Source organism: Paraburkholderia suaedae, from assembly GCF_040812055.1.
Taxonomy (GTDB): Bacteria; Pseudomonadota; Gammaproteobacteria; order Burkholderiales; family Burkholderiaceae; genus Paraburkholderia.
The window spans coordinates 113,798-171,468 of the sequence record NZ_JBFOAH010000010.1; the positions used below are offsets into that span (position 1 = coordinate 113,798).

The following is a 57,671-nucleotide window of genomic DNA, read 5'->3' on the forward strand; positions in this document are numbered from 1 at the left end:
CCATGTTTTCTCGCCGTTATCTCGCCATCTGGTGCGCAGTCGCGCTGCTCGCCATTTGCGCCGCGCTCGCCGTCACTCATCGCCTTGCCTGGTTCTGGCTCATCGTGCCGCTCGCGCTGGTCGCGCTCGGCCTGTTCGATCTGACGCAGCAGCGCCACGCGATTCTGCGCAACTATCCGCTGTGGGGGCACTTGCGCTTCCTGTTCGAATTCATTCGCCCGGAAATCCGTCAGTACTTCGTTGAGAACGATACCGACGAGAAACCGTTCTCGCGCGCGCAGCGCAGCATCGTTTATCAGCGCGCGAAGAACGACGTCGACAGCCGTCCCTATGGGACCGAACTCGATGTCAAAGCGACCGCGCACGAGTGGATCAGCCACTCGCTCGCGCCGACCACGCTCGAGCACCACGACTTTCGCATCGTCGTCGGAGCAGAGCGCGCGCAACCTTATTCGATGTCGATCTTCAACGTCTCGGCAATGAGCTTCGGCTCGCTGTCGGCCAACGCGATCATGGCGCTGAACCTGGGCGCGAAGAAAGGCAACTTCGCGCACGACACCGGCGAAGGTTCGATGTCGAAGTATCACCGCGAACATGGCGGCGACATCATCTGGGAAATCGCGTCGGGCTACTTCGGGTGCCGCAACGACGACGGCAGCTTCAGCGCGGAGAAATTCGCGAAGCAAGCCGCCGAGCCGCAAGTGAAGATGATCGAGGTGAAGCTCTCGCAAGGCGCGAAGCCGGGCCACGGCGGCGTGCTGCCGGCCGCCAAGATCACGCCGGAGATCGCGGAAACGCGTGGCGTGCCGATGGGCCGCGACTGCATCTCGCCCGCCACTCACTCCGAGTTCTCGACGCCGCGCGGTCTGCTCGAGTTCGTCGAGCGTCTGCGCACGCTGTCGGGCGGCAAGCCGACCGGCTTCAAGCTGTGCATCGGGCATCCGTGGGAATTCTTCGGCATTGCGAAGGCGATGCTGGAGACCGGGATTCTGCCGGACTTCATCGTCGTGGACGGTGCCGAAGGCGGCACCGGCGCCGCGCCGCTGGAATTCACCGATCACGTCGGCGTGCCGTTGCAGGAAGGCCTGCTGCTGGTGCATAACACGCTGGTCGGCATCGGCTTGCGGCAACGCATTCGCATCGGCGCGAGCGGCAAGATGATCACCGCGTTCGACATCACGAAGACGCTCGCGATCGGCGCGGACTGGGTCAACGCCGCGCGCGGCTTCATGTTCGCGGTGGGCTGCATCCAGGCGCAAACCTGCCACACCGGCCGCTGCCCGACTGGCGTCGCGACGCAGGACCCCGTGCGTCAGCGCGCGCTGGTGGTGCCGGACAAGGCCGACCGCGTGTTCAACTTCCACCACAATACGCTGCATGCGCTGAAGGAAATCATTCAGGCGGCCGGGCTCAAGCATCCGGCGGAGCTGCGCGCGCATCACATCGTCAGGCGCGTGTCGTCGCACGAAGTGCAACTGATGTCGGAGCTGCTGAAGTATCTCCAGCCGAACGATCTGGTGAACGGCAATTATCGCTACTCGCTATTCGAAAAGTACTGGCCGCTTGCGCAAAGCGATTCGTTTTCGCCGAAGCTGGAGCTGGCGGCGACCTGACCGTCAGCCGCCCGCGCAACGACATGGGGCCGCTCATCGCGGATCGGTGTCGTTCGAAACCGCACCGACGCGCGCGCGACCCGGCAAAACGGACACCCCACTGCCTTTCCGTTAAAATCCCCGGTTTAGCACTTCGCTCCACGGCCATCGTGCGCGCTTCGGCGCTGCGCGGCACGGCACCATGCCCGAAAGGCACTTCATGCTCACGTTTCAGCAAATCATCCTGACTCTACAGTCCTATTGGGACAAGCAGGGTTGCGCATTGCTCCAGCCGATCGACATGGAAGTCGGCGCGGGCACCTCGCACGTTCACACCTTTCTGCGCGCCGTCGGCCCCGAGCCATGGCGTGCCGCCTACGTGCAACCGTCGCGCCGTCCGAAAGACGGCCGCTACGGCGAGAACCCGAATCGTCTGCAGCATTACTACCAGTACCAGGTCGTGCTCAAGCCCGCGCCGGAAAACATCCTCGACCTGTATCTCGGTTCGCTGGAAGCCCTCGGCTTCGACCTGAAGCAAAACGACGTGCGCTTTGTCGAAGACGACTGGGAGAACCCCACGCTCGGCGCCTGGGGCCTGGGTTGGGAAGTGTGGCTAAACGGCATGGAAGTGACCCAGTTCACGTACTTCCAGCAGGTCGGCGGGCTCGACTGCAAGCCGGTGCTCGGCGAAATCACCTATGGGCTCGAACGTCTCGCGATGTATCTGCAAAAGGTCGAAAACGTCTACGACCTGATATGGACCGAATGGGAAGAGCAAGGCCCGAACGGGCCAGAAATCCGTCGCCTCACCTATGGCGACGTGTACCACCAGAACGAAGTCGAACAGTCCACCTATAACTTCGAGCACGCGAACGTCGATCTGCTGTTCACGTTCTTCAACAGCTACGAAGCGGAAGCCAGGCGCATGATAGAAGCACAGATCGCGCTACCCGCTTATGAGCTGGTGCTCAAGGCCGGCCACACGTTCAACCTGCTCGATGCGCGCGGCGCCATTTCCGTCACGGAGCGCGCGGCATACATCGGCCGCATTCGGGCGCTGTCGCGCCTCGTCGCGCAGGCTTACTACGATTCGCGCGAAAAGCTCGGCTTCCCGATGCTCGGCAATCCGGTGCACGGCGTGCCCGGCCTCACCACCGACGCGCAAGATGCCGCAATGCCCGCGTGGGCGCCGCCGCTGAAGGTCGAACGCCACATCGACCAGGACTGACGAGAACATCAACCCATGACTCAACCCCATCAAGCTACGCTACTCGTCGAACTGCTCACCGAAGAACTGCCGCCGAAGGCGCTCGCGCGTCTGGGCGACGCGTTCGCTGAAGGCATTGCGCAGCGCCTCGCGGCGCGCGATCTGATCGAAGGCGAACTGTCGTTCGAACGCTACGCCACGCCGCGCCGCCTCGCGGTCACCATCAACAACGTGCGCGCGGTCGCGCCGGAAAGACATGTGCGCGAAAAGGTGCTGCCGGTTTCCGTCGCGCTCGACAAAGACGGCCTGCCCACCGCACCGCTCGCGAAGAAACTCGCCGCGCTCGGCTTCCCCGATTTTTCGGTGAACGATCTGGAGCGCGCGCCGGACGGCAAGACCGAGGCGTTCTTTCTGCGCTATGCCGCGCCCGGCGCCACGCTGGCCGAGGGTCTGCAAAGCGCGCTCGACGAAACGCTCGCCAGGCTGCCCATCCCGAAGGTCATGACCTATCAGCGTCCGGACGGCACCAATGTACAGTTCGTGCGTCCGGCGCATCGTCTGACCGTGCTGCACAACGACCAGATCGTGCCGGTCAGCGCGCTCGGCATCGATGCCGACGACACCACGCTCGGCCACCGCTTCCTGTGCGAAGGTTTCCTGCAGATCCAGCACGCTCACGCCTACGCCGAAACACTGAGGCACAAGGGCCGCGTAGTCGCGAATTTCGCCGACCGCAAGGAAGCGATCCGCACGCATCTGCTCGCGCAAGCCGACGGCGACCAGGTGGTGATGCCGGAAGCGCTGCTGGACGAAGTGACGTCGCTGGTCGAATGGCCGGTGGTGTATGCGTGCCGTTTCGAGGACGAGTTCCTGCAAGTGCCGCAGGAATGCCTGATTCTCACGATGCAGACCAACCAGAAATACTTCGCGCTGACCGATGCAAACGGCAAGCTGCGCTCGCGCTTCCTGATCGTGTCGAACATCGAGACCGCCACGCCGGGCGATATCATCGAGGGCAACGAGCGCGTGGTGCGCCCGCGGCTGGCCGATGCGAAGTTCTTCTTCGAGCAGGACAAGAAGAAGCCGCTCGCGGATCGCGTGCCGTTGCTCGCGAACGTCGTCTATCACAACAAGCTCGGCTCGGCGCTGCAACGCGTGGAGCGCGTCGAAGGGCTGGCCGGAGCGATCGCCGCAATGATCGGCGCCGACGTTGCGCTTGCGAGGCGCGCCGCGCGTCTGGCCAAAGCCGATCTGATCACCGACATGGTCGGCGAATTCCCCGAGCTGCAAGGCACGATGGGCACATACTACGCGCGCCACGACGGCGAGCCGGAAGAAGTCGCGCTCGCGTGCTCGGAACACTATCAGCCGCGCTTTTCGGGCGACGCGTTGCCCGCCACCGCCACCGGCACCGTCGTCGCACTGGCCGACAAGCTGGAAACGCTGGTCGGTATCTGGGGCATCGGCCTGCAACCCACCGGCGAAAAAGACCCGTTCGCGCTGCGCCGTCATGCGCTAGGCGTGCTGCGCATTCTGGTCGAGAAGCAGTTGCCGGTCGACCTCGTCGAACTGCTGCGCACCGCGTACGCGCAATTCGCCGCGGTGCCGAACGTCGCCGAATCGACGCAAGCCATCTATGAATTCTGCATGGACCGCCTGCGCGGACTGCTGCGCGAACGCGGCTACGCAGTGGGCGAAATCGACGCGGTGCTCGCGCTGAACCCCACGCGTCTGGACGACATCGTCGCGCGCCTCGATGCGGTGCGCGAGTTCGCGACGCTGGCCGAAGCAGCATCGCTTGCCGCGGCCAACAAACGCATCTCGAACATCCTGAAGAAGTCGGACGTCGCGGCGAGCGGCGGCGCGCAGCCCGCGCTGCTGGTCGAGACGGCGGAAAAAGCCCTGCACGCGCAGCTCGAACAGGTCGCGCCACGCGTGCAGTCGCAACTGGCCGCGCGCGACTACACGGGCGCGCTCACCGCGCTTGCCGCGTTGCGCGAGCCGGTCGACACGTTCTTCAACGACGTGATGGTGAACGCCGAAGATCCAGCGTTGCGCGCCAATCGTTTGGCCTTGCTCGGCGCACTGCATCAGCAGATGAACTGCGTCGCCGACATTTCCCGACTTGCCGCCTGAGCGCCGCGCCATGCAGAACAGGAAAGTAGTGATCCTCGACCGCGACGGCGTGATCAACGTCGACTCAGAGGCGTTCATCAAGTCGCCGGACGAATGGGTCGCACTGCCGGGGTCGCTCGAAGCGATCGCGCGTCTTAACCAGGCCGGCTATCGCGTGGCGATTGCCACTAACCAGTCGGGCATCGGCCGGGGTCTGTTCGACATGAATGCGCTCAATGCGATGCATGTGAAGATGCATCGGATGGCGGCGGCGGTCGGCGGACGTATCGATGCCGTGTTCTTCTGTCCACACACGGCGCAAGACCACTGCGAATGCCGCAAGCCGAAACCCGGCATGCTGAAGATGATCGCCGAGCGCTTCGAGGTCGATCCGGCGCACACGCCGGTGGTCGGCGACGCGATGCGCGATCTCGAGGCCGGCGCGGCGCTCGGCCACCCGCTTCATCTGGTGCTGACCGGCAAGGGCCGCAAGACGCTTGCGGCCGGCGGCTTGCCCGAAGGCACGATGGTGCACGACGACCTGCGCGCGTTCGCGCTCGACTTCCTCGACGCCAAAGAGTGACGCGCGCCACGCGTGTCCCCCACCCTCACAGACCACGCCGATGCGCTTCATTCGTTCTTTGCTGCTGTTGATCTACTTCGTGCTGTTCACGGTGCCGTATGCGATCGCGTGCTTCATCGCGTTCCCGTTCATGCGCGCCGATCAGCGCTACTGGATGGCGGCCGGCTGGTGCCGCGCAACGCTCGCGACCGTTCGCTGGCTCAACGGCATCCGCTATCGGATCGAAGGTTACGAGAACTTGCCGGACGCTCCGGCAGTGCTGCTCTCGAAGCATCAATCGGCGTGGGAAACACTGGCGTTTCCCGCGCTGATGCCGCGGCCGCTGTGCTACGTGTTCAAGCGCGAACTGCTCTATGTACCGTTCTTCGGCTGGGCGCTGGGCATGCTGAAGATGGTTCACATCAATCGCAAGGAAGGCAAGTACGCATTCGCATCGGTCATCCGGCAAGGCAAGGCGCGCATGGCGGAAGGCGCGTGGGTCATTATGTTTCCCGAAGGCACCCGCACGCCCACCGGCAAGCAAGGCAAGTACAAGACCGGCGGCGCGCGCTTCGCGATCGCTTGTGGCGCGCCCGTCGTGCCGATCGCGCACAACGCGGGACGCGTGTGGCCTCGCAACTCGTTTTTGAAATATGCGGGTATAGTCACAGTGTCGATAGGCAAGCCGATCGACACCACGGGGCTCACGCCCGACGAAGTCAACACGCGCGTCGAACAGTGGATCGAAACTGAAATGCGTCGCATCGATCCCACCGCGTACCGCGCGGCGGACGACCCCTCCGCCGCCGCACCAATCTGACGCGCTCACGCCCTCGCAGGCGTATTGCGCGAAGCGAATCCGATGCAGAAGTCTCCTACGCCGCAGCCCGCTGCGGCGCTCGATAACCGGCAACTCGATCTCCCGCTCTTCGCAGAGCCGGGGTCCACGTCGTCGTCCCCAACACCGTCCGCACCATCGCCCGGCTCGCCGGTCGCGCAACAGCCGGCCGTGCCGCTCGCGCCGGACGGCAGCAAGCTGCGCAGCCTGGCCATCGGCTCGCGCACGCTGCATTACGCGCTCAAGCGTTCAGCGCGCCGCTCGATCGGCTTTGCAATCGACAGCACGGGTCTCACGATCACCGCGCCGCGCTGGGTCACGCTCGCCGACATCGAAACCGCTATCACCGAAAAACAGCGCTGGATTTTCGCGAAGCTGATCGAATGGCAAACGCGAGTCGAACAGCGCGCCTTGCCGAAGGTCGACTGGAAAGACGGCGCCCAGGTGCCGTATCTCGGCCAACCGGTGCGGGTGAAGCTCGGTTCGCCGCAAGGCACGTTGGCTTTCAGCGCAGCCGACGCGGCGCTGCAAGTGCCGTTGCCCTTACAGGCCGATCCGCAGCAAATCAAGGATCGCGTGCAAGGGTGGCTGCAAGGCGAAGCAAAGCGTCTGTTCGGCGAGCGCCTCGCGATTTACGCGGAGAAGCTCGGCGTCAACTACCGCGCGTATGCGCTCTCGTCGGCGGCCACGCGCTGGGGCAGTTGTTCGAGCGATGGCAAGATTCGCCTGAACTGGCGGCTGATTCATTTTCCGCTGTCCATCATCGACTACGTCGTTGCGCACGAACTCGCCCATCTGCGTGAAATGAATCACAGCCCGCGCTTCTGGCAAACGGTCGAATCCATCTTTCCCGAATTCCGCGAAGCGCGGCAAACGCTCAAGTCGCATCCGCCGGAATTGCTGCCGACGCTTTGAGTGTCTGTGTGTCCTGGCCTTCGAGCCGGCGCGTCATCGCGACGACTTACGTCGACTGCCGGGGTTACTGCGGCGAAGGCGCTATCGTCGTTCGTTGCCGAAACTTGCGCCGCCGTCTACCTCATTTTTTCTTCTGGATGAACTCGATCTTATAGCCGTCCGGGTCGGTGACGAACGCAATGACGGTGGTGCCGTGTTTCATCGGGCCGGCTTCGCGTACGACCGTACCGCCTTGGGCCTTGATCTTGTCACAAGCGGCATACGCATCCTCGACTTCGACCGCGAGGTGGCCGAAGCCGGTGCCGAGATCGTACGAAGGCGTGTCCCAGTTGTGCGTGAGTTCGATGACGGTGCCGTCGCGTTCGTCCGTATAGCCGACGAAGGCCAGCGTGAATTTACCGTCCGGATAATCGTCGCGGCGCAGCAGTTTCATGCCGAGCATTTCGGTGTAAAAGGCGATTGAACGGTCCAGATCGCCGACCCGGAGCATGGTGTGAAGCAGGCGCATGGTGCACTCCCTGTTAGATGATGACGAGACCGTCACTGTAACCGGAATCACGCGTTGCTGCAGCGGGCGGCTCGTGTAGCTGCGTGACTTGCCTGATCCTGCACCCGGTTACTCGTTCCGCTGCCGCGCGTCATCGTCGCTTCCGACTGCAAGCTTAAACCGTAGGAATCCATAATGATTTCCCTTAGCCGCTCTGGCGCTATCGCGACGGCGCTGTCCAGTGCCCGAGCAGCCGAGCTTCCGACGGCTCCGCTTTCCGGGATTCGGGTCGTCGACGCGCAGTGCTGTACGTGTCGCACTCGTATGAACGTGGCGATGAAACGCTGGTACTCCAACCCCGGTGCAAAATCGCCCCGCCCGCGGACAAGCCTTAAGGCTCTTGCCAACGTCGCGGGACATTTGCGACCCGTAAGAAGCACGCATAGCAAGTAGGGGCTTCGGTTGTCGCGGAGGCTGTGTTTGCTATCGTATGCGCTGTCGCGGCGGCCGCTCGCCGTTAAAGCTTCGCTCTCGATGCACAAAGCACACCGTCGCCGCCTCGTCCATATCACAGCCCTCCATGCCCATGAGCATCACCGCCCTGCCTGCACGCCGCGCCCCGGATAGCTTCGCAATCCTGTTGATGATCGGCCTGTGCGCAATCTGGGGACTGCAGCAAGTCGCGATCAAGAGCACCAACTCGGCGCTGCCGCCCGTATTCCAGGCCGGCCTGCGTTCGACGATCGCGGCGGTGCTGGTGTGGGTTTGGGCACGGGCGCGCGGCACGCCGCTTTTTCGCGACGACGGCACGCTTGGCGCGGGCCTGCTCGCGGGCATGCTGTTCGCCGCGGAGTTCGTCTGTATCTTTCTCGGCCTGACGCTGACCAGCGCGTCGCGCATGGCGGTGTTTCTGTACACGGCGCCGTGCTTCACAGCGCTGGGGCTGCACTGGTTCGTCGACGGTGAACGGCTGCGGCGCATCCAGTGGCTAGGCATCTTCGTCGCGTTCGCGGGAATCTCGCTGGCATTTGCGGACGGCTTCCTGCATGGGCCCGCAGCGCGCGCCTCGGCGCTCAAGGGCGTGGCCGGCGACACACTCGGCGTGCTCGCCGGCATCGCGTGGGCCGCAACGACCGTGGTGGTGCGCGCAACCCGTCTCGCGCAATCGAGCGCCAGTAAGACGCTGTTTTATCAGCTGACGGTGTCGGCAGTGGTGTTGCTCGCGCTGGCGCTCGGGCTCGGCGAGGTTCGTGTCGACACGCTCACACCGCTCGCCCTCGTCAGCCTCGGTTATCAGGCGGTGGTCGTCGCATTCGTCAGTTATCTGGTGTGGTTCTGGTTGCTGACGCGTTATATCGCGTCGCGCCTGTCGGTGTTCTCTTTTCTCACGCCTCTGTTCGGCGTGACCTTCGGCGTGCTGCTGCTCGGCGAGTCATTCAGTGTGCGCTTTTTGTTGGCCGCTATGCTGGTGCTGACCGGCATTGCGCTCGTCAATGCACCGGCGAAGCGGCTCGCGCCTTAAGTGACTCGCACGTCGCGCCCGCTTCGACGCGTGTCGCGCGGTGGCGATCTATATTCGAGCGCAATGGGCGCCGCATGGCCGGCACGGGTGACTTACCTACTGCCGGCCAAGGTCTGCGCGACGCGCACGTATTCGGCAACCGGCACGTCTTCGGCGCGGCGTTGCAGATCGAAGCCGAGCGCGTCGAAATCAACGGAATCGCGGAACGCGGCCAGCGTGTTGCGCAACATCTTGCGACGCTGCGAGAACGCCGCCGTCACCACTTCACCGAGTATCCGTTCGTCGACGGACGGCAGTTCATGCTGCTCGTACGGGATCATGCGCACGATCGCCGAATCGACCTTGGGCGGCGGCTGGAACGCCTCGGGCGGCACGTCGAGCTGCTTGTCGATCACATAGCGATACTGCAGCATCACCGACAGTCGGCCGAACGCCTTGGTGCCTGGCTCCGCCACCATCCGCTCGACCACTTCGTTTTGCAGCATGAAGTGTTGATCGATCACGCGAGTCGCGAACGACGTCAGATGAAACAGCAGCGGGCTCGAAATGTTGTACGGCAGATTGCCGACAATACGCAGCGACGCCTTCTCCCCAGGCGCGGCCAGCGAGCCGAAGTCGAACGCGAGCGCGTCGCCCGCGTGCAGTTCGAGCAGATCGCCGAATTTCGTCTTCAGGCGGCCGATCAAATCGCGATCCAACTCCACGGCGTGCAGCGGCGCTTCGGGCGTCGCCAGCCGCTCGATCAGCGGTTCGGTGAGCGCGCCCAGTCCCGGTCCGATTTCGACCATGCGCTCGCCGCGCTGCGGCCGGATCACGTCGACGATCGAATCGATCACGCCCATGTCGACCAGAAAGTTTTGACCGAAACGCTTGCGCGCGAGATGACCTTGGTGCCGGCCCTGCTGCTGTCTGCTGGTGGACATCGAAGAAACGCTAAGAAAGAGAACTGCTTGGGAAAAGGAATCGGTGCAACGCGCATGTGAACCGCTTGCGGGCTGCTGATGCCGCGCATTGCTCTTGCGCGCGACCCACGTGCCCGCTCCTGCCGGAAGCGTCGGCGGCGCTGACTCAGCCCGCGCGGCGGTGCTGCGCCATCGACACCGCCGTGTCGATGGCGGCAATCAGGCTGCCTGCATCGGCGCGGCCGGTGCCGGCCAGATCGAGCGCGGTGCCGTGATCGACCGAGGTGCGGATGATCGGCAAGCCGAGCGTCACATTGATGCCTTCACCGAACGTCGCGTATTTCAACACCGGCAGGCCCTGGTCATGGAACATCGCCAGCACGCAGTCGGCCTGCTCCAGATAGCGCGGCTGAAACAGCGTGTCGGCCGGATACGGACCGCGCGCGTCGATGCCCTGGCCGTTCACGAGATTGAGCGCCGGCGTGATGATGTCGATTTCCTCGCGGCCCAGATAGCCGTTTTCGCCCGCGTGCGGGTTCAGCCCAGTCACGAGGATGCGCGGCGCCGGCAAGCCGAAATGATGGCGCAGATCCTGGTCGATGATGCGCAGCGTCTCGACCAGACTCTCGATGGACAGCGCGGCGGATACATCCTTGAGCGGCAGATGCGTGGTCGCAAGCGCAACGCGCAGCGGACGTTTGCCGGTGCCGGCCAGCATCATCACCACCCGCGGCGTATGGGTGCGCTCGGCCAGGTATTCGGTGTGGCCGGTGAATGGCACCCCGGCGTCGTTGATGGTGCTTTTCTGCAGCGGCGCGGTGACGATCGCATCGAACGTGCCGGCCATTGCGCCGTCGATCGCGCTATCGAGCAGATCGAGCACGTAGCGCCCGTTGGCCGCGTCGAGCTTGCCCGCGACCGACGGCGCGCCGAGCGCCGTATGCTGCATGCGCACGCGTTGGCCGTGCCCGAGCAGCGCAGCCCAGTCGACACCCACGGCGCGCGCGCGTTCGGCGAGCAGAGCCGCGTCGCCAAGCACCGTAAACTCTGCGGCGGGCCAATGCGCGCTCGCGCCGGCCAATGCCTGCGCCGTCAGTTCGGGGCCGACGCCGGCCGGTTCGCCGGTCGTGATCGCGATCTGCAACGGCAGGCTAGTGGACCGGGCGGCGCTCGTCATGATGGTTATTGCAGGCTCGACAGGGTGGGTTTCACTTCCACGTACGCGGTGTCGCGCAGTTCGCGCAGCCAGTCGGCGTAAGCCTGTTCCGCCTTGCGCTGACCGATTGCCTGACGCGCCAGATCCATCTGCTGCGACGCCGAGCCTTCCGCCTCGCGGCGCCCCAGCACCTGGATCAGATGGTAGCCATACTCACTGCGCACGGGGTCGCTGATCTGCCCATCCTGAAGCGAGTTCATCGCACGCTCGAATTCCGGCACCGTCTCGCCCGGACTGACCCAGCCGAGGTCGCCGCCTTGCGTGGACGAACCGTCTTGCGAGTAAGAGCGTGCGAACTTCGCGAAGTCGCCGCCCGCGGCGACCTGGCTCTTGATGTCGAGCAGCTTCTGGCGCGCCTGCGGCTCCGACATGCCGTCGCCGACGCGCAGCAGGATGTGGCGCACGTGCGTTTGCACGAGCTTTGGCGCATCCGAACTGGTGCCTTGACCGGTGCGGCGGTCGACCAGCCGCACGATCTCGAAACCGTCGTTGGTGCGGATCAGATCCGGGTTCACTTCGCCCGGACGCAGCGCGGAAGCGGCCTTGACGAATTCCGGCGGCAGCCTGGAAGGCGCGAGGAAACCCAGATCGCCGCCGTTCTTCGCGGCGTCCGGCGCCTGCGAACTGGACTTCGCGAGCTTTTCGAAATTGGCGCCGCCTTTGGCTTCGGCCAGCAGCGCCTGGGCTTTCTGCTGCGCTGCCTCGATGTCGGTCTCCGACGCGTTCAGCGGTGCCTTCACGAAAATGTGCTGAAAGTGCAGGTCGCTCGTCTGGCCGGCGTTGGGACCGCGCTGACTGGCGATGTAGTTCGCGACTTCGGCGTCCGTCACCGTGATCTTGCTGTCCACTTCCTTCTCGCGCAGACGCGAGAGCGTCAGTTCGGTCCGCGCGTCGCTGGTGAAGGTGGTCCAGGGCACGCCTTGCGCCTCGATGCGCGCGCGGTACATTTCGAGAGACATGTTGTTCGCCTGCGCGAGCCGCTCGAGCGTTTTTTGCACGGCGGCGTCGTCGATATTGATACCGTCTTCTTTTGCCTTTTGCAGCTGGATGCGCTCGAGCACCATCTGGTTGAGCACCTGCTGGCGCAACTGGTCCATTGGGGGGACCGGCGCGTTCTGCTGGTTCAGCCGCCGCGTGATCAGGCTGATGCGCTCGTCGAGCTCGCGCCGCGTGATCACACCGTTGTTGACCACTGCGGCAATGGTGTCGACCGTCTGGCCGCTATTGCCGCCCAGCCCCTGCGCCCGTGCCGGCGCAACCGACAGGAAAGACGCCGCGGCGATGAGACCGGCCGCAAGCGTTGCCAAGCGAAGCTTTTTCATGATTGCCACAGATACTCCAATGATGTCGGGCACGCCTGGCCCGTCTTTTCGCATGCTATAGATGACCGCGAATGACCGCGGACGACCGCGCGAACGTCATTCGTAATTGGTGAAACGCGACTCCGGCGGCGGCGGCGGCGGCAACGGCGTATAGCCCGCCACGCTGCTGCGGAACGCGGTCATCAGCCCGTTGTCGACGCTGGACAAACCCTTGAACGTCAACTGCGCGAGAAACCGCGTGCTCGACTGATTTTGCCCCGACGTGTTCAAACCGTTCGCATAGCGCTGGATGCCGGCGCCGAGCGTCCAGCAGTCGGCGTCGTATTGCAAGCCGATCAGACCGTCGACCATCCGATGGCCGCCCAAGTCGTAGTTGAACCGGGCGACGCCGTACATCCGGTGCGTCAACGGCCATTGGCCCGAAATCAGCATCTGGTTGATCGGCTGGTTGTCGAGCGTGGTGTTGGCGCGCGTGTAGCGATATCCGACGTTGATCACCTTGCCGCTCTCCGGACTGAACCCGAAGCCGACGCTCGTCTTCACCAGCTGGTTATTGTCCGCATTATATTGGAACGCCGTTTCCGACGCGAAACCGGCGCCGAGCTTGAGCGACGCCCCCGCGATCAGGTCCGAGTGCGTGGCCTGGGTGCTGGTCTGGTTCGGCTCCAGGGTCACACGCTGATCCTGGAAATAATACTGCTGCGCGATCACGAAGCGCGCGCGTTCGTCGCCCGTGGCCGGGTTGACGAAGCGCGTGGTGACCGCCGCGGTCAGACGGTTGGCGTCGGCGATCCGGTCGTTACCGACAAAGGTGTTCGGCGTGAAAATTTCCGCCAGGCCGAAGTCGGACTCGGCAGTGTCGAACAGCGGCGCGTTATTTTGATTGCGATACGGCGTGTACACATAGTACAGCCGCGGCTCCAGCGTCTGGATGTAATCCTCGCCGAACACGCGCACCGAACGCTCGAAAATGAGCCCCGTGTCGAAACTCAGTGTGGGAATCGATTCGGTGAAGTTCTTCGGCGTGCCGGCCGCCACGTCGGCGGCGCTGAGGTTGTTCAGGTTGTACGAAGCGAAGTGCCACTGCACCTTCGGCGTGACGAAATAACCCGGCCCGACCAACGAATACGATAGATACGGGTTGAACAACACCCGCTGGCCCTGGGTCATGTCCTGCGTGGTGATGCGGAAATTCGTGTAATCGGCCTCGGTGCCGAAGTCGAAACCGCCGACGTTGTACTTCGCGTACCTCACGTTCAACTGTGGCTCGCGGCCATACGGCGCGACCGACGGCTGCAGCGTCTGCCAGTGCTGTTCACGCGCGAGCACGGACCACGGTCCGTTGTTGTAGGTCAACCCGGCTTCCTGCTGATACAGGAGCTGGGTGCCGTTCATGAACTGATTGGTCGACGACGACAGGTCTTCCGGATAGGTGTTGTCGGAGACCCTGTTGTAGTAGATGTAGCCGCCGAACCCGTTGCCGAAGTTCTGGTTGTGCTGGAGGTACAGCGCGTAGCGGTTCGTCTTGGTCAGGCGGTCGTCGGGCAGGAACTCGCCGGTGATCGAGCCGGAATACGTGGGCGACAGATAGCGGAACGTGCTTTGCAACTGTACACCGCGCTTCGAGATCAGACGCGGCGTGACGGTCAGATCGCGGTTCGGCGCGATATTGAAGTAATACGGCACCGACAGTTCGAGGCCGTTGGTCGAACTCAGCGAGAACGTGGGCGGCAATAGCCCGCTGCGCCGATCGCCCGACAGCGGAAACGACAGCCACGGCGACGCGAACACCGGCACGCCCTGGAAGAACAGCACGCTGTTGTGCGCGACGCCTTCGTCCGCACCGGTGTCGAAGTCGAACTCGCTGCCCTTGATGTACCACGCCGGGTTGTCCGCGCACGCGCACGCGGTGTAAGTGCCGTTCGTGAATACCGAGCGCTCGGAGTCGAGCAGGTCGACGCGCTCCGCGCTGCCCGAGCCGCCCGTCAGGTTGAAATGGTATTTCGGCGAGGTCATGAAGCCCTCCGTCGAATCCACGCGCAGATGCGCTTCGGGACCGATGAAGGTATTGCCGCTGTTGATCACGTGCACCTGGCCGTATGCGTCGGCCATGTCCGTGTCCTGATCGTAGTGAAGCGCGTCGGCCTTGATCACGGCGGTATTGCGGCGCACCTCGGCCGACCCCTTCGCCGCGAGATCCTGGTCGATGGTGCCGCTCGCGCTGTCGCCTAGCACGAACGTGGCCGGCCTCTGGCCGGTCTGCAGCGGATGTTCTTCGAGTTGCGGGGCGAGCCGCATGCCCCACGGCGCATCGATAGGTTGCGGCTGCGCGGCTTCCCCCACCAACTGGGCGTGCGCAAGCGCGGGCATCAGGCCCGGAGCGGCGATCAACGCCGCTACGAGCCGCCTTTTGCGCGGCATTACGGCACAAGAGAGAGTCGTTTGGGAAAGCTGTCTAGGCGGCATGTATCGTTTGGCGAATCGGCCCGTCCGTCAGCTTTTGCAGTCACGATCCACCGCCTGCACATCGCGACCGTGACAGTCGGCTGTACATCAATATTTACAAATTGCCGAACGATGAGGCGGGCGGTGAAGGGCAACGCGCGAAAGCTGGCGTGAGTCGCGTCAAAAAAGTCGTGGGGTATTATATGGCAAGACGTTGCCCCTCTGAATTTGCCGCCGGATTTCATGACGCTGCCCCCTTCCCAAGACACCACCACCCAAGACTTCGCCGACCACCGTCTCGACTTGCTCAAAGCCTGGCTGCAAGGCCATGCGGCGCGCTATGCGCTGCAGCTCGACACGCTTGCGCCCGCTTCGTCCGACGCCAGTTTTCGCCGCTATTTCCGGCTCGCCGGTAAGGCTGCGCAAGACGAAGACGCCGCGACGCTGATCGCCGTCGACGCCCCGCCGCCCGAAAAGAGCCGCGAATTCGTGCAGATTGCCGGACTGCTCGATCAAGCGGGCGTGCACGTGCCGCGCGTGCTGGAGGTCGACCTCGACGCCGGGCTGATGCTCGTCACCGATCTAGGCACCGCATCGTACCTGGGCGCGCTCACCGAAGCGCAACAGGCGAACGATCCGCGCCGCGCCCGCACGCTGATGCGCGACGCGCTCGACGCGCTGATCCGTTGGCAACTGAGCTCGCGCGAAAACGTGCTGCCGCCCTTCGACGAAGCGTTCCTGCGCCGCGAGATGGAATTGATGCCGGAGTGGTTCATGGGCCGGCACCTGGGTCGCGCGGTCGACGACAGCACGCGCGCATTGCTCGATCGCACGTTCGCGCTGCTGATCGCGAGTGCGCGCGCGCAGCCACAAGTGTTCATGCTGCGCGATTTCATGCCGCGCAACCTGATGGTTGCCGCGCCGGCTTCGCACCACCCTGCGGCGAACCCCGGCGTGCTCGACTTTCAGGACGCGGTGTACGGCCCGATCACATACGACGTCGCGTCGCTGCTACGCGACGCGTTCGTCAGTTGGGACGAGGAGTTCGAGCTCGATTGCTTCGTGTACTACTGGGAGCGCGCGAAAAAGGCCGGCTTGCCCGTCGATGCCGATTTCGGCGAGTTCTACCGCCAGCTCGAATGGATGGGCCTGCAACGACACATCAAAGTGCTGGGTTTGTTCTGCCGGATCAACTACCGGGACAACAAGCCGCATTACATGAAAGACCTGCCGCGCTTCATCGGCTATGCGCGCAAGGTGGCCGAACGCTATGGGCCGCTGCGTGCGTTCGCGAAGCTGCTCGACAACCTCGAAGGCCGCGCGAACGAAGTCGGCTACACGTTCTGAACAAAAACAATGTCCCTGAAGAAAGCGATGATCTTCGCCGCGGGCCGCGGCGATCGCATGCGTCCGTTGACCGACGCCTGTCCCAAGCCCTTGCTCGAAGTGGGCGGCAAACCGTTGATCGTCTGGCAGATCGAACGTCTCGCGCGCGCGGGCTTGCGCACTATCGTGATCAATCATGCGTGGCTCGGCGAGCAGCTCGAAGCTGCGCTCGGCGACGGTTCGCGCTGGCAGGTCCGGTTGCGCTACTCGCCCGAACCTGAGGCATTGGAGACGGCGGGCGGCATTGCCCAAGCGCTGCCGCTGCTCGAAGACGAGGGCGCGAGCGAAGTGTTCGTGGCGGTCGCCGGCGACGTCTACGCCGATTTCGACTACGCCGCGCTGGATGCTCGCGCCGACACGCTCAAGGCACTCGCCGAGCCGGGCATGCATCTGGTGATGGTGCCGAATCCGGCATTCCATCCGCATGGCGACTTCGGTCTGGTCGACGGTGTGCTGTCGCTCGACGCACAGCCTCGCTTGACCTTCGGCAGCATCGGGCTCTACGACACGCGCATGTTCCGCGATTTGCCGCGTGGTACGCGGCGCGCGCTCACGCCGTATTACCGCGAGACGATCGCGCGCGGGCTCGCGAGCGGTGAGTTATACGAAGGCTTCTGGGAGAACGTCGGCACGCCCGAGCAGTTACAGGTGCTGGATCAGCGGCTGAGCGCGCCGAGGGCAACCAGGCAGGCGTAGCTGCGCCAGGCGCCGAGCAGAGCGCCGGCTTGATTCGACGGTTCGCTCGATCCGCAACGCGACATGGTTCGCAACTGGTCTGAGCTTCCCGCGCGCGTTAGCGCTTACCGACCGCGTTCACCACCTACGGCGCTCGCGCGCCTTGCGCAAGCCGACAACGCGCGGCCCGCTCACCGCGCCGCCGCCCCGACCGTTTCCATCAGGTCCGGCGCCGCCGCCGCGCGCTGCTGCAACGCCCACATTTGCGCGAACAGGCCGTTCGCGCTCAGCAGTTGCGCATGCGTGCCGCGCTCGACGATGCGTCCCTTGTCCATCACGATGATCTGCTGCGCGTGAACCACCGTCGACAGCCGGTGCGCGATGATCAACGTCGTGCGCTCGCGGGCGATCTGATCGAGTTCATGCTGGATTGCCCGCTCGGAGCGCGAATCGAGCGCGGAGGTGGCTTCGTCGAACAGCAGGATCGGCGGGTTCTTCAGGATGGTCCGCGCGATCGCCACGCGCTGCTTTTCGCCGCCCGACAGTTTGAGCCCCCGCTCGCCGACCGGCGTCTCATAGCCCTTGGGCAGCCCTTCGATGAACTCGTGGATATGGGCCGCGCGCGCCGCCGCGATCACCTCTTCCCGCGTCGCCGTCGGCCGGCCGTACGCGATGTTGTAGTAGATGGAATCGTTGAACAGCACGGTATCCTGCGGCACGATGCCGATCGACGCGCGCAGCGAATCTTGCGTGACGTCGCGTATATCCTGACCATCGATCGTGATGGCGCCGCCCGTCGCGCGGTCCAGATCGTAGAAGCGAAATATCAGCCGCGCGAGCGTCGATTTGCCCGAGCCGCTATGGCCCACCACGGCGGTCGTGGTGCCTGCGGCAATCGTAAAGCTCACGTCGTGCAGAATCTGGCGCGCCGGCTCGTACGCGAAGTTCACGTTTTCGAAGCGCACCTGCGCGCCGCTCACCCGCAAGGCCGGCGCACCAGGCAGGTCGGGCACTTCCTGGCTCGCGCCGAGCAGCGTAAACATGCGGTCCATGTCGGTGAGACTCTGCTTCAGCTCGCGATACACCACGCCAAGGAAATTCAGCGGAATATAAAGCTGCAGCATGAAGGTGTTGATCAGCACCAGATCGCCGAGCGTGAGGCGCCCGGCCATCACCCCTTGCGTGGCGCGCCACAGAATGAACACGAGCCCCGTGCCGATGATCGCCTGCTGCCCGAAGTTCAGCGCCGACAGCGAGCGTTGCGATTTGATGGCCGCCGCGCGATAGCGCCTGAGATTTTCGTCGTAGCGGCTCGCCTCCCATTCCTCGTTGCCGAAGTACTTGACGGTCTCGTAGTTCAGCAGCGAGTCGATTGCTCGCGAGTTCGCCTTCGAATCGAGATCGTTCATGGTGCGGCGAAAATGCGTGCGCCACTCGGTGACCTTCACCGTGAACACGATGTACACCGCAAGCGCAATGAACGTGACGATCGCGTAATACGCCTCGTATTTGACGACGAAAAAACCGAGCACGAGGCCGACTTCGACCAGCGTGGGCAGAATGCTGTACAGCGAATAGGAAATGAGTTGGGTGATGCCACGCGTGCCGCGTTCGATGTCGCGCGACATGCCGCCCGTTTGCCGTTCGAGATGGAACCGCAACGACAGCGCATGCAAGTGGCGAAATACCTTCAGCGCCAGTTGCCGCACCGCGCTCTCCGTCACTTTCGAAAACAGGATTTCGCGCAGTTCGGTGAAAAGCGATGTCGACAGCCGCACCACCGCATACGCGACCACCAGCAGCCCGACTCCGCTCAGCAGCACGATGGCCGGCGAATCGTGCGCGCGCCCGAGCGCGGCCAGCCGCTGTACCGACGCCAGGTTGTCGACGATGCGCTTCATCACGATCGGCACGCCGAGATTCGCCACCTTTGCGCCGATCAGGCAGCTCAGCGCGAAGCCGACCCGCCATTTATACGAGGCGAGGTACGGCAGCAGCGACAGGATGGTCTGCCAGTCGTTGCGAGGCTGGGTGGAAATCGGCGAGGGATCGGACGAGGATGGGCGGCGCATGGGGTTTGCAAGGCGAAAGGGTGGAAATGCCGGAGTTCGCAGCGGCGCGCCGAACGCAGCATGCCTGACAGGACACCGCCAGGCGAACTGCTTTGTCGCGCGGCCTTGCTGGGCGCTTTCCCGTACAATTCGTGACTTTGTATTGTCGCAGAAGCCGGCTGGCGCCGCTTTTCATGGGCTGTCGTGCGTGGGCCGCAGGTTGGCCGCGCGGCCATGCCGGATCGCCAGGCGAGCCGCCGTGCGGCGCGCGCCGCAGCCGTTGCGAGAATCCCGCCCACGGGCCCAGCCGAGCGGGCCAATACGTTCCTCGAGGATGTCCCGATGACCAATCTTCTTCAACTGCCGTCCAAGCCTTGCGCACTGCGCGTCATGCCGCAACCGTCGGACGCGAATGTCCACGGCGACGTGTTCGGCGGCTGGATCATGGCGCAGGTGGATATTGCCGGCTCAATTCCGGCGAGCCGCCGCGCCAACGGGCGGGTGGCGACCATCGCGGTCAATTCGTTCGTGTTCAAGCAGCCGGTGTTCGTCGGCGATCTGCTGAGCTTTTATGCGGATATCGTCAAGACGGGCAATACGTCGGTGACCGTGTCGGTCGAGGTCTTCGCGCAGCGCATGAGCTTGACGCAAGACCTCGTGAAGGTCACCGAGGCGACCCTCACCTACGTCGCCACCGACAGCGACCGTCGCCCGCGCGCGCTGCCGGTGCTCGATTGAGCAGCCGGCGCGCGTGCGCAATGGCAACGAGGCGCCAAGGCGCCTCGTCCGGTTTCGATGTGACCTAGGCGGGACACCCGCGTGACCCCGCGTGACTCAGCGCACGCGAATCGCACCGGCTTATTGGCTTGCCCCCGCGCCGATGCCCGCCTTCTTCTGAGCGTTCTGAAGGTCGGTCGGATAGTTCGGATCGTTGCGTGACGGCTGATAGCCGTGCGCCTCCAGTGCTTTCAGCTCCGCGTTTTTCTTCTCCCGCGCCTGCTTGCGCGCGGCCTTGCGCTCGGCCTTGGTGGTGGCTGCCGGGTTAGACGCGGCCATCGCGTTCGCCGCATTCGCATCGGCTGGCGCCGCGCTGCCGCCCGCACCGGCGGTTTGCGCAAAGACTGGCGCGGCAGACGCCACGCTCAATACCATGGATGCCAGCAACACAGACAGCTTCTTCGCAGATGCAGATGTCATGTTCTCTCCAGTCGGGTCGGCGATAGTTGTGATGGTCAGACAGTCGGCGGCGCGTTGCCCGCAACCCTCGGCGAGCAGCGAAAAGGCGCAGCCTCACACGAGTCGATACTTGATGATTCCCGGCAAAGCCGGAGGTGCGAACTACGAATATAGCCGACGGATGCGCGCGCGCAAATGCTTTTGATACGCCCGCGCGCGGTCCGTGCGGCGCGATGTGTTGCGGGCGATCGTCAACAAGGCTGAGCTCGCGCAGTTTGCAGGCGTTTTCCCCTTTCTCAGGAGTTGCGGACGGTGCAGAGCACGCCGGCGGTATAAGCCAGGTGGCGGGGAGCAGACACGGCCAATCACGCCGGTTCCAGTTCCCGCCCTACGCCCCCTTGCAGCAGTTCGGAAATGGCATCCGTCGACAACGGCCTTGCAAAGTAGAAGCCCTGCATCTCGTCGCACGCGCGTTCTTTGAGGAAGTCGAGCTGCGCGGAGGTTTCCACGCCTTCCGCGATCACATGCAGCTTCAGTGAATGCGCGAGCGCGATGATCGCGGACGTGATCGTCTCGTCGTCGCCGGAGACGCCGATGTCCGCGACGAACGAGCGGTCGATCTTCAGTCTGTCCACCGGGAAGCGCTTCAGATAGCTCAGGCTCGAATAACCGGTGCCGAAGTCGTCGATTGCGAGACCGATGCCGAGCGCGTGCAGTTCGTTGAGCATCGACACGGCTTCTTCTGCGTTGCGCATGATCGCGCTTTCGGTCAGCTCCAGCTCCAGATATTTCGGTTCGAGGCCGGTCTCGCTGAGCACCTGCATGACGAGCTTCGTGATATTGCGCTGCTGGAACACCCGCGCCGACAGGTTCACGGACACCCGCGTCGGCGGCAAGCCCTCGTCCTGCCAGGCCTTGTTCTGGCGGCACGCTTCGCGCAAGACCCATTCGGACAGCGGGCCGATCAGGCCGCTTTCCTCCGCCAGCGGAATGAACGCCGATGGCAGCACCAGGCCGACTTCCGGGTCGTGCCAGCGCACCAGCGCCTCGATGCCGACGATCTGCCCGCTGACGATATCCACCTGCGGCTGGTAATGCAGCAGGAACTGGTTATCGCGCAACGCGCGCCGCAAGCGCCGCTCGAGATTGAGCCGCGCGCCCGCGCTCGCGTTCATCTCCGGCTGATAGAACTGGAACGTATTGCGGCCCATGTCCTTCGCGCGATACATCGCGAGGTCGGCCTTTTTCATCAGCGTTTCTGCGTCGTCGCCGTCTTGCGGGAACAGGCTCGCGCCCATGCTGCAACCCACGTACAGCTCGGTGCCGTCGAGCCACACCGGCTCGGAGATCGACGTGCGCACGCGCTCCATCCAGGCGATCAACGACTGTTCGTCGACGGTATCGGTCATCACGATCACGAACTCGTCGCCGCCGTGCCGCGCCACCGTGTCACTCGTGCGCGAGCAGCGCGCGAGCCGCTCGGCGACCACCCGCAGCAGACGGTCCCCGACGCTATGGCCGAGGCTGTCGTTGACGTTCTTGAAGCCGTCCAGATCGAGAAATATGACCGCGACGCCCTTGTGTTGGCGTTGCGCGATGACGAGCGCATGCTCCAGCCGGTCGCGCAGCAGGTTGCGGTTCGGCAGGCGCGTGAGGCCGTCGTAGTTCGCCTGATATTCGAGCTGTTCCTGGTAGCGCATCAGATCGGTCACGTCGTTGATCACGCCGATGTGATGGGTGATCACGCCTTCCGTGTTCGGCACCGGCGCAATGAACAACTGATTCCAGAACAGTGCGCCGTCCTTGCGATAGTTGCGCACCACCGCGCTCGCTTCGCGATTGGCCGCCAGCGCCTCGCGGATCAGTGCGACGCCTTCCTGGTCGCGGTCATCGCCTTGGAGCAGGCGGCAATCCTGGCCCATCACCTCGGCGGAATCGTAACCCGTGATACGCATGAACGCCGGGTTCACATATTCGACCAGGTTGCCGGTGGGTGACGGCGCGGTAATCAGGATCGCGTTGACGCTCGCGTCGAGCGCGCGGCTTTGCAGACGCAACGCGAGATCGGCGCGCTTGCGCTCGGTGATGTCCGTGTACGACCCGAGCACGCCGATCACGCGCCCGTCGCCGTCGGTGAACGGCAGTTTGCTCGTGACCGTGGTGCGAGGCGCGCCGCCGATCACCACGTCCAGTTCGAAGTTCATCTTCGGCACGCCGGTGCTGACCACTTCCTTGTCGTGGTCGTTCAGCAGGTCGGCGAGCGCGCGCCACGGCAGGTCGGCGTCGCTCTTGCCCACCACCTGCTCGGGATACGCGAGCCCCGCATCGCGCGCAAAGGCCATGTTGCAGCCCAGGTAGCGCGAGTTCAGGTCCTTCCAGAAAATGCGCTGCGGAATGTTGTCGATCACCGCTTCCAGCATCTGGTTCGAGCGCTGGGCTTCGGCTTCGGCGTTGATCTGGTCGGTGACGTCGTCGGCCAGCACGAACAGCGCCGCGCGCCCCACGAAGTTCAGCGCGTGATACGACACGTCGACGCTGATAATGGAACCGTCCTTGCGCAGGTGATGCCAGATGCCGGCCATCGAGCGGCCATGCGGGACCGCGTCGGCGCGTTGCAGATACGATTCGAGACGCGCGACCTCGGTGGGCGAGCGGATCGCGCGAATCGTCATGCCGAGAAACTCGTCTTCGGTATAGCCGTATTGCTTGATTGCGGCGGCGTTGACGGCGAGAAAGCGCAGCGTCTCGCGGTCGAAGATATACATCGGCACGGGGTGGTCGTCGAACAGGCCGCGAAAGCGCTCGTCATTGCGGCCGAGCGCGCGGGCCGTGCGCAGCTTTTCACGGGCGCTGCTCTCGCGAGCGCCGAAGGTCAGGATCAGCAGCACGCTGCCACTGAGCATCGTCACCATCAACATGAACATGGCGCGCTGCGCCTCGCTCGCCGAGACCGCGAGCGAGCGCTGCAGCGCGCCGTTTTCCTCGATGCGCAGCACGGCCAGCGCGTCCTCCACGCGATCGCGTTCGAGTCCGAGGCGGGTGTATGCGGATGCGGCCCAGGCGCGCGACGGGTTGGGTGCGGTGGTGGTGGGGGTGGCGGTGGTGGCGGTGGTGGCGCCGGTCGCCGTCATGGCCGCGCTTCTCGTGAGCGCGTCGTCGATGTCGTGTTGCAGCGCGTGGCTGTCCGCGCTCAGCGTGGCCAGCGCGTCCAGCATCCGAGGCTCGCCCGCCAGCTCCTGATGCAGTTTGCGCTCCAGACCGGCGAGCGACGTCGCCATCGCAGCGGCCGCGTTGACCGGCACCGGCTCGCCCGATGTTTCGAAGCGGCCGAGCGTGGCCAGCGCCCCGTCGAGCACCACGCGATAGCCGTCGATATGCTCACGCACGGTCGCCGAACGCAGCATGCGCTCATCGGTGGCCCGCTGGCCGTCGATCTGCGTGTACGCGACGAACGCGTTCGCCCCGACCGCGGCGACGACGACCGCCATGTTGATTAGCAGCCGCTTCGATAAAAAAAGAGTCATGGATTCCGAACGTCAATCGTTCCGAGGGCGGGAGCGCGCGGTCGCTCTCGGATGCGTCGGGCCGCATCGATGCGAGTCTTTTTACGCGCCAACCCATGGATAACGGCAGCGTTCGGAGCGGCTTGAGGGTGGAAGTGAAAAAAAGTGGTCACACCTGGCCGGTCGGACCAGGCGGTCGCGCCTGGCCGGCCGCACCTGGCCGGTCGGACCAGGCGGCCGCGCCTAGCCGGCCGCGCCAAACTCCTTCATCGCCGGCACGAAGTCGTGATTGGCCTCCGGCTTGCGCGACAGCTTCGCGAGCACGTAGCGCTTGAACGGCGCAAGCTCGGCCCAGCGGGCGACGCTCGGCGCAGCGAGCCCGGCCAACCCCGCCTGACGGGCCACGCCGTCCGGCACGCTATCCGTGCGGCGCCAGGCCGGCGCTTCTTCGGGCGTGAACCATTCCGGCTCGACATTCGCGTGAGTGCGCAGCATTTCGAACAGCGCGTGATCGAAATTCGGCTCGATCTCCGCGTCTTCCTCTACCGGAAAGCGCGCCAGCAACTTGCGGTCTTCGAGCGGCAGCATCTGCCACTGTGCGAGCGTGATGCGCAGCCCGAAGCGGTCGAGGTTGAACCGCACCGACATCGGGATATAGGTGAAATTCTCCGAAGACTCTAGCTCGAAGGAAAACAGAAGCGGTGCTTCGTTGAGTCCCATGACAGTGTTCCTCCTGATGGCGGACAGCGCGCAAGCGCAGCTTGAGGTATTTTAGAACCTTATTTGCGCGACGGCGGGATGGCGGGCAACGCCGCAACCCGCGCAGCCGCGCAGGCCAATGCTCACGCCGGTGGCCACCCGCGCGCGGCATCAAAGGAGAAAAGCAGCTTGAACGAACACGATACAGCCGCACAGCCGGGCGCGGTGGAGCGCCAGGTGCACCGGCATCGCGGCGCAGCGGTCGAGACCGTTACCGATCATGTCGGCCAGGAGTGGCCGGTCGCGCTGGTCTTCAATGGTATTTCGCACGCGGTGATGATGTGCACGCCGTGCGATCTGGAAGCGTTCGCGGTCGGATTCGCGATCTCTGAAGGGATCGTGGAGCGCGGCAGCGACATTCAGGACATCGAGGTCGAGTTGCATGACGACGATGAATTGCCGCACGCCGAAGTGCAACTGCAAGTGGTGCAACAGGCGTTCGTCGCGTTGAAGGAAAAGCGCCGCGCGCTGGCCGGGCGGACCGGCTGCGGCGTCTGCGGGATCGAAAGCATCGATCTGCTCGACCTGCAGCCGCAGCGCGTGCCCGACACCGGCTTCCTGCAACGGCTCGCGCCGGATGCGATTGCGCGCGCCGCTCGCGAACTCCCCGCGCACCAGGCACTGACGCGCCTGACGGGCGGCCTGCACGCGGCCGCATGGTGCGACGCGGCGGGCGCGATCCGTTACGCGTTCGAAGACGTCGGCCGACACAATGCGCTCGACAAACTGATCGGCCAGCTCGTGCTCGATCGCGCGGACACCCGCGAAGGCTTCGTATTCCTGTCGAGCCGCGCGAGCTATGAGCTGGTGCGCAAGGCTGCGCGCGTCGACGTGCCGATGGTCGCGACGATCTCCGCGCCGTCGTCGCTGGCGATTGCGATTGCGCGCAAGGCGGGCGTGCGGCTCGTGAGCTTCTGCCGCGAAGGCAGCTACGTCGACTACGACACCTTGCAGCCGCCGCAGGCTTGAAGAAATAAACGTGGCGCCGGTTCCCGCTTCACCGCCTGTTGGAGCGCCGCATCAATCGAACTGCCGGAAGTCCGGCTTACGCTTCTCGAAGAACGCCTTGAACGCCTCGCGCGCCTCGGGCGCGAGCAGCATCTTGCCGAAGTGCACCGCTTCTTCCGACATCTGCGTGTGCAGTTCCTGCTGGCTGGCGCGCTTCATCAAACTCTTCGTCACGCGCAACGACGCGGCCGGCAACGCAGCCAGCTTCGCGGCCTGCGCGGCGGCGAACGCATCGACCTCGGCGGCCGGCAGCACGCGATTCACGAAACCCATCCGGTACGCTTCGGCGGCGTCGAACGCCTCGCCGAGCAGCAGCTTTTCCGCCGCCGCCTGATAGCCGCTCACGCGCTGCAACAGCAGACTCGACGCTGCTTCCGGGCACAGGCCGAGCTGGGTGAACGGCAGCGAAAAGCTCGCGGTATCGGCCGCGTAGACCAGATCGCAATGCAGCAGCAAGGTCGTGCCGATGCCCACCGCCGGTCCCGCCACCGACGCCACCACCGGCTTCTGCGCCGAGCTGATCGCGCGCAGGAACTGGAACACCGGCGCGTTCTCGCCCATCGGCGGCGTCTTCATGAAATCTTCGAGATCGTTGCCGGCGCTGAAAATGCCGGCGCTGCCGCGAATCAGGATCACGCGCAGCGACGGGTCGCCGTGCGCGTCGCTCATCGTGTCGGCCATCGACTGATACATCGCGGCCGTGATCGCGTTCTTCTTGCCGGGCCGGTTGAAGGCAATCGTCAGCACACCCCCGGCGCGCTCGACCAGAATATCCATTGCCATCTCCTTCATCCTCTGCTGTTGCTGCGAACCGTTCCGCGCTCGTCAAGAAATCACCGCGGTCCCCTTGCGAACCGGCTTACAAGCGCTCGATGATGCCCGCCGCGCCCATGCCGGTGCCCACGCACATCGTCACCATCCCGTACTTGTAATTGCGGCGGCGCAGGCCGTGCACGACCGTCGACGCACGAATCGCGCCCGTCGCGCCGAGCGGGTGGCCCAGAGCGATCGCGCCGCCCAGCGGGTTGATCTTCGACGGGTCCAGACCCAGATCCTGGATCACCGCCAGCGATTGCGCGGCGAAGGCTTCGTTCAGTTCGATCCAGTCGAGGTCGTCCTGCTTCAGGCCGGCGGCCTTCAGCGCGGCCGGAATCGCTTCTTTCGGGCCGATCCCCATGATCTCCGGCGGCACGCCGCGCACCGCGAAGCTGACGAAACGCGCGAGCGGCGTCAGGTTGAATGCCTTGAGGATCTTTTCGGACACGACGATCAACGCGCCCGCGCCGTCCGACGTCTGCGAGCTGTTGCCGGCCGTCACCGATCCCTTGTTGGCGAACACCGCGCGCAGCCGGGCAAGGCCTTCGAGCGACGTGTCCGCGCGCGGGCCTTCGTCGAGCGAGACTTCGCGCGTCTGTACGCGCACTTCGCCGGTTGCGAAATCGGGCAAGCGCTCGGTGATCGTGTATGCGGCGATTTCGTCGTTGAATTCGCCGGCCTGCTGCGCGGCGATCGCGCGGCGGTGCGATTCCACGGAGAATTTGTCTTGTGCTTCGCGGCTGATCTTCCAGCGCTCGGCGACTTTCTCGGCGGTCAGGCCCATGCCGTACGCAATGCCGACGTCCTCGTTGCGATCAAAGATATGCGGCGACAACGATGGCTTGTTGCCCATCATCGGCACCATGCTCATCGATTCGCAGCCGCCCGCGATCATCGCGTCCGATTCGCCGACGCGGATGCGGTCGGCGGCCATCGCCAACGCGGTCAGCCCCGACGCGCAGAAGCGGTTGACCGTGACGCCGCCGACGCTGTCCGGCAAGCCCGCCAGCAGCGCGCCGATGCGCGCAACGTTGAGGCCCTGTTCCGCTTCGGGAATCGCGCAGCCGACGATCGCGTCTTCGATCACCTTGGTATCGAGGCCGGGCACTTGCGCCACGGCCGATTTAATGGCGTGCACCAATAGTTCGTCGGGGCGCGTGTTTCTGAACATCCCGCGCGGCGCCTTGCCGATCGGCGTGCGGCTCGCGGCGACGATGTATGCGTCTTGCAATTGCTTTGCCATGTAAAGCTCCTCTATCCGCTAGTCGCTTAATTGCGCACCGGCTTGCCGGTTTGCAGCATGCCCATGATCCGTTCCTGCGTCTTTTGCGTGCCGAGCAGGTCGACGAACGCGCGCCGCTCGAGTTGCAGCAGCCATTCCTCATCGACCAAGGTGCCCGCTTCCACATCGCCACCGCACACCGCTTCCGCGATGCGGCTGGCAATCAGGAAATCATGCTCGCTGATGAAACGGCCATCGCGCATGTTGACGAGCGACGCCTTGATGGTCGATATCGCCGAGCGGCCCGCGACCGGCACCTGTGTCACGCGCAGCGGCGGCCGATAACCCGCGTCGGCCAGCGCGCGGGTTTCCTTCTTCGCGACGTCGAGCAGTTCGAACACGTTGAACACGATCGTGTCGGACGGCTTCAGGTAGCCCATTGCACGCGCGTCGAGCGCGGAGGCCGAGACCTTCGCCATCGCGGCGTTTTCGAACGACTTCTGCAGGAACTTGAGCAGGTCGCTGGTCGCGCCGACCTGCTCAGCGGCTTGCGCCGCGCGCAACGCCGCTTCCTTGAGACCGCCGCCGGCGGGCACCAGCCCCACGCCGACTTCCACCAAACCCATATAGCTTTCGAAATGCGCGACGCGCTTCGCGCTATGCAGCGCCAGCTCGCAACCGCCACCGAGCGCAATGCCCGACACTGCGGAAATCACCGGCACGCTTGCGTACTTCACGCGCAGCATGCCTTGCTGGAACTTCTTCACGAACGGCTCGATGCCCTTCGCGCCGCCCATCATGAACGCCGGCATCGCTTCTTCGAGGTTGGCGCCGGCGGAGAATGGGCCGCCCGGCGTGCCGAGTTTCAGCGACGTCGGCTGCCAGATGACCAGGCCCTTGTAGTCCTTCTCGGCCAGTTCGATTGCCTGCGTCAGACCGTCGATCACCGACGGTCCGATCGTGTTCATCTTGCTCTTGAACGACAGGATCAGCACATCGTTCTCGCCCGCGCGATCATCGACCCATGCGCGCACGGCATCGGTCTCGAACAGGGTCTTGCCATAGGTTTTCGGATCAACCGTTTCGCCGACGAGCGGCGCGCGGAACACCTGCCTGTCGTACACGGAGAGCGACGAGCGCGGCACGAAGCTCTGCGAAGCCGGCGACCACGAACCTTCGTTCGTGTGCACGCCGCCCTTTTCCGCGACCACGCCTTCGAGCACCCACGACGGCAGCGGCGTGTTCGACAGCGCCTTGCCCGCCGCGATGTCCTCCTGGACCCAGTCGGCGACCTGCTTCCAGCCGGCGGTTTGCCAGCTTTCGAACGGGCCTTCGTTCCAGCCGAAGCCCCAGCGGATCGCGAGGTCGACGTCGCGCGCGTTATCGGCGATCGACTCCAGATGCACGCCGATGTAGTGGAACACATCGCGGAAAATGGCCCACAGGAATTGCGCCTGCGGATGCTGCGATTCGCGCAGCAGCTTCAGACGCTCGGCCGGCGGACGTTTCAGAATGCGGCCGACCAGTTCGTCGGCCTTCGCGCCGCCGTCGACATACTCGCCCGTCTTCGGGTCGAGCACCTTGATCGCCTTGCCTTCCTTTCTGTAGAAGCCGCAGCCGGTCTTCTGACCGAGCGCGCCCTTTTTCACCAGTTCGGCGAGTACGGCCGGCGTTTCGTAGACCGGGAAGAACGGGTCGTCCTTGAGCGTGTCCTGCATCGTCTTGATCACGTGCGCCATCGTGTCGAGACCGACCACGTCGGCAGTGCGGAACGTGGCCGACTTCGCGCGGCCCAGGCGCGAGCCGGTCAGGTCGTCGACCTCGTCAAAGCGCAGGCCGAACTTCGCGGCTTCCGCGACGACGGCGAGAATCGAGAAAACGCCGACGCGGTTGGCAATGAAGTTCGGCGTGTCTTTCGCCCGCACGACGCCCTTGCCGACTACGCTCGTCAGAAACGCTTCCAACTGATCGAGAATCCCGGCACGCGTCGCCGCGGTCGGAATCAATTCGACCAGGTGCATGTAGCGCGGCGGATTGAAGAAGTGCACACCGCAAAAGCGCCGCTTCAGTTCATCCGGGAAACCTTCGGACAATGCCGTGATCGACAGGCCGGAGGTGTTGGTCGCGAAAATCGCATTGGGTCCGATGTGGGGCGCGACTTTCTTGTACAGATCGTGCTTCCAGTCCATCCGTTCGGCGATCGCCTCGATCACGAGGTCGCACTCGGCGAGCTTCGCGATATCGTCGTCGTAATTGGCGGGCTGGATGTATTGCGCGTCGTCCTTCAGGCCTAACGGCGCGGGCGACAGCTTCTTCAGATTTTCGATCGCCTTCAGCGCTATCGCGTTCTTCGGGCCTTCCTTGGCGGGCAGATCGAACAGAAGCACCGGCACCCTGGCGTTGATCAGGTGCGCGGCGATCTGCGCGCCCATCACGCCGGCGCCGAGCACGGCTACCTTGCGAATGATCAGATTGCTCACGTCGTTTCTCCGGGAAATTGTGCGGATGTCGCGAAGCTCGATGGACGCTTCGCGATGTGGCTGAAAGTGGGCCGCGACGGCGATACGCGCAGCGCCGCTTTCGCGGTGTAAGCGTTAGAACAGCGCTTCTTCGACGTCCATCAGCGACTTCGAACCGGCGCGCGCCTGACGGATCGTCATCGCGGTTTCCGGCAGCAGCTTTGCGAAGTAGAAACGTGCGGTGGCGAGCTTCGCCTTGTAAAACGGATCGCCCGATGCTTCCTTGTCGAGCGCGATGCGAGCCATGCGTGCCCAGAAGTACGAAAACACCAGATGGCCGACGGTGCGCAGATACGGCACGGCCGCAGCGCCGACTTCGTCCGGGTTTTGCAGCGCCTTCATGCCGATTTCCATCGTAAGCTTCTGCACCTTTTCGCCGATGTCCGCGAGCGGATTGACGAACTCCTGCATCTCCGGCTTGATGCCTTCCGCTTCGACGAATTCCGTTACCAGCTTGCCGAACTTCTTCATCTTCGCGCCCATGTCGCCCAGCACCTTGCGGCCGAGCAGGTCGAGCGCCTGAATCGCGTTGGTGCCTTCGTAGATCATGTTGATACGCGCGTCGCGCACATACTGCTCCATGCCCCACTCGGTAATGTAGCCATGGCCGCCGTAGATCTGCATCGCGTGATTGGTGCTTTCGAACGCGTTGTCCGACAGGAACGCCTTGAGAATCGGCGTGAGCAGCGCGACGAGATCGGCGGCTTCGCTGCGCACCGCTTCGTCGGCGTGCGACAGTTCCTTGTCGATATGCAGCGCGGACCAGTACGAGAACGCGCGCGCGCCTTCGGCGTAGGCTTTCTGCGTGAGCAGCATGCGGCGCACGTCGGGGTGCACGATGATCGGGTCGGCGGCTTTTTCCGGCGCCTTCGGACCGCTCAGCGAACGCATCTGCAGACGCTCTTTCGCGTAGGTGAGCGAGTTCTGGTATGCGACCTCGGTCAACCCGAGGCTCTGCATACCCACACCCAGGCGCGCAGCGTTCATCATCACGAACATCGCGTTCAGGCCTCTGTTCGGCTCGCCGACCAGCCAGCCTTTCGCGTTGTCGAGATTGATCACGCAGGTCGCGTTGCCATGAATGCCCATCTTGTGTTCAATGGAGCCGCACTTCACGCCGTTGCGTTTGTCGGGGTCGCCGGCTTCGTTCGGCACGAACTTCGGCACGATGAATAGCGAAATGCCCTTGGTCCCTTTGGGTGCATCCGGCAGACGCGCGAGCACCAGGTGGACGATGTTTTCGGCGAGATCGTGCTCACCGCTGGAGATGAAAATCTTCGTACCGCTGATCGCATACGAGCCGTCGCTGTTGGGCTCCGCCCGCGTGCGGAGCATGCCGAGGTCGGTGCCGCAATGCGGCTCGGTCAGACACATGGTGCCGGTCCACACGCCCGCGACCAGCTTGGGCAGATAGCGCTGCTGCAGCTCGGGCGTACCGTGCGCGCGCAGACATTCGTATGCGCCATGCGAGAGACCTGGGTACATCGTCCACGCCTGATTGGCCGAGTTCAGCATTTCATAGAGCGCGTTGTTGACGAAGGCCGGCAGCCCCTGGCCGCCGTATTCCGGATCGCAGCCCAAGGCGGGCCAGCCGGCGTCGACGTACTGTTGATACGCCTGCTTGAAGCCCTGCGGCGTGGTCACCACGCCGTCGTCGGCGTACGTACAGCCTTCAGCGTCGCCGCTGTGATTGAGCGGGAACAGCACTTCGGAACAGAACTTGCCGGCCTCTTCGAGCACCGCGTTGATCGTGTCGGCGTCCAGCTCCGCGTGCCTGGGCATCTGCTTGATTTCGGCTTCCACGTTGAGCAGTTCGTGCAACACGAATTGCATGTCGCGCAGCGGCGCGGCGTACTGTCCCATGACTCTCTCCAAAGTTTGACAAAAAGCCAGGCCGTTAGCCGAGTCCGTGACCGGGACTGTCCGCGCCGCTGAATCAGTTGATGTTCGAGGGCGCTGCTAACGGTTTTCGCTTTGATACGACACGATCAGTTTTTCGAGCGCGGCCCACGTGAGACGCACCGCTTCTGGCAAACGCAGGAAACGCGCGTCGTGATGCAGGCCAAGCGTGAAGCTATACAGTTCGAACAGCATCAGTTGCGGATCGGTGTCAGCGCGCAGATGCCCTTCTTCCACTGCCTGCGAAATCGCGCGCGTGAGCGCCGCGCGCCAGATCGTCACGCTCGACACCAGTTGCTCGCGCACCGGGTTATCCGCGCGGTCGTCATACTCGACGGCGCCGCTGATATAGATGCAGCCAGTGGTGACTTCCTGGATGCGCTTCTCCATCCAGCGGGAAATCATCGCGCGCAAGCGCGGCAAGCCACGCGGCTCGCGCAAGCTCGGAAAAAACACCTCTTCTTCGAAACGACGGTGATATTCGCGCACGACTTCCACCTGCAAGTCCTCACGCGATCCGAAATGCGCGAACACCCCGCTCTTGCTCATCTGCATACGCTCGGCAAGCAGGCCGATCGTCAGACCTTCCAGTCCGTCCCGGCTTGCCAGATCGAGCGCTGCATCGAGAATCGCGACTCGCGTTTGTTCGCCTTTTCGCATAGCTGTTTACCGTTCTAATGTGACCGACATGAAATCGAACGGCCGTACTATTATTGAGTGTCGCCGTCCCCGGAACAAGGACTTTATTAGAAACCGGTTTCTAACCGGTTTCAATTTTGCGACATCCGTCAATCGGACGAGTCCGATTTTTTAGAGGCGTTTGCCTTGGCGCGGCCGTGGCGATTCGGACCGCTGGCGTCGGCCGGTGTGCAGCCGGCCGACATCATGCAGCAAGTGGGCAGCAGTCAAGAAGGCTTTGATGGACAGCGAAGGGGCGCGCGACGGCTTTTTGAGAAGTTGTGAACCGCAGCCGCCGTGGCTACCGCCATGAGTGACGGCCGGGGCTACAGGGATGCGCTGGCGTTACTAGCGCGCATAGCGGCGGATCGACGGCTGGGCGGATAGCGCGACGAGCGAGAGACCTGCGGCAGCGCACGCAAGCGTCATTCACCTACCGTTGGAAAGCTTCGCCGTAAAGCCGCGGCGACGCGGTCCAGCACATCGTCCCAGTCGCCGCGCCGCGGCTGCGTGAACAGGCGCAAGCCCGGATACCAGGGACTGTCGTCCCGGCCGCGCAGCCAGCGCCAGCAACCCGCGAAGCGGTTCAGCAGCCAGACCTGCTTGCCCATTGCGGCAGCAAGATGCGCCACCGAAGTGTCGACGGAAATCACCAGATCGAGGTTGTCGAGCAGCGCCGCCGTATCGGCGAAATCCGTCAGTTGATCCGTCCAGTCCGTCAGACGTGCGTGGCTGGCGGCGTCGGCAAGCTTGCGGGGATCGTCGCTCTTTTGCAGGCTGATCCAATGCACGTGACGCTGCGCAAGCAGCGGCGCGAGCCGCGCGAGAGAGAGGCTGCGCAGCCGGTCGACCGCCGTGCCCGCATGGCCGCCCGCCCACACGACGCCCACGCGCGGCAAATGACGCGTGTCTGGCAGCGCTTGGAGCCGCGCGCGCCATTGCGCTGCGCGGTGCGGCGCCGCATGCAGATAGGGAAGTGCCGCCGGAATGGTGGCGAGGCGGGTCTGAAATGCCATCGGCAGGGACATCAGCGGACAGTAGCGGTCCCAGTTGCGCAGGTCCGGTACGCCGTCGAGCAGCACCAGGCGCGGCCACCGTGCGCACAGCGACTGCTCGTACAGGCGACGCAACGGTTGCGGGCACACATAGCCGACCTCGGAAAAATGCTCGAGCGCCATCGGCAAATAGCGCACGAATTGCAGGCTGTCGCCATAGCCCTGCTCGTTGAGGACGAGCAGGCGTTCGCCGCACGCACGCCCCGAGCGCGCAGCGACAGGAGCGGCCGGCGCATCGCCCGACCAGCGCGGCAGCGCCACTTGCAAGGGCACCTGTGCGGGCCGTCCATCGGACAGCTTGATGCTGACCCAGCGGTCTTCGAAATACGGCCAGGCTTCTTCATAGCGGCCTGACGCGAGCAAAGCCATTGCCAGGTTGTTGCGCGCGACGAGGTTGGCGGACGATAACTCGATGGCGCGCCGATAGTGTCGCTGCGCATCTTCCAATGCACCGAGCTCCGCGTAGATGCGCCCCAGGTTGTTATGTGCCGCCGAGTGGTCCGGCTCGATCTCGAGCGTTCGACGGTAGCCGTGCGCGGCTTCGTCGAGATTGCCGAGATGTTGCAGCGTCAACGCGAGGTTGTAGTGAAGCGCGGCAAGCTCCGGTTGCAACGCGAGACCTTGCCGCAGACTCTCGACGGCGCTCGCAAAGTCGCCGAGTTTGAGCTGAATTGCGTAGAGCGTGTTGTACAGGATCGGTTCGGGGCCCAGCTGGATCGCGCGTTCGAGCCAGTGCCGCGCGCTTTGCAGGTGGCCCGCCGCAAGCGCGAGCAGCCCTTGTAGATGGATAGCGCCGACATGCTCGCCGTCTTGCCGGAGAATACTATCGGCCAGCATCTGCACCGCGTCTAGGCGCCCCGCTTGATAGGCCGCGACGGCTTCATCGTGAAGGCTCGATGTGTTGTTGGGGCTATGATGCGGAGGGACCGGCATGTTGACAGGCGATCGGGCACGACGCGCCGGTCCGGTCGCCGTAAGCGGCAACGACCGGGCGGCGAACACGGTTGGATAACGTAAGGCGCTTAGGCGACGCACGCGCACCGGCAGGCCGTTGAATTTGTATCGAACGGAAATTATGGCGGCGCTATTGCGCGGGGTCTTTAAGAGCGTTCCGAAATACGTCGACTTTGGCGGTCTCCCGAGCCAACCTTGCTGGCGATTCGCACGCCCTGCACAAATCTTCCCCACGCGGCGCGAAGCGCCTAATCGTAGCCACCCACCGTCAACAGCTTCATCGCCAACCGGTAGCTCGTATAGGCCAGCCAGTTCAGCGCCCGCTCGCCCGCTGGACGGGACTCATAATGCGCCTCGTCGATACGGCGCGAGTCCCTGAACGCGTCGAGAATCGCCTCTCGCAATACATCGATCGACGGGTCGTTCACCAGCACCACATTCGCCTCGTTGTTGAGCATCAGGCTTAGTGCATCGAGGTTCGACGATCCAACGGTCCCCCAGTTGGAGTCCACCACCGCCACCTTGCCATGCAGCAGCGTCTTCTCGTACTCCGCGATCTGCACACCGGCCTTGAGCAACGCGTGGTACAGGAACGGCACCGCATAATCGAGCGCCTTGAACTCCTTGCGCCCGATGATTAGCTTCACCACGACGCCGCGCCGCGCCGCGAAGATGAGCGCACGCCGCAGCTTGCGCCCCGGCATGAAGTACGGATTGGCAAGCAGGATTTCCTCGCGCGCCTGGCCGATTGCAGCCAGATACGCCTTTTCGATCGTGCGGCGGTTGATGAGGTTATCCCGTGCGACGAACGCCACGCACGGCTGACCGCCCGCCCACAGTTCCTCGTTACGGCGGCGACGGCGCCGTCGCAAGCTTCCGAGCGATGCCGAAGTCTGCGGCCCCAAGTCCGGCTGCAGCGATTCCAGCGGCCGATGCCCAAGCCGAATCCGCCGCCATTGCACCTCGAACGCCTGGCGGACGTCGGCGACCACCGGCCCATGCAGCTCGAGCGCGAAGTCCCAGCGCCGGTAGGGCAGCGTCTCGCCGTTGTTCTGGTAATCGTCGACGATGTTGATGCCGCCGCAATACGCGAACTGGTCGTCGATGACCGCCAGCTTGCGATGCGTGCGGGAAAATCCGAAGCGTCCGAACAGATGCGGGTTATAGATACGATGATCGATGCCGGAAAGCGGCCACTCGTTGAACATCGGCAGACGCGCGGTGCCGATGCCGTCTGTGATCACGCGCACCCTCACGCCGCGTGAGCCGGCGCGCAGCAACGCCGCGTTGACCGTCTGGCCGGCATTGTCGTTGCAAAAGATGTAGGTTTCGAGAACCACGTCGTGCTGCGCGGCGTCGATACGTTCGACCAGTGCGCTGAACAAGTCGTCGCCGGAGCGCAGCAGTCGAACATCGTTGCCGCTCGTGAAGCGATAGCGTTGCCAATAGCGACGGCCGAGCAGCGCATGGCGCAGTCGCGCGAAACGGCGCGCGCTGCGTGTGCTCATCGGCGAAGCTCCGCGGCGCCACGCGCGCCGAGCCGGCTTGGCAACTGCAAGATCGCGTCGGCATTCGACGAAGAAAAGCAGCGTGACGCCGCCTCTTCGAACGGCAGCCATAGAAACGCGGTGTGCTCGCGCGGTGCCAGCGTCACCTCCAACTGCTCGGGGACCTGCACGCTGAACCAGTGCTCGGTGTTGTGGATCACGCCTTCTGCATAGCGATGGCGGAACTCCGGATAGATCTCGTATTCGATCGAATAGTGCCAGTCGAACAACGCGCTTCGCGGCACGAGTGCGCTGCCGATCACGATGCCGGTTTCCTCTGCGACCTCGCGCACGGCCGTTTCGGCGAGCGGCTCGTCGAGCCGATCTTTGGAGCCCGTCACCGACTGCCAGAACCCCGGATGATCGGCGCGTTCGATCAGCAGCACATCCAGCGCGGCCGTATGGATGACAACAAGCACGGATTGTGGAATTTTCGGCGGCTTTGGCATGACTTGGAAACTGGGCGCAACGCTTGCGCTGGACATGTCCGCGAGTGGTCCAATGAGCGGTCGAAAGCGGTTGCTTCGACTGTAACGCAAAAAGCAAAAAAGGCGCATGACGCGCCTTTTTTGTATGCTCCTGCTGTGGTTTTCAGACAGCAGTCGCTTGCCTCGATCCGTGACTTACGCCTTGGGTTCGGGCGTACGCAGACGGATGTGCAACTCGCGCAACTGGCGCTCGTCCACTTCGCTCGGCGCTTGCGTGAGCAAGCACTGCGCGCGTTGCGTTTTCGGGAACGCGATCACGTCGCGGATCGAATCGGCACCGGCCATCATCGTGACGATGCGGTCCAGACCGAACGCGATGCCACCGTGTGGCGGCGCGCCGTACTGCAGCGCGTCGAGCAGGAAGCCGAACTTGGCTTGCGCTTCTTCCGCGTTGATCTTGAGCGCGCGGAACACCTTGCTCTGCACTTCCTCGCGGTGGATACGCACGGAACCACCGCCGATCTCCCAGCCGTTCAGCACCATGTCATAGGCTTTCGCAAGGCAGCGTGCCGGATCGGTTTCCAGGTACTCCAGATGCTCGTCCTTCGGGCTCGTGAACGGATGATGCGCGGCGACGTAGCGGTTGTCTTCCTCGTCGAACTCGAACATCGGAAAGTCGACCACCCAAAGCGGCTTCCAGCCGGTCTCGACCAGACCGTTGGCCTTGCCGAACTCCGAATGGCCGATCTTGAGGCGCAGCGCACCCAGACTGTCGTTCACCACCTTCGCGCGATCCGCTGCGAAGAAAATGATGTCGCCGTCTTGCGCGCCGGTGCGCTGGATGATCGCGTTGACTGCCTCATCGTGCAGGTTCTTGACGATCGGGCTTTGCAGACCGTCGCGCCCCTTCGCGACTTCATTCACCTTGATCCAGGCGAGACCCTTCGCGCCGTAGATGCGCACGAATTCCGTGTAGCTGTCGATGTCGCCGCGCGATAGCTCGCCGCCCTTCGGCACGCGAATCGCCGCGACACGGCCGTCCTTCGTGTTGGCCGGCGTGCTGAACACCTTGAAGTCGACGTCCTTGACGGCATCGGTCAGGTCGGTGAATTCCAGCTTCACGCGCAAGTCCGGCTTGTCGGAACCGAAGCGGCGCATGGCTTCCGAATACAGCATGACCGGGAATTTCTCGTCCAGCGCAACGCCGATCGTCTGCTTGAACACGTGGCGGATCATTGCTTCGAACAGATCGCGGATTTCCTGTTCCGACAGGAACGAGGTTTCGCAGTCGATTTGTGTGAATTCCGGCTGACGGTCGGCGCGCAGGTCTTCGTCGCGAAAGCATTTGACGATCTGGTAATAGCGGTCGAAGTTCGCCACCATCAGCAGCTGCTTGAAGAGCTGCGGCGACTGCGGCAGCGCGAAGAACTGGCCCGGGTTGGTACGCGACGGCACCAGGTAGTCGCGCGCGCCTTCCGGCGTGCTCTTCGTGAGCATCGGCGTTTCGATGTCGATGAAGCCCTGCTCGTCCAGATACTTACGCACTTCGATCGCGACGCGATAACGCAGACGCAGGTTGTGCTGCATCTGCGGACGGCGCAGGTCGAGCACGCGGTGTGTAAGGCGCGTCGTCTCGGAGAGGTTGTCGTCGTCCAGCTGGAACGGCGGCGTGATCGACGGGTTCAGCACGATCAGCTCGTGGCACAGCACTTCGATCTTGCCGCTCTTCAACGCCGCGTTGGTCGTGCCTTCCGGACGGCTGCGGACCACGCCCTTGATCTGCAGGCAGAACTCGTTGCGCACGCCTTCGGCTGCCTTGAACATGTCGGCGCGATCCGGATCGCAGACGACCTGGACCAGCCCTTCGCGATCGCGCAGGTCGATGAAGATGACCCCGCCATGGTCGCGGCGGCGGCTCACCCAGCCGCACAGCGAGACGGATTGGCCCAGCAGTTCTTCGGTCACCAGACCGCAGTATTCAGATCTCATCGACATGATGTTTGTCTTTCGTTTTGCATTGGTTGAGCGGCGCGCCGCAGTTGAACACTGCGTGAACACTGCGCGCCGGCATTACAGCGGAGGCTCGACGGCCGTGCCGCGCAGCGCCGCCGGCGGTGCGGACGGCGCCACGACACCCATCGAGACAATGTACTTGAGCGCCGCGTCGACGGTCATGTCGAGCTCGACCACTTCGCTTCTGGGCACCATCAGGAAGAAGCCGGACGTGGGGTTCGGCGTGGTCGGCACATACACGCTGACGTATTCTTCTTTCAGGTGATTGACCACATCGCCGCCCGGGACACCGGTCAGAAACGCAATCGTATAGGAACCGCGACGCGGATACTCGATCAGGAGCGCCTTGCGGAAAGCGTTGCCGCTGCTCGATAGCAATGTGTCGGACACTTGCTTGACGCTGGTGTAGATGGGGCCGACCACGGGAATGTGAGCGACCAGCAACTCCCACCACTTCACGAGCTTTTGCCCGACGAAGTTCTGCGTCAACAGCCCGACCACGAAGATGAATGCGAGCGTGAGCACCGCACCGAGGCCCGGCAGTCGATAGCCGATGGCCCGCTCCGGCTGCCAGGACGTGGGCAGCAGCAACAGCGTCTGGTCCATCGTGCCGATGATCAGACCGAGCACCCACAGTGTGATAGCCAGAGGCACCAGCACCAGCAGGCCAGTCAGGAACACCGTTTTGAGCGTCGTTTTTTTCGTCGTCATGTGTACCGCCAGAAAGCCGCGCGGGCCGAAGCCCAGCGCGCGGCGTGTGCGCCGCCCCCGAGGGCGGCAGTCCCGCTAGGCGCTGCCGGCGCCGCTCGCACTCGCAGAGGCGGCCTGGCCGGCAGCAGGCGCGGCAGGCGTAGCGGCCGCGCTGGATGGACTGGCCGCGGCCGCTGCCGTGCCGGATTTAGCGGCGCCGTCACCGGCGGCCGCGTTCTCGCTCGCGCCCTTGGACGCGCCGTTCGCGTCGCTGGCCTCGGGTTTGGCCGGCGCGCCGGCGCCGCTATTGCCGCCGCGGAAATCGGTTACATACCAGCCGGAGCCCTTCAACTGGAAACCGGCGGCGGTCACTTGCTTGCGAAAGGTGTCTTTCCCGCACTCGGGACACTGTGTCAACTGCGGGTCGCTGATCTTCTGAAGCACGTCCTTCCCGAAGCCGCACGACTCGCAACGATAAGCGTAGATCGGCATGAACTTTTCCCTACTGAATTCTTGTAAACGCTTGCAAAGCCTTGAATTATAGCCGCAAACGATATCCGTCCCGTGAAATTCGGGAACCGATGCCCGAGGCGGCCGCCATTGCATTAGGTTGGGGCGGCCGCTGTCGAATCAAGTGAGGCGGATGCCGCGTTCGGCCGCCGCCGGCGCTCAGACGCGGCGGCGCCACGTGAGCCAGCGCTCACGTCCGGCAAACACGGGTATCGAATCGGTGACGGGCTCGTCTTCGACCAGTTCGAAGTCAGGCGTCAGCAGTCCGTCGAGCTCCGCCCGCTCCATCCCGAACGGCGGCCCTTTCGGCGTCGCGCCGAGGAAGAAGAACCCCGCGAGCAGCGCGCCGCCAGGCAATAGTTCGGCCATCCGGCGCGCGTAGTCGGGGCGGCGTGCCGGCGGCAACGCGCACAAGAACGCGCGCTCGTAAATCCAGGCGGGCGCGAAAGGCGGCTGGTAGGTGAAGAAATCCGCCTGCTCCACCAGGTGCGCTTGCCGGGCACCCAATTGCTCGTGCGCCGCCGCAACGGCCGCCGCTGAGAAGTCGATCGCGCGAACCAAACTGCCCTGATCAGCGAGCCAGACCGCCTCGTACGCGCTGCCGCAGCCTGGAATCAGCACGGCGACGCCGCGATGACGTTCGGCGAACGCGCGGAACAAGGCCGGCACGCCCGCCTGATCCCACGGCATGAACCCGCGCTGAAAGCGCTCGTCCCAAAATGCCGGCGAGTTGGGATCCCGGTTCGCGAAATCGGGCAAGGAAGGTTCGGTCGGGTCGCTCATCGTATGCCTCGCGCAAGTAGTGTGGGACGCGATCAGCCGCCGTAGGCCAGCGCCAGAAACGCCCGCGCCAACACAGCGCCGACGCCCACCGCCACGCCGAACATCAGCAGCCCCTGCAACAGCCGGTTGGTTCGCTTTTGCTCGAGCAGAATCTGGCGAATCATGTCGTCGTTCGCGCCGTACCTGTTGTCGTGCCGCTCGGCCAGCACGTGATGGATCAGGCGCGGCAACTGCGGCAGCGTCTTGCTCCACTGCGGTGCTTCGATCTTCAGGCGCTCGTACCAGCCGCGCAAGCCGATCTGCTCGTTCATCCAGCGTTCGAGGTAAGGCTTTGCGGTCTTCCATAGATCCAGCTCCGGGTCGAGCGAGCGGCCGAGCCCTTCCACGTTGAGCATGGTTTTTTGCAGCAGCACCAGTTGTGGCTGGATTTCGACATTGAAGCGGCGCGAGGTCGAAAACAGGCGCATCAGCACCTGCCCGAGCGAAATGTCCTTGAGCGCGCGATCGAAATACGGCTCGCAAACCGCGCGGATCGCGCTTTCCAGTTCTTCGACGCGGGTGGTGGGCGGCACCCAGCCCGACTCCAGGTGCAGCGTGGCGACCCGGTGGTAGTCGCGCTTGAAGAACGCGAGGAAGTTCTGGGCCAGATAGTTCTTATCGAAGTCCGACAGCGCCCCGATGATGCCGAAGTCCAACGCGATATAGCGGCCAAAGTGCACCGGATCGAGACTGACCTGGATATTGCCGGGGTGCATGTCCGCGTGAAAAAACCCGTCGCGGAACACCTGGGTAAAAAAGATCTCGACGCCTTCGCGCGCCAGCTTGGGAATGTCGACGCCGGCCGCCCGCAGCGTCTCTATCTGACTGATCGGCACGCCGACCATGCGCTCCATCACCAGCACCGTGGGCGTGCAGAACTCCCAGTACATTTCTGGCACCAGCAGCAGATCGAGCCCGGCGAAGTTGCGCCGCAACTGGCTGCCGTTGGCCGCCTCGCGCATGAGGTCGAGTTCGTCGTGCAGGTATTTGTCGAATTCGGCGACCACCTCGCGCGGCTTCAGGCGCTTGCCGTCGGCCCACAGACGCTCGGCCCACACCGCGATGTCGCGCAGCAGCGCAAGGTCGGAGTCGATCACCGGCAGCATGTTCGGACGTAGCACCTTGACGGCGACGGCCTTGCCCGCGTGCTGACCGGCCTTCACCTTCGCGAAGTGCACCTGCGCGATCGACGCGCTCGCCACCGGCACCCGTTCGAAGTCGTCGAACAGCACGTCGACCGGCGCGCCGAGCGACTTCTCGACGATTGCAATCGCGACCGCGGAGTCGAACGGGGGCACTTGATCCTGCAGCTTCGCCAACTCGTTGGCGATGTCCACCGGCAACAGATCGCGGCGGGTCGACAGCACCTGGCCGAACTTGACGAAGATCGGCCCGAGGCTTTCGAGCGCGAGCCGCAAACGCACGCCTGGCGGCGCGTGGAACGTGCGGCCGATCGTGGTGATCCGCAGCAGCAGACGCACGCGCCGGTCGTTGATGCGGCTAAGCATCATTTCGTCGAGGCCGAACCGGATGACTGTGAAAAAGATTTTGAGGAAACGCAGAAAACGCATAGTTGTGCCCGGTGACTAGCGCGTGCCGCGCGACGTGGCGGCGCCGCCCGGCGCATGGGCGCCGCGGGCTTCGACCTTCTGTTCGAGCCGCTCCAGGCGTTTTTCCACGCGTGCCAGTGCGTCGCGTGCGCGCGCCAGCTCCACGTTGAAGTCCGCGAGTGCGGCACGGCGCACCAGTTGCGGATTCTCGTCGAGCAGGTATTCGGCGGTCGTGTCGAGCAGGTTGCGGCTCGTGCGTTGCACATGCTCGCCAACCCTGCGCACGACCGACGCCACCCGCCACGCAGGACCGTCGCCGATCAGCTTCGCCAGATCTTCCTCCGGCTCCCAGCGCAGATGCTCGGCAAGTTTAGCGATGACCGTGGCGAACTCGGCATCGCCCTCGATCTTCACATGCTTCATGACGGCGGCCTGCCCGCCTTGCACAAAGGCCGGCAGCGCGTCGGACGGCACCGAGACGGTCACGTCGAACTGGTGTGTTTCGCTTTCGCCGACCGCGGCCAGATAGCCGTCGGGTTGCACCAGCAAAGTCAGCTCCACGGGTGCGCATGACAGTCGAGCGGTCTTGCCCGCGTAAGGTGCGAGACGCTGGCGAGCCCACGATTCGCGGGCGAGCAGATGATTGACAGCAGCAGCGAATGGCTTGGCGGCGAGGGTCATCGAAAGTGGCAAGAAAAAACCCGCGCGAACCAGGTGCTCGCGCGGGTTCCTATTGTAACGTCCGTTCGCTTCGCGGCCCGCTATGCCGAACGGCCAACGATGCGCGCATAAACGGCACACGCCGGATCGACTGCGCGTGCCGAAGCTTCCCGCCCTTCTCTGGGTCTCTTAGCCGTTCCCGGCTCAGTGCTGCGCCACTTGCTGGATGCCGGCAAGCAGCCAGCCTTCGCCGGGGCGGTTCGCTTTCGACAGGTTCCAGACCTCAACGAACGGCTCGGCCGCCGCGCCCGGCGCTTCGCGAATCAAACCCGAAAAGCGCACGCTCGCGAAGTATTCGTCCGCGCGCTCTTCCACGCCCAGCAATTCGGCGTTCAGTTGCACGACGTCGGTCTGATTGGACTGCGTGCCGCGCGACGCAAGATCGACGCGTACTTCGGCGAACATTTCCGGCGTGGTGAATTGACGGATATCGTCGATATTGCCCACGTCCCACGCGGCTTGCAGGCGCACGAAGTACACCTTGGCGTTGCGCAGGAATGCGTCCGAATCGAATCCGGCCGGGACGACAGGCGTGGGATTGATGGTTGGCGTGGCCAGGGGGTTGCCCTGCGGCTCGAGGTACGAGCCGGTGGGCGGCGCGCTGTAACGCGGTTCCTGAATGTAGCCGGTGCTACCCGAGTTCAGCGTAGGCGAAGACCCCGCATACGCGGGTTGCGCCGTACCGCGCTTGCGGCCCGTAAAGCGGCGGATCAGCCAGATGATGACCATCGCGATCAACGCAATAATGATCACGTTAGCCATCATGCCGGCGAACGCCTCGCCCAGGCCGAAGTGCGACAGCAGGGCCGCGATGCCCAGACCTGCAGCCAGACCGGCGATCGGACCCAGCCAGCGGTTGCGGTTCGGCGCAGCCGGCGTCGGCGCGGGCGCCGGTTGCGCGCGCTGCTGCGTGGCCTGACTGGTTTGGGAAGGCTGCGACGGCGTCGCCTGATGCTGCTGCTGAACAGTGTTCGACTGACGGCCGAAGCTGCGGCCACCGCCCATGCGGCGAGCTTCCGCATCGAGCGAGGCGAGAGAGCCGGCCATGATCAGACCGACCATCGCGATCAGTCCGATTCTTCTCACCAAAGACCGCCCAACCTTACGGGGAGATAACACATTCGAATCGGACATTTGCGTACTTTCCTTTAAAAACGATGGGTTGGGGACCCTAGTATTTGGTCCCCACATGTAAAGCTACCACGCCAGCTGACAAATTGTAATATTTGACGCCGTCCAGGCCCGCTTGTTCCATCATTGTTTTCAAGGTTTCCTGATCGGGATGCATCCGGATGGATTCCGCCAGGTACTGATAGCTTTCGGCGTCTTTGGCAAAGCGTTGGCCGAGCCACGGCAGCACCTTGAACGAATACACATCGTAGACCTTCTTGAGCGGATCCCATACCTTCGAAAATTCCAGCACGAGCAGCCGGCCCGCCGGTTTCAGCACGCGCCGCATTTCCGCCAGTGCGACGTCTTTATGCGTCATGTTGCGCAAGCCGAATGCCACGGTGACCACATCGAAGTAATTGTCCGGAAATGGAATTTTCTCCGCGTCGCATAACAGCGCCGGAGTAATGACGCCTTTGTCCAGCAGGCGGTCGCGGCCCACCCGCAGCATCGATTCGTTGATGTCCGTGTGCCACACTTCCCCGGTCTCGCCCGCCTGTTTCGCGAACGCTTTCGACAGGTCGCCCGTGCCGCCCGCAATGTCCAGCACCTTGTAGCCCGGCCGCACGTTCGCCTGGGCGATCGTGAACATTTTCCACGCCCGGTGCAACCCGCCCGACATCAGGTCGTTCATCAAGTCGTAGTTGGCGGCAACGGAGTGGAACACGCCCGCCACCTTCTGCGCCTTTTCCTGTTCGTCGACCGATTGAAAGCCGAAGTGGGTTTTGCTCATCGCGCTCGTCCTTTCGCGTGTTCTGGAATGTTGAGCCGCACTGCGCGGCGATCGGAGCGAATCGTATCAGTGACAGTGTCCGTGCGCAGCGCCCGATGGCGCCATCGGCGCATCGCGGTCAACGCCGGCCGCTTCGAGTTTGGCGAGGTAGTCGCGCCAAAGTTCATCCTGGCGGACCGCCATGTCATACAGCAGGTCCCACGAATAGATGCCGGTGGCGTGCCCATCCGAGAAGGTGGGCTGCAGCGCATAGTTGCCGACGCCTTCGATCGCCGTGATCGTCACGTCGCGCTTGCCCGTCTGCAGGGTTTGCTGGCCGGGACCGTGGCCCTGCACTTCCGCCGACGGCGAATACACGCGCAGCAATTCGAACGGCACGCGATACGATTCGCCGCTTGCGTACTGCAATTCGAGCACGCGCGATTTGGAATGCACGACCACGCCGGTCGGCACCGGGGTCTCGGGGGTCAATCCGCTCATGATGGCCTCATCGGAAAATGCTGGGCCGCTTCAGCTCGTCGTCCGCTCGGGGACCGCTCGCGCGAAGCGACAGGTTGGACGGCGCTCAGCTAAGCGCGGGTTCGATTTCCTGCCGCACCGCTTCGCGCAGCAACGTGGCGTGCGCGCGGCGCGAGGACAGCATCGCTTCGGACACCGTGCGCTGGCGCGGCGCCCAGATGGGCAGCGGAAAATGCGCGTCGTTCGAAAAACGCGGAATGACATGCCAGTGCACATGCGGCACCTGATTGCCGAGGCTCGCCAGATTCACCTTGGCCGGCTGCATGATGCGCCGGATCGCGCGCTCGACCGCATACACGGCCTTCATCACGCGATCGCGCTCGTCGGCGGCGAGATCGGAAAACTCGGCGACGTGCCTGTTCCAGACCACCCGGCAAAGGCCCGGGTAATCGTGTTCGTCGGCGAGCACGACACGCAAGGTGTCGTCCTGCCACAGCACGTCGCCGCCATCTTCACGGCAAAAAACGCAGTCCATCGTCGTCCTCGGGCAAAAATCGTCAGTCGTGCCATTAAACCAGCACGCGCTCGATTCCGCCATTGTTCGCCCGTTGGACGTAGTCCGCCATCCATTCTTCGCCCAACACGTGGCGCGCCATCTCGACGACGATATAGTCCGCCTCGGTGTTGGTGTCCTCGTTGTAGCGCGACAGCCCTTGCAGGCAGGACGGGCAGCTCGTGAGAATCTTCACGTCGGTGGCGCCGTTGGGTGCCGGGCCGTCGCCGGCCTTGAGCACGGAGCCGTTCGGCGCACCCGCCGCACCGGCCGATGCATTGGCCGAATTGACGGCATTCGCGCCGGCTTCCGCCACGAAGGCATTGCCGCCCGGCGCAATGCCGCGCAGCCTGGCCGCGCCCTTGCGCATCTCTTCTTCCTTGCGGAAGCGGACTTGCGTCGAAATATCGGGGCGCGTGACCGCCAGCGTCCCTGATTCGCCGCAGCAACGATCGTTCTTCTCGATCTTGTAGCCGTCTTTCTCCGAACCCATCAGCTGATTGACCAGCTTGACCGGGTCCATCGTCTTGATCGGCGAGTGGCACGGGTCGTGGTACATGTAGCGCACGCCGTTCACGCCGTCGAGCTTGATGCCTTTTTCCAGCAGGTACTCGTGGATGTCGATGATCCGGCAGCCCGGGAAGATCTTCTCGAATTCATAGCCGGCGAGCTGGTCGTAACACGTGCCGCACGACACCACCACCGTCTTGATGTCCAGATAGTTCAGCGTATTGGCGACGCGGTGGAACAGCACGCGATTATCCGTGACGATCTGCTCGGCCTTGTCGTACTGGCCCGAGCCGCGTTGCGGATAGCCGCAGCACAGGTAGCCCGGCGGCAGCACGGTTTGCACGCCCGCTTCCCACAGCATCGCCTGAGTCGCGAGACCGACCTGCGAGAAAAGCCGCTCTGAGCCGCAGCCCGGGAAGTAGAACACCGCTTCCGTGTCGGCGGTGGTCGTCTTCGGATTGCGGATGATCGGCACGATCTTGTTGTCTTCGATATCGAGCAACGCGCGCGCGGTTTTCTTCGGCAGATTGCCCGGCATCTTCTTGTTCATGAAGTGAATCACCTGCTGCGTGACCGCGGGCTTGCCGACCGTCGCCGGCGGACGCGCGGTCTGCTTCCTGGTGAACTTCTTCAGCAGTTCGTTGCCGAGACGCTGCGCCTTGTAGCCGACGCCCATCATCGCGGTGCGCGCGAGGTTGATGGTCTGCGGATTGGTGGCGTTCAGGAAGAACATGCCCGCCGCATTGCCCGGGTTGAACTTCTTCTTGCCCATCTTGCGCAGCAGGTTGCGCATGTTCATCGTGACGTCGCCGAAGTCGATCTTCACCGGGCACGGCGTCACGCATTTGTGGCAAACGGTGCAGTGATCGGCGACATCGTTGAACTCGTCCCAATGCTTGATCGACACGCCGCGGCGCGTCTGCTCTTCGTAGAGGAACGCCTCGACCAGCAGCGAGGTGGCGAGAATCTTGTTGCGCGGGCTGTACAGCAGGTTCGCGCGCGGCACGTGGGTCGCGCAGACCGGCTTGCACTTGCCGCAGCGCAAGCAGTCCTTGATCGACTCGGAAATCGCGCCGATGTCGGACTGTTGCATGATCAGCGATTCGTACCCCATCAGGCCGAAGCTTGGCGTATACGCGTTGCGCAGATCCGCGCCTTCGAGCAGCTTGCCCGCGTTGAAGCGGCCATGCGGATCGACGCGCTGCTTGTACGCGCGGAATTCGCCGATCTCGTCGTCGGTCAGGAATTCGAGCTTGGTGATGCCGATGCCGTGCTCGCCGGAAATCACGCCGTCGAGCGAACGCGCCAACTTCATGATGCGCGCGACCGCGCTGTGCGCGTCCTGAAGCATCTCGTAGTTGTCCGAGTTGACCGGCAGGTTGGTGTGCACGTTGCCGTCGCCCGCGTGCATGTGCAGTGCGACGAACACGCGGCCGCGCAGCACCTTCTTGTGGATCGCCTGGGCTTCTTCGAGGATCGGCTTGAACTCGCCGCCGTTGAAAATCTGCCGCAGCTCGGCGCGGATTTCCTGCTTCCACGACACGCGGATCGTGCGGTCCTGCGTGATGTGGAACACGCTCGCGTCGGGTTGCTGATCGGCGCGGTCGGCGAACTTTTCCGCCAGCGCTTCGTAGCCGAGCCCGACCAGATAGTGCTGCGCCTCGCGCACCGACAGGTCGAGCCGGTCGCGCAGGAATTCCCAGCGCGTGCGCACGCGGGCGAGCAGATCGAGCGCCTGTTGCACGCGGTCTTCGAGCAGTTCGGCGCTGGGGATTTCGTTGGCGTCGTCGCTCTTGCCGAGCGGCAGCTTGCCGCCCTTGAAGAATGCTTCGAGCGCGTCGACCAGTTGCAGCTTGTTCTTGATCGAGAGTTCGATGTTGATGCGCTCGATGCCGTCCGTGTACTCGCCCATGCGGTCAAGCGGGATCACCACGTCTTCGTTGATCTTGAACGCGTTGGTGTGCTTTGCGATCGCGGCCGTGCGGCTGCGGTCGAGCCAGAAGCGCTTCCTCGCCTCGGCGTTGACCGCGACGAAACCTTCGCCGCTCTTGCCGTTGGCCATCCGCACGACTTCCGAGGTGGCCTGCGCGACCGCGTCCGCGTCGTTGCCGACGATATCGCCGATCAACACCATCTTCGGAAACGCGTTGCGCTTGCTTTTGGTCGCGTAGCCGACCGCGCGCAGGTAGCGCTCGTCAAGATGTTCGAGGCCCGCGAGAATCGCGCCGCCCTGGCGCGACGTCTCGAACAGGTAGTCCTTGATTTCAACGATGCTCGGAATCGCCTCCCGCGCCTGGCCGAAGAATTCGAGGCACACGGTGCGAGTGTGCGCGGGCATCTTGTGCAGTACCCAGCGCGCGGAGGTGATCAGCCCGTCGCAGCCTTCCTTCTGCACGCCCGGCAGGCCGGCGAGGAATTTGTCGGTGACGTCCTTGCCGAGGCCTTCCTTGCGGAACACGCGGCCCTTGATGTCGAGCGACTCGCTGCGCAGCAGTTTTTCGCCCGGCGCATAGTTGCCGTCGAACCACGTGAGCTGGAAACGCGCGACTTCGATGTCGTGAATCTTGCCCATGTTGTGATCGAGGCGCGTGACTTCGAGCCAGTTGCCTTCCGGGTCAACCATGCGCCACCACGCGAGGTTGTCGAGCGCCGTGCCCCACAACACCGCTTTCTTGCCGCCCGCGTTCATCGCGACGTTGCCGCCGACGCAGGACGCGTCGAGCGAAGTCGGGTCGACTGCGAACACGAAGCCGGCCTGCTCGGCCGCTTCGGTCACGCGGCGCGTGACGACGCCCGCGCCGGAGAAGATCGTTGCGACCTTGCGATCCACGCCGGGCAGTTCCGTCATCTCGACCGGGCCGAGCTGTTCCAGCTTTTCGGTATTGACGACGGCGGAGAACGGCGTGAGCGGCACGGCGCCGCCCGTGTAACCGGTGCCGCCGCCGCGCGGAATCACGGTCAGACCCAGTTCGAAACACGCCTTGATCATGCCGGCGATTTCGGCCTCGCTGTCCGGCGTCAGCACGACAAACGGGTATTCGACGCGCCAGTCGGTGGCGTCGGTCACGTGCGACACGCGGGACAAACCGTCGAACTTGATGTTGTCCTTTTCCGTGACCTTGCCCAGCACTTTGGTCGCGCGGCGGCGCAAATCGTAGGTCTTCTGGAATTCGCTCGCGAACTCGTCGACAGCGCGGCGCGCGGCCTGAACCAGCGTTTCGACGCGGGCCGCGCGGTCCACGCCCGCTTCGTCGCCATGTTCGACGAGATCGGCGCGGCGGCGCTTCTCTATCTCGGACAGGCGATGATGCAGCGCTTCGATCAGTTGCGCGCGACGCTTCGGATTGTCGAGCAGGTCGTCCTGCAGGTACGGATTGCGGCGCACGACCCAGATATCGCCGAGCACTTCGTACAGCATGCGCGCCGAACGGCCGGTGCGGCGTTCGGCGCGCAGTTCGGCGAGCACCGTCCACGCGTCGTCGCCGAGCAGGCGAATGACGATTTCGCGGTCGGAAAACGACGTGTAGTTATAGGGAATTTCGCGCAAGCGCGCTTCGGGATCGGCGGCTACCACAGCGGCGGCCCCGTGCGGATCGAAAACTTGAGGTGCGTTCATTTGGACGACTCTGTAGGTCAACCGCGCGTTTTTTAATGAGGCGTCGGCCGACGGTGCGCGCGGGGCGCAATGCCTGGAAATCTTCTAGGGGAGCGAAGCACGCCCGACGGCCTTACCCACGTCGGACACTTCGCGGCGCTCAGATATAACTACACGATCGTGCGTGGCGAACGTGACGCTGCGCCGCGGGACAAGACCCTCGCGAGACGGGCATCAAGTGGGCGATCCGAGGCTGCCAGTGCATCTTCCGATCCTTATTCCAAAACGGAATTCTACCGCATGATTCCCCCCTGCGTTGACGGCGGCAATCCGCGCGGCGACGGGGCTTTGCGCGCTTTCGCGCGCAATCGCCTTACGGCCTGCCTGCGAAGAATTGCCTGACCGAACGGTCGGGCGACCCTTTGCGGCAGCGCTCGTGCGTTCAAGCGGAAGCCAGCGCGCGCACCGTTGGCGCTATCATTGACCTTTTCCCGTCTCCCAACGCGCATCGCGCCCCTCGCATGGCCTGCCACGACTACCTGAAAAAAACCCTGACCGCGCGCGTCTACGACGTGGCCCGCGAGACCGAACTGGAACGCGCGCCGAATCTGTCGGCGCGGCTGCGCAATCCCGTCTATCTGAAGCGCGAGGACAACCAGCCGGTGTTCTCGTTCAAGGTGCGCGGCGCGTACAACAAGATGGCGCATATCCCGGCCGAAGCGCTGGGACGTGGGGTGATTACTGCGTCGGCGGGCAATCATGCGCAGGGCGTCGCGTTGTCGGCGGCACGCCTGGGCGTGAAGGCGATCATCGTGGTGCCGGTCACGACGCCGCAGGTCAAGGTCGACGCCGTGCGCGCGCACGGCGGCCCGACGGTCGAAGTGGTGCAGTTCGGCGAATCCTATAGCGATGCCTATGCCCACGCGCTGGAACTGCAGGAAGCGCGCGGCCTGACCTTCGTGCATCCGTTCGACGACCCCTACGTGATCGCCGGCCAGGGCACGGTCGCGATGGAAATCCTCAGCCAGCATCAGGGCCCCATCCACGCGATCTTCGTGCCGATCGGCGGCGGCGGACTGGCGGCCGGCGTGGCCGCGTATGTTAAATCGGTGCGCCCGGAGATCAAGGTGATCGGCGTGCAGACCGACGATTCGTGCGCAATGGCCGCGTCGCTGAAGGCAGGCGAGCGCGTCACGCTGAACGAAGTCGGCCTGTTTTCGGACGGCACGGCGGTGAAGCTCGTCGGCGAAGAAACGTTCCGGCTGTGCAGCGAATATCTGGACGACGTGCTGCTCGTGAACACGGACGCGCTGTGCGCGGCGATCAAGGACGTGTTCCAGGACACCCGCAGCGTGCTCGAACCCGCCGGGTCGCTCGCGGTAGCGGGCGCCAAGCAGTATGCGGAGCGCGAAGGCATCGAGAACCAGACGCTGATCGCGATCACCTCGGGCGCGAACATGAACTTCGACCGCATGCGCTTCGTCGCCGAGCGCGCCGAGGTCGGCGAGGCGCGCGAAGCGGTGTTCGCGGTGACGATCCCCGAGGAGCGCGGCAGCTTCCGGCGCTTTTGCGAACTGGTCGGCACGCGCAGCGTCACCGAGTTCAACTACCGGATCGCGGATGCGCATTCCGCGCATATCTTCGTCGGCGTGCAGATCAGGAACCGCAGCGAGTCGGCGCAGATCGCCGGCGCTTTCGAAGCGCACGGCTTCGCCACCGTCGACCTCACCTTCGACGAACTCTCGAAGCAGCACATCCGCTACATGGTGGGCGGGCGCTCGCCGCTCGCGCATGACGAGCGGCTCTTCCGCTTCGAGTTTCCGGAGCGGCCCGGCGCGTTGATGAAGTTCCTCTCGTCGATGGCGCCGAACTGGAACATCAGCCTGTTCCACTATCGCAACCAGGGCGCGGACTACAGTTCGATACTCGTGGGCATCCAGGTGCCCACGAGCGAGACCAGCGCCTTCGACCGCTTTCTCGCGACGCTCGGCTATCCGAATTGGGAAGAGACACAAAACCCGGTCTATCGTCTGTTCCTCGCCTGATCTCTTAGGACTCGAACGCGCAGATGGCTCTTTCGCTCGTCGACAAACTGGTGGTGGCAATCTCTTCGCGCGCGCTGTTCGACTTCGAGGAAGAGAACCGCGTGTACGAGCAAGGCGACCTGCACGCGTACGAAGCCTTGCAGCGCGACCGGCTGAACGTGCCGGCCAAACCCGGCGTCGCGTTTGCGTTGATCCGCAAGCTGCTGGCCTTGAACGCCGGCGGCCATCGCGTCGAAGTGGTACTGCTGTCGCGCAGCGATCCGATCAGCGGATTGCGTGCGTTCCATTCGTGCCGCGAACATGGGCTTGCCATCGAGCGCGGCGTCTTCACGCGGGGGCGCGCGCCGTTCGGTTATCTGAAGCCGTTGAACGCGTCGCTGTTTCTGTCCGCGAATCAGCACGACGTGCGCGACGCGTTGGCGGCCGGATTTCCCGCCGCGCGCGTGTTGCCCGAATCGGCGAAAAAGGCGAGCAAGTACCCGGACGAAATCCGCATCGCGTTCGACGGCGACGCCGTGCTGTTTTCCGATGAAGCGGAGCGCGTGTTCCAGAAGGACGGCCTGCGCGCGTTCGTGGGCCACGAGACGCACAACAAGGACTTGCCGCTCGCCGACGGTCCCTTGAAGCCGCTGCTCGAAGCGCTGCACCGGCTGCAAAAACTGGCGGACCAGGCCGCGCCGATGCATATTCGTACGGCATTGGTGACGGCGCGCTCGGCGCCCGCGCACGAGCGCGCGATCCGCACGCTGATGGCCTGGAACATCGAAATCGACGAAGCGATGTTCCTCGGCGGCCTCGACAAGAGCGCGTTCCTGCGCGAATTCGAGCCGGATTTTTTCTTCGACGACCAAATTGGCCATTGCGAATCGGCCCGCGTCGTGACGGCGACCGGGCACGTGCTGAGTGGCATCGTGAATGCATCATGACACCCGAACAATCTCCGCTGGGTAAAGCCTCCACTTACACGGAACAATACGATGCGTCCCTGCTGTTTCCGATCGCGCGCAACACCGCGCGCGAGGCGATCGGCATCGGCGCGCAGTTGCCGTTTTTCGGCACGGACATCTGGAATGCGTATGAGCTCTCCTGGCTGAACAGGCGCGGCAAGCCGCAGATCGCGGTGGCAACTTTCTTCGTACCGGCCGATTCGCCGAACATCGTCGAGTCCAAGTCGTTCAAGCTCTATCTCGGCTCGTTCGCGCAGACGGCTTTCGACTCCATCGAGGCGGTGCGCGACACGATCAAACGCGATGTGTGCGCGGCGAGCGGCGCGAGCGTGTCGGTTCACCTCACGACGCCGCACGAGTTCGGCAAACTGCAGATGGAAGAGTTCGACGGTTTGTCGCTGGATCGGCTGGATCTGGACGCCGACGTGTATCAGCCGGACCCGTCGCTGCTGAGCGCCGCGCACGACGAAGCGCCGGTAGAGGAAACGCTGTTCTCCAACCTGTTGAAATCCAACTGCCCGGTCACCGGACAGCCCGATTGGGGCAGCGTGCAGATTCACTACGTCGGCCCGCAGATCGACCACGCGGGCCTGCTGCGCTACATCATCTCGTACCGCAATCACACCGGCTTTCACGAACAGTGTGTCGAGCGGATTTTTATCGACGTGATGCGAGCGTGCAAGCCGGTCAAGCTCGCGGTCTATGCGCGTTATACGCGGCGCGGCGGGTTGGACATCAACCCGTTCCGCACCAACTACAACTTGCCGATGCCGGACAATATGCGTCTGGCCCGGCAATGAAGCGGTGATCGAGTGGTCGCTGAAGACATTGCCCTCAGCGACTGCCACCCATCAAGCCGACGGCTTCTTATAAGCGACGCAATCCACTTCCACCTTGCAGTCGATCACCATCGACGACACCACGCAGGCGCGCGCCGGCGGATTCTCGCCGAAGTACTCGCGGAACACCTTGTTGAACGACGCGAAGTCACGCGGATCGTCTAGCCACACGCCGCAGCGCACGACGTGCTCGGCGCCATACCCGGCTTCTTTCAGAATGGCGAACACGTTCTGAATCGCCTTGTGCGATTGCTCGACGATCCCGCCATTGATCACCTCGCCGTTTTCCATCGGCGCCTGGCCGGACACGAATAACCAGCCGTCCGCTTCGACCGCGCGTGCAAACGGCATGTGCTGACCGCCCGTCCCCTTTCCGCCTTCAACGCCATAACGCTTCATCGTCACACTCCTCAAAAGTCCGGCGCGCGCTCGGCACCAGCGCCGCGCGCGCCACAATCAACGTTTAGAAAATCAGAACGCGCCGTGCGCGTCACCCTTGGACGCTGTGCCGCGCGCGACGAAGTGACCGGCCCGCTCGCCCGTCGCCGCGCCGTCGCGATACGACAGCACGCCGTTCACCCACACCGCGTCGATGCCGTGCGCCGCCTGCTGCGGATTGTCGAACGTCGCCGCGTCGCGCACTTTGTCCGGGCTGAACAGCACCAGGTCGGCGTGGTAGCCGATGTGGACTTCACCACGCTGCGCGAGCCCGAATCGCCGCGCCGACAGGCCGGTCATCTTGCGCACCGCCTCTTCGAGCGGCAGCAGACCGGTGTCGCGCGCATAATGGCCGAGCACGCGCGGAAACGCGCCCCATAAGCGCGGATGCGGTAGCGGATCGTTCGGCAGGCCGTCCGAGCCGACCATCGTCGCCGGATGCGACAGGATGCGCCGCACGTCGTCTTCGGACATGTTGTGATAGACCGCGCCCGCCGGTTGCAGACGCTTGCCCGCTTCCTGCTGCGTGACGCCCCACTGCGCCGCGATCTCTTTGAGGAGCTTGCCGGCCATCTCCGGACGCGGCTGCGACCAGGTGATCGTGATGTCGATATCGCCCGTGACCTGCTTGAGATCGAGCGTCGACGAACTGCGGTTGTACGGATAGCAATCGCAGCCAATCGGCTGCATGCGCCGCGCGCCTTCGAGCGACTTCAGCACTTCTTCGCTGCGTCCCCAGTTCGACGGCCCCGCGCACTTCAGATGCGAAATCACGACCGGCACATGCGCATGACGGCCGACGCGATATGCCTCGTCCATCGCATCGAGAATCGCGTCGAACTCGGTGCGCATGTGCGTCGTGTATAGCGCGCCGGCGGCAGCGAGCGGTTCAGCCAGCGCCATCACTTCTTCGGTCGGCGCGGCGAACGCCGACCCGTACGCGAGCCCCGAACTCAGACCGAGCGCGCCGTTGGCCAACGCCTCTTCGAGCTGGCTGCGCATGCCGTTGATCTCTTGTGCCGTCGCCGCGCGATCGAGCCGGTCCATCTGATTGCTGCGCAACGCCGTGTGCCCGATCAATGCACAGACGTTCACCGCCGGACGTGCGGCGTTCACCGCCTTCACGTACTCGGCAAAGGTCGGGTACTGAAACGCGTCGCGCTCGCCGAGCAAGTTCATGGGATCGGGCGGATCGCCCTTCAGCGCAACCGGCGACGCGCTGATCCCGCAATTGCCGACGATAACGGTGGTCACGCCCTGCGTGATCTTCGGCAGCATCTGCGGCGAGCGGATCACGTGCGTGTCGTCATGCGTGTGCACGTCGATGAAGCCAGGCGCGAGCGCGCGCCCGTCGGCTTCGATCACTTCCTCGGCGAGCCAGTTCGACAGATTGCCGATCGCGACGATGCGGCCGTCGCGGACCGCCACGTCGCGCTCGACGGGCGGCGCGCCCGTGCCGTCATACAGCTGCGCGCCGACGATCAGCGTATCGGCGGCTTCGGGATGCGAATGCATGGATCAGTCTCCTAACGGTTGTCGATCGCCGCCGCCACGGTGCGCGTCGAGCGCGTGCTTCATGCGGCGCAGCAGTTCGCGGCTCTCGTCACCCTGACTGACGGCAAGTTCGGTGACGAGCACATCGAGCGCCATCATCATCGCGTATCGCGAGGACGACGGCTTGTAAATGAAATCGGTCTCGAACGCGACGATCGGAATCACCCAATCAGCGAGCTTGGCCAAGGGCGAGGTGGGTGCGGTCAGCGCGATCACGGTCGCACCACAGCTGCGCGCGATCGTACAGTTCTCGACCATCTCGGGCACACGCCCGGTGGTGGATAACGCGATCACCACACATTCGCGCGATACGGTGCTCGCCACCATGCGCTGCAGCAGACCGTCCTGATAGGTTGCCACAGGCCGCCCCAGACGCACGAGCCGAAAGCGCATCTCATCGGCCAACGCGGTGGAGCCGCCGCCCATGCCGAACACGTAGATCATGCGCGCTGCGCGCAGCGCGGCTGCCGCGTCCCCGAACGGCGCCTGCCGCAGCAGTTGATGGTTATGGGCCAATGCCGTTTGCAGTTCGTCGAACACACGTGTCGCGATCGGTTCGGGCGCGTCGCCGGGCCCGCTCGGCTGCAAAAAGCGTTGACCGACCGCGGCCGCCTGCGCGAGCCGCAGCTTCAGTTCGCGTACGTCGCGGCATCCGACCGCCTTCGCAAAGCGCGTGACGGTCGCGACGCTGACCTCGGCCTGCTGGGCGAGCGCGCCAATACTGGCACGCGAAGCGCCCGTCAGATCGTCGAGGATCAGCGCGGCGACCTTGCGCTCCGCCGAACGCAGCTCGGGCGCGCATGCGGCGATGCGCGCGACGATGTCGAAGCTTAGCGGTTCGGCGCTCAGGTTCATTGCCCGGTGTTGGAGAATCGCGCAGGCCGGCGATGACTGACGCCATGTCTTCGCCCGCGCTGGTACTAAATAACATTTCTGCGATCATCGTACTTTCGGTAACATGGTAAAGTCAAATCCGGTTTAATTTATCTGGTCGATGGAGCAAGGAGACATGAAAGTTACAAACTATCAAGGCGCAACGATCGATCCTTACAGCAAGGGCTTGGGCATGGTTCCAGGCGCCAGCATCCAGCTCAAGGACGCAGCGCGTCTTGAATGGAACCTGCTGAATGAAGACGTGAGCCTGCCCGCCGCTGTGCTGTACGCCGATCGCATCGAGCACAACCTCAAGTGGATGCAGGCATTCGTCGAGGAATACGGCGTCAAGCTCGCGCCGCACGGCAAGACCACCATGGCGCCGCAACTGTTTCGCCGCCAGCTCGAAACCGGAGCGTGGGGCATCACGCTCGCCACCGCGCATCAGGTGCGCGCGGCGTATCACGGCGGCGTCTCGCGCATCCTGATGGCTAACCAGCTGGTCGGCCGGCGCAACATGATGATGATCGCCGAATTGCTGAGCGATCCTGAATTCGAGTTCTTCTGCCTCGTCGATTCTGTTGAAGGCGTCGAACAATTGGGCGAGTTTTTCACGTCGCTGAAAAAGCCGCTGCAAGTGCTGCTCGAACTCGGCGTGCAGGGCGGCCGCACCGGCGTGCGCGACGCGGCGCAGCGCAATGCGGTGCTCGACGCCATCGCGCGTTATCCGGACGTGCTGAAGCTCGCGGGCGTCGAGTTGTACGAGGGCGTGCTCAAGGAAGAGCACGAAGTGCGGGAGTTCCTGCAAAGCGCGGTCTCGGTCACGCGCGCGCTCGTCGACGAGGGACGTT

The 57,671-nt window shown here is 64.0% G+C and carries 46 protein-coding genes (1 of these 46 cut by a window edge); 15 read left to right on the forward strand and 31 right to left on the reverse strand.

Going from position 1 to position 57,671, the window contains the following annotated elements; genetic code table 11:
• Positions 1-2: 2 nt before the first annotated feature.
• From ABQJ48_RS16120 to ABQJ48_RS16145, 6 genes are all read left to right on the forward strand, one after another.
• Positions 3-1,613 (forward strand): FMN-binding glutamate synthase family protein, encoded by a 1,611-nt coding sequence (locus ABQJ48_RS16120; protein WP_367839004.1) that lies wholly within the window; start codon positions 3-5, stop codon positions 1,611-1,613.
• Positions 1,614-1,812: 199 nt separating this feature from the next.
• Positions 1,813-2,820, forward strand: coding sequence for a glycine--tRNA ligase subunit alpha (glyQ, locus tag ABQJ48_RS16125; protein ID WP_367839093.1), 1,008 nt, complete (start codon positions 1,813-1,815; stop codon positions 2,818-2,820).
• 15 nt (positions 2,821-2,835) lie between these two features.
• The gene (gene glyS / locus ABQJ48_RS16130; RefSeq protein ID WP_367839005.1) at positions 2,836-4,935 is read left to right on the forward strand and encodes a glycine--tRNA ligase subunit beta; all 2,100 of its coding nucleotides are present in this window, start codon (positions 2,836-2,838) and stop codon (positions 4,933-4,935) included.
• 10 nt (positions 4,936-4,945) lie between these two features.
• Positions 4,946-5,497 (forward strand): D-glycero-beta-D-manno-heptose 1,7-bisphosphate 7-phosphatase, encoded by a 552-nt coding sequence (gene gmhB, locus ABQJ48_RS16135; protein WP_367839006.1) that lies wholly within the window; start codon positions 4,946-4,948, stop codon positions 5,495-5,497.
• A 40-nt stretch (positions 5,498-5,537) separates the two neighbouring features.
• Positions 5,538-6,296: a lysophospholipid acyltransferase family protein gene (locus ABQJ48_RS16140; RefSeq protein WP_367839007.1), complete on the forward strand. Its 759-nt coding sequence runs from the start codon at positions 5,538-5,540 to the stop codon at positions 6,294-6,296.
• A 42-nt stretch (positions 6,297-6,338) separates the two neighbouring features.
• Positions 6,339-7,229 carry a M48 family metallopeptidase gene (locus ABQJ48_RS16145; RefSeq protein ID WP_367839008.1) on the forward strand — a complete coding sequence of 297 codons (891 nt, stop codon included), beginning with the start codon at positions 6,339-6,341 and terminating at the stop codon, positions 7,227-7,229.
• Positions 7,230-7,350: 121 nt separating this feature from the next.
• On the opposite strand, the gene gloA is transcribed toward ABQJ48_RS16145, so the two are convergent.
• Positions 7,351-7,737, reverse strand: coding sequence for a lactoylglutathione lyase (gene gloA / locus ABQJ48_RS16150; RefSeq protein ID WP_367839009.1), 387 nt, complete (start codon positions 7,735-7,737; stop codon positions 7,351-7,353).
• A 565-nt stretch (positions 7,738-8,302) separates the two neighbouring features.
• Here gloA and ABQJ48_RS16155 point away from each other — a divergent pair.
• Positions 8,303-9,238, forward strand: coding sequence for a DMT family transporter (locus ABQJ48_RS16155; protein WP_367839010.1), 936 nt, complete (start codon positions 8,303-8,305; stop codon positions 9,236-9,238).
• Between the two features lie 92 nt (positions 9,239-9,330).
• Here ABQJ48_RS16155 and rsmA read toward each other — a convergent pair whose 3' ends face one another.
• From rsmA to ABQJ48_RS16175, 4 genes are all read right to left on the reverse strand, one after another.
• Positions 9,331-10,161, reverse strand: a complete 831-nt coding sequence (gene rsmA / locus ABQJ48_RS16160; RefSeq protein WP_367839011.1) for a 16S rRNA (adenine(1518)-N(6)/adenine(1519)-N(6))-dimethyltransferase RsmA — start codon at positions 10,159-10,161, stop codon at positions 9,331-9,333.
• A 145-nt stretch (positions 10,162-10,306) separates the two neighbouring features.
• Positions 10,307-11,317 carry a 4-hydroxythreonine-4-phosphate dehydrogenase PdxA gene (gene pdxA, locus ABQJ48_RS16165; protein ID WP_367839012.1) on the reverse strand — a complete coding sequence of 337 codons (1,011 nt, stop codon included), beginning with the start codon at positions 11,315-11,317 and terminating at the stop codon, positions 10,307-10,309.
• 5 nt (positions 11,318-11,322) lie between these two features.
• Positions 11,323-12,687 carry a peptidylprolyl isomerase gene (locus ABQJ48_RS16170; RefSeq protein ID WP_367839013.1) on the reverse strand — a complete coding sequence of 455 codons (1,365 nt, stop codon included), beginning with the start codon at positions 12,685-12,687 and terminating at the stop codon, positions 11,323-11,325.
• A gap of 87 nt (positions 12,688-12,774) precedes the next feature.
• Positions 12,775-15,144, reverse strand: a complete 2,370-nt coding sequence (locus ABQJ48_RS16175) for an LPS-assembly protein LptD (protein WP_367839014.1) — start codon at positions 15,142-15,144, stop codon at positions 12,775-12,777.
• 222 nt (positions 15,145-15,366) lie between these two features.
• Here ABQJ48_RS16175 and ABQJ48_RS16180 point away from each other — a divergent pair, with 222 nt between their 5' ends.
• Positions 15,367-16,470: an aminoglycoside phosphotransferase family protein gene (locus tag ABQJ48_RS16180; protein ID WP_367839015.1), complete on the forward strand. Its 1,104-nt coding sequence runs from the start codon at positions 15,367-15,369 to the stop codon at positions 16,468-16,470.
• Positions 16,471-16,479: 9 nt separating this feature from the next.
• A complete protein-coding gene (gene murU, locus ABQJ48_RS16185; protein WP_367839016.1) occupies positions 16,480-17,205 on the forward strand; it encodes an N-acetylmuramate alpha-1-phosphate uridylyltransferase MurU in 726 nt (241 codons plus the stop codon).
• Positions 17,206-17,375: 170 nt separating this feature from the next.
• On the opposite strand, the gene ABQJ48_RS16190 is transcribed toward murU, so the two are convergent.
• Entirely contained in the window at positions 17,376-19,256 is a 1,881-nt protein-coding gene (locus ABQJ48_RS16190) for an ABCB family ABC transporter ATP-binding protein/permease (RefSeq protein WP_367839017.1), read from the reverse strand.
• A gap of 321 nt (positions 19,257-19,577) precedes the next feature.
• On the opposite strand from ABQJ48_RS16190, the gene ABQJ48_RS16195 reads away from it, so the two are divergent.
• Positions 19,578-19,973, forward strand: coding sequence for an acyl-CoA thioesterase (locus tag ABQJ48_RS16195; RefSeq protein WP_367839018.1), 396 nt, complete (start codon positions 19,578-19,580; stop codon positions 19,971-19,973).
• Between the two features lie 120 nt (positions 19,974-20,093).
• Here ABQJ48_RS16195 and ABQJ48_RS16200 read toward each other — a convergent pair whose 3' ends face one another.
• From ABQJ48_RS16200 to ABQJ48_RS16210, 3 genes are all read right to left on the reverse strand, one after another.
• On the reverse strand, positions 20,094-20,432 hold the full coding sequence (locus ABQJ48_RS16200) for a DUF4148 domain-containing protein (RefSeq protein WP_367839019.1): 339 nt from the start codon (positions 20,430-20,432) through the stop codon (positions 20,094-20,096).
• A gap of 344 nt (positions 20,433-20,776) precedes the next feature.
• Positions 20,777-23,935 carry a sensor domain-containing protein gene (locus ABQJ48_RS16205; protein ID WP_367839020.1) on the reverse strand — a complete coding sequence of 1,053 codons (3,159 nt, stop codon included), beginning with the start codon at positions 23,933-23,935 and terminating at the stop codon, positions 20,777-20,779.
• 222 nt (positions 23,936-24,157) lie between these two features.
• Entirely contained in the window at positions 24,158-24,634 is a 477-nt protein-coding gene (locus ABQJ48_RS16210) for a nitrate reductase associated protein (protein WP_367839021.1), read from the reverse strand.
• A 168-nt stretch (positions 24,635-24,802) separates the two neighbouring features.
• Between ABQJ48_RS16210 and fdhD the strand changes: the two genes are divergently transcribed.
• Positions 24,803-25,642 carry a formate dehydrogenase accessory sulfurtransferase FdhD gene (gene fdhD, locus ABQJ48_RS16215; RefSeq protein ID WP_367839022.1) on the forward strand — a complete coding sequence of 280 codons (840 nt, stop codon included), beginning with the start codon at positions 24,803-24,805 and terminating at the stop codon, positions 25,640-25,642.
• Between the two features lie 51 nt (positions 25,643-25,693).
• On the opposite strand, the gene ABQJ48_RS16220 is transcribed toward fdhD, so the two are convergent.
• The 19 genes from ABQJ48_RS16220 to ABQJ48_RS16310 all read right to left on the reverse strand — a co-directional run bounded on the left by ABQJ48_RS16220 (position 25,694) and on the right by ABQJ48_RS16310 (position 50,145).
• Positions 25,694-26,464 (reverse strand): enoyl-CoA hydratase, encoded by a 771-nt coding sequence (locus tag ABQJ48_RS16220; protein WP_367839023.1) that lies wholly within the window; start codon positions 26,462-26,464, stop codon positions 25,694-25,696.
• A gap of 76 nt (positions 26,465-26,540) precedes the next feature.
• Positions 26,541-27,740, reverse strand: coding sequence for an acetyl-CoA C-acyltransferase (locus ABQJ48_RS16225; RefSeq protein WP_367839024.1), 1,200 nt, complete (start codon positions 27,738-27,740; stop codon positions 26,541-26,543).
• Between the two features lie 26 nt (positions 27,741-27,766).
• Positions 27,767-30,199, reverse strand: a complete 2,433-nt coding sequence (locus ABQJ48_RS16230; RefSeq protein ID WP_367839025.1) for a 3-hydroxyacyl-CoA dehydrogenase/enoyl-CoA hydratase family protein — start codon at positions 30,197-30,199, stop codon at positions 27,767-27,769.
• A 114-nt stretch (positions 30,200-30,313) separates the two neighbouring features.
• Positions 30,314-32,101: an acyl-CoA dehydrogenase C-terminal domain-containing protein gene (locus ABQJ48_RS16235; RefSeq protein ID WP_367839026.1), complete on the reverse strand. Its 1,788-nt coding sequence runs from the start codon at positions 32,099-32,101 to the stop codon at positions 30,314-30,316.
• A gap of 96 nt (positions 32,102-32,197) precedes the next feature.
• Positions 32,198-32,797 (reverse strand): TetR/AcrR family transcriptional regulator, encoded by a 600-nt coding sequence (locus ABQJ48_RS16240; protein ID WP_367839027.1) that lies wholly within the window; start codon positions 32,795-32,797, stop codon positions 32,198-32,200.
• Positions 32,798-33,240: 443 nt separating this feature from the next.
• Positions 33,241-34,803: a tetratricopeptide repeat protein gene (locus ABQJ48_RS16245; RefSeq protein WP_473094142.1), complete on the reverse strand. Its 1,563-nt coding sequence runs from the start codon at positions 34,801-34,803 to the stop codon at positions 33,241-33,243.
• Between the two features lie 269 nt (positions 34,804-35,072).
• The gene (gene clsB / locus ABQJ48_RS16250) at positions 35,073-36,332 is read right to left on the reverse strand and encodes a cardiolipin synthase ClsB (protein WP_367839029.1); all 1,260 of its coding nucleotides are present in this window, start codon (positions 36,330-36,332) and stop codon (positions 35,073-35,075) included.
• Positions 36,329-36,820, reverse strand: a complete 492-nt coding sequence (gene nudB / locus ABQJ48_RS16255) for a dihydroneopterin triphosphate diphosphatase (protein ID WP_367839030.1) — start codon at positions 36,818-36,820, stop codon at positions 36,329-36,331. The genes clsB and nudB overlap by 4 nt, the downstream gene beginning before the upstream one ends.
• Before the next feature lie 174 nt (positions 36,821-36,994).
• Complete coding sequence (aspS, locus tag ABQJ48_RS16260) at positions 36,995-38,794, reverse strand: aspartate--tRNA ligase (protein WP_367839031.1); 1,800 nt, start codon at positions 38,792-38,794, stop codon at positions 36,995-36,997.
• Between the two features lie 75 nt (positions 38,795-38,869).
• Positions 38,870-39,523 carry a DUF502 domain-containing protein gene (locus tag ABQJ48_RS16265; RefSeq protein WP_367839032.1) on the reverse strand — a complete coding sequence of 218 codons (654 nt, stop codon included), beginning with the start codon at positions 39,521-39,523 and terminating at the stop codon, positions 38,870-38,872.
• 75 nt (positions 39,524-39,598) lie between these two features.
• A complete protein-coding gene (locus tag ABQJ48_RS16270) occupies positions 39,599-39,994 on the reverse strand; it encodes an FmdB family zinc ribbon protein (protein WP_367839033.1) in 396 nt (131 codons plus the stop codon).
• 177 nt (positions 39,995-40,171) lie between these two features.
• Positions 40,172-40,795: a class I SAM-dependent methyltransferase gene (locus tag ABQJ48_RS16275; protein WP_367839034.1), complete on the reverse strand. Its 624-nt coding sequence runs from the start codon at positions 40,793-40,795 to the stop codon at positions 40,172-40,174.
• A 32-nt stretch (positions 40,796-40,827) separates the two neighbouring features.
• Positions 40,828-42,405, reverse strand: coding sequence for a ubiquinone biosynthesis regulatory protein kinase UbiB (ubiB, locus tag ABQJ48_RS16280; RefSeq protein ID WP_367839035.1), 1,578 nt, complete (start codon positions 42,403-42,405; stop codon positions 40,828-40,830).
• A gap of 15 nt (positions 42,406-42,420) precedes the next feature.
• The gene (locus ABQJ48_RS16285; protein ID WP_367839036.1) at positions 42,421-43,065 is read right to left on the reverse strand and encodes a ubiquinone biosynthesis accessory factor UbiJ; all 645 of its coding nucleotides are present in this window, start codon (positions 43,063-43,065) and stop codon (positions 42,421-42,423) included.
• Positions 43,066-43,248: 183 nt separating this feature from the next.
• Positions 43,249-44,238 (reverse strand): Tim44 domain-containing protein, encoded by a 990-nt coding sequence (locus tag ABQJ48_RS16290; RefSeq protein WP_367839037.1) that lies wholly within the window; start codon positions 44,236-44,238, stop codon positions 43,249-43,251.
• A 37-nt stretch (positions 44,239-44,275) separates the two neighbouring features.
• Entirely contained in the window at positions 44,276-45,007 is a 732-nt protein-coding gene (gene ubiE / locus ABQJ48_RS16295; protein ID WP_367839038.1) for a bifunctional demethylmenaquinone methyltransferase/2-methoxy-6-polyprenyl-1,4-benzoquinol methylase UbiE, read from the reverse strand.
• Between the two features lie 66 nt (positions 45,008-45,073).
• Entirely contained in the window at positions 45,074-45,487 is a 414-nt protein-coding gene (locus ABQJ48_RS16300; protein WP_367839039.1) for a gamma-butyrobetaine hydroxylase family protein, read from the reverse strand.
• Positions 45,488-45,572: 85 nt separating this feature from the next.
• A complete protein-coding gene (locus ABQJ48_RS16305) occupies positions 45,573-46,001 on the reverse strand; it encodes an HIT family protein (RefSeq protein WP_367839040.1) in 429 nt (142 codons plus the stop codon).
• Between the two features lie 34 nt (positions 46,002-46,035).
• A complete protein-coding gene (locus ABQJ48_RS16310) occupies positions 46,036-50,145 on the reverse strand; it encodes a DUF3683 domain-containing protein (protein ID WP_367839041.1) in 4,110 nt (1,369 codons plus the stop codon).
• A gap of 500 nt (positions 50,146-50,645) precedes the next feature.
• Here ABQJ48_RS16310 and ilvA point away from each other — a divergent pair, with 500 nt between their 5' ends.
• The 3 genes from ilvA to queF are packed head-to-tail and all read left to right on the forward strand — an operon-like array spanning position 50,646 to position 53,916.
• Positions 50,646-52,169, forward strand: a complete 1,524-nt coding sequence (gene ilvA, locus ABQJ48_RS16315; RefSeq protein ID WP_367839042.1) for a threonine ammonia-lyase, biosynthetic — start codon at positions 50,646-50,648, stop codon at positions 52,167-52,169.
• A 23-nt stretch (positions 52,170-52,192) separates the two neighbouring features.
• A complete protein-coding gene (locus ABQJ48_RS16320) occupies positions 52,193-53,095 on the forward strand; it encodes a 5'-nucleotidase (RefSeq protein ID WP_367839043.1) in 903 nt (300 codons plus the stop codon).
• Positions 53,092-53,916: an NADPH-dependent 7-cyano-7-deazaguanine reductase QueF gene (gene queF / locus ABQJ48_RS16325; RefSeq protein ID WP_367839044.1), complete on the forward strand. Its 825-nt coding sequence runs from the start codon at positions 53,092-53,094 to the stop codon at positions 53,914-53,916. The genes ABQJ48_RS16320 and queF overlap by 4 nt, the downstream gene beginning before the upstream one ends.
• 51 nt (positions 53,917-53,967) lie before the next feature.
• Here queF and ABQJ48_RS16330 read toward each other — a convergent pair whose 3' ends face one another.
• From ABQJ48_RS16330 to ABQJ48_RS16340, 3 genes are all read right to left on the reverse strand, one after another.
• A complete protein-coding gene (locus tag ABQJ48_RS16330) occupies positions 53,968-54,354 on the reverse strand; it encodes a RidA family protein (RefSeq protein ID WP_367839045.1) in 387 nt (128 codons plus the stop codon).
• Between the two features lie 72 nt (positions 54,355-54,426).
• The gene (locus ABQJ48_RS16335) at positions 54,427-55,908 is read right to left on the reverse strand and encodes an N-acyl-D-amino-acid deacylase family protein (RefSeq protein WP_367839046.1); all 1,482 of its coding nucleotides are present in this window, start codon (positions 55,906-55,908) and stop codon (positions 54,427-54,429) included.
• A 3-nt stretch (positions 55,909-55,911) separates the two neighbouring features.
• Complete coding sequence (locus tag ABQJ48_RS16340) at positions 55,912-56,802, reverse strand: MurR/RpiR family transcriptional regulator (RefSeq protein ID WP_367839047.1); 891 nt, start codon at positions 56,800-56,802, stop codon at positions 55,912-55,914.
• Positions 56,803-56,956: 154 nt separating this feature from the next.
• On the opposite strand from ABQJ48_RS16340, the gene ABQJ48_RS16345 reads away from it, so the two are divergent.
• Positions 56,957-57,671, forward strand: the 5' portion of a protein-coding gene (locus ABQJ48_RS16345) for an amino acid deaminase (RefSeq protein ID WP_367839048.1). It continues 563 nt past the right edge of the window; 715 of the gene's 1,278 nt are visible here — the first part of the coding sequence; the start codon lies at positions 56,957-56,959; the stop codon falls past the right edge of the window.

Coding starts and splice junctions, on each gene's coding strand:
- aspS (WP_367839031.1), bottom strand. CDS start 38,794: ATGTCGATGAGATCTGAATACTGCGGTCTGGTGACCGAAGAACTGCTG.
- ilvA (WP_367839042.1), top strand. CDS start 50,646: ATGGCCTGCCACGACTACCTGAAAAAAACCCTGACCGCGCGCGTCTAC.
- ABQJ48_RS16145 (WP_367839008.1), top strand. CDS start 6,339: ATGCAGAAGTCTCCTACGCCGCAGCCCGCTGCGGCGCTCGATAACCGG.
- ABQJ48_RS16195 (WP_367839018.1), top strand. CDS start 19,578: ATGACCAATCTTCTTCAACTGCCGTCCAAGCCTTGCGCACTGCGCGTC.
- ABQJ48_RS16220 (WP_367839023.1), bottom strand. CDS start 26,464: ATGGCAATGGATATTCTGGTCGAGCGCGCCGGGGGTGTGCTGACGATT.
- clsB (WP_367839029.1), bottom strand. CDS start 36,332: ATGAGCACACGCAGCGCGCGCCGTTTCGCGCGACTGCGCCATGCGCTG.
- ABQJ48_RS16290 (WP_367839037.1), bottom strand. CDS start 44,238: ATGTCCGATTCGAATGTGTTATCTCCCCGTAAGGTTGGGCGGTCTTTG.
- ubiB (WP_367839035.1), bottom strand. CDS start 42,405: ATGCGTTTTCTGCGTTTCCTCAAAATCTTTTTCACAGTCATCCGGTTC.
- ABQJ48_RS16300 (WP_367839039.1), bottom strand. CDS start 45,487: ATGAGCGGATTGACCCCCGAGACCCCGGTGCCGACCGGCGTGGTCGTG.
- ABQJ48_RS16305 (WP_367839040.1), bottom strand. CDS start 46,001: ATGGACTGCGTTTTTTGCCGTGAAGATGGCGGCGACGTGCTGTGGCAG.
- ABQJ48_RS16310 (WP_367839041.1), bottom strand. CDS start 50,145: ATGAACGCACCTCAAGTTTTCGATCCGCACGGGGCCGCCGCTGTGGTA.
- ABQJ48_RS16200 (WP_367839019.1), bottom strand. CDS start 20,432: ATGACATCTGCATCTGCGAAGAAGCTGTCTGTGTTGCTGGCATCCATG.
- queF (WP_367839044.1), top strand. CDS start 53,092: ATGACACCCGAACAATCTCCGCTGGGTAAAGCCTCCACTTACACGGAA.
- ABQJ48_RS16235 (WP_367839026.1), bottom strand. CDS start 32,101: ATGGGACAGTACGCCGCGCCGCTGCGCGACATGCAATTCGTGTTGCAC.
- ABQJ48_RS16205 (WP_367839020.1), bottom strand. CDS start 23,935: ATGACTCTTTTTTTATCGAAGCGGCTGCTAATCAACATGGCGGTCGTC.
- ABQJ48_RS16335 (WP_367839046.1), bottom strand. CDS start 55,908: ATGCATTCGCATCCCGAAGCCGCCGATACGCTGATCGTCGGCGCGCAG.
- gmhB (WP_367839006.1), top strand. CDS start 4,946: ATGCAGAACAGGAAAGTAGTGATCCTCGACCGCGACGGCGTGATCAAC.
- ABQJ48_RS16210 (WP_367839021.1), bottom strand. CDS start 24,634: ATGGGACTCAACGAAGCACCGCTTCTGTTTTCCTTCGAGCTAGAGTCT.
- ABQJ48_RS16225 (WP_367839024.1), bottom strand. CDS start 27,740: ATGGCAAAGCAATTGCAAGACGCATACATCGTCGCCGCGAGCCGCACG.
- ABQJ48_RS16175 (WP_367839014.1), bottom strand. CDS start 15,144: ATGCCGCCTAGACAGCTTTCCCAAACGACTCTCTCTTGTGCCGTAATG.
- ABQJ48_RS16340 (WP_367839047.1), bottom strand. CDS start 56,802: ATGAACCTGAGCGCCGAACCGCTAAGCTTCGACATCGTCGCGCGCATC.
- glyS (WP_367839005.1), top strand. CDS start 2,836: ATGACTCAACCCCATCAAGCTACGCTACTCGTCGAACTGCTCACCGAA.
- ABQJ48_RS16190 (WP_367839017.1), bottom strand. CDS start 19,256: ATGCGCCGCCCATCCTCGTCCGATCCCTCGCCGATTTCCACCCAGCCT.
- ABQJ48_RS16320 (WP_367839043.1), top strand. CDS start 52,193: ATGGCTCTTTCGCTCGTCGACAAACTGGTGGTGGCAATCTCTTCGCGC.
- ABQJ48_RS16265 (WP_367839032.1), bottom strand. CDS start 39,523: ATGACGACGAAAAAAACGACGCTCAAAACGGTGTTCCTGACTGGCCTG.
- ubiE (WP_367839038.1), bottom strand. CDS start 45,007: ATGAGCAAAACCCACTTCGGCTTTCAATCGGTCGACGAACAGGAAAAG.
- ABQJ48_RS16155 (WP_367839010.1), top strand. CDS start 8,303: ATGAGCATCACCGCCCTGCCTGCACGCCGCGCCCCGGATAGCTTCGCA.
- rsmA (WP_367839011.1), bottom strand. CDS start 10,161: ATGTCCACCAGCAGACAGCAGCAGGGCCGGCACCAAGGTCATCTCGCG.
- ABQJ48_RS16285 (WP_367839036.1), bottom strand. CDS start 43,065: ATGACCCTCGCCGCCAAGCCATTCGCTGCTGCTGTCAATCATCTGCTC.
- pdxA (WP_367839012.1), bottom strand. CDS start 11,317: ATGACGAGCGCCGCCCGGTCCACTAGCCTGCCGTTGCAGATCGCGATC.
- ABQJ48_RS16240 (WP_367839027.1), bottom strand. CDS start 32,797: ATGCGAAAAGGCGAACAAACGCGAGTCGCGATTCTCGATGCAGCGCTC.
- ABQJ48_RS16270 (WP_367839033.1), bottom strand. CDS start 39,994: ATGCCGATCTACGCTTATCGTTGCGAGTCGTGCGGCTTCGGGAAGGAC.
- ABQJ48_RS16275 (WP_367839034.1), bottom strand. CDS start 40,795: ATGAGCGACCCGACCGAACCTTCCTTGCCCGATTTCGCGAACCGGGAT.
- ABQJ48_RS16140 (WP_367839007.1), top strand. CDS start 5,538: ATGCGCTTCATTCGTTCTTTGCTGCTGTTGATCTACTTCGTGCTGTTC.
- ABQJ48_RS16245 (WP_473094142.1), bottom strand. CDS start 34,803: ATGCCGGTCCCTCCGCATCATAGCCCCAACAACACATCGAGCCTTCAC.
- ABQJ48_RS16180 (WP_367839015.1), top strand. CDS start 15,367: ATGACGCTGCCCCCTTCCCAAGACACCACCACCCAAGACTTCGCCGAC.
- nudB (WP_367839030.1), bottom strand. CDS start 36,820: ATGCCAAAGCCGCCGAAAATTCCACAATCCGTGCTTGTTGTCATCCAT.
- gloA (WP_367839009.1), bottom strand. CDS start 7,737: ATGCGCCTGCTTCACACCATGCTCCGGGTCGGCGATCTGGACCGTTCA.
- glyQ (WP_367839093.1), top strand. CDS start 1,813: ATGCTCACGTTTCAGCAAATCATCCTGACTCTACAGTCCTATTGGGAC.
- murU (WP_367839016.1), top strand. CDS start 16,480: ATGTCCCTGAAGAAAGCGATGATCTTCGCCGCGGGCCGCGGCGATCGC.
- ABQJ48_RS16330 (WP_367839045.1), bottom strand. CDS start 54,354: ATGAAGCGTTATGGCGTTGAAGGCGGAAAGGGGACGGGCGGTCAGCAC.
- ABQJ48_RS16120 (WP_367839004.1), top strand. CDS start 3: ATGTTTTCTCGCCGTTATCTCGCCATCTGGTGCGCAGTCGCGCTGCTC.